Raw genomic sequence first — 51,743 nt, forward strand, 5'->3', positions numbered from 1 at the left:
CGTGGCGAGTGCTGCCCGCGGCAACGCGCCGGCGCGTGACCGCGCGATTGCCAACGCGCGCGAGGCGATCGCCGCGGGGCGGACGGCCGACCTGACGCGAGCCCGCGGGGCGATCGCCCCGTTGCTCGACGGAGTGGAGGCGGTCGCCCGCGGGCGGGGCAAAGCGCTCGAGCGCGCCCTCAGCAAGCTGGTCCGCTATCACCGCTGGCGGTATCGTGAGCGCGAAACCCCGCTGGCGGCGCTCGATGTCCGCGGGAGCGCACTGGCGCGCTGGGCGGCACGCTGCGGCGTGAGCTGCCAGGTCACCGACCCTCTCCTTGCGCCAGTGGCGGCTGGAGCGACGCGGTGAGCCTCGATCTCGACGACGTGCGGGCAGCGGGAGCGCTTCTTGCAGGAATTGCCCATCGCACGCCGGTGCTCACCTCGCGGACCCTCAACGCAGTGACCGGCCGACAGGTCTTCTTGAAGTGCGAGAACATGCAGCGCAGCGGCTCGTTCAAGTTTCGCGGTGCCTACACTGCGCTCTCGCGCCTCAGCCCGAGCTGCCGCCGGGCCGGCGTCGTGGCCTTCTCGTCCGGGAATCACGCTCAGGCGGTCGCCCTCGCTGGTCGGCTGCTCGGCGTGCCGACCACCATTTTTATGCCGACCGATGCGCCTGCCGCGAAGGTAGCCGCGACGAGAAGCTACGGAGCGGCGATCCGCTGGTACGACCGGGAGACCGAGGACCGGGCGGCGCTGGCGGCGGAGTTTGCTGCCGCGATGGGGGCGACCCTGCTCCCGCCGTTCGATCATCCGGACATCATCGCGGGGCAAGGAACCGCTGCTCTCGAACTGCTGGAGGAGATCCCCGACCTCGACACGATGCTCGTGCCGGTTGGCGGCGGGGGATTGATCGCCGGCTCGCTGCTGGTCACCGCCGGACGCGGGGTCGCGGTCTTTGGGGTCGAGCCGGCGGCCGCTGACGATACGACACAGTCGCTTCGGGCAGGACGACGAGTGGCGATCTCCCCGCCCCAGACGATCGCCGACGGGCTGCGCGCAACTATGCCGGGGGAACTAACCTTCCCGATCCTCCAGCGCTGCGTCGCAGGGATCCTCACCGTTTCCGAGGAGGCGATCGCCGCGGCAGTTCGGTTCCTCCTGCTGCGGCTGAAGCTGCTCGTTGAACCAAGCGGCGCCGTCGGCGTTGCCGCGTTGCTCAGCGGCACGCTTCGGGGCGGACGGCGCGTGGGGGTCATCCTCTCGGGGGGAAATGTCGACCCGGGAGCGCTGGCGGCGCTTCTCGTCGGCGAGAGTGGGGGGGCCTAGACGCCGGCGAGCATGCGGCGCAGCCGCGTCTCTTGGTCGATCGGGGTGACCGCAATCAACTCATCGCCGGGCATCAGGACGAGGGACGGGTTCGGCGCTTGGGGGCCGCCTCGTGACGTAATGACGACCGAGATGAAGGCCCCCGCCGGCAGCAGCACATCGCCGAGGCGCTGCCCGCGGACCGGGCTGTCATCGCCAATGACGATGTCGACGATCTCCATCCCAAACCGCGAGAGATCCATCAGATGCATGAGAGGATGCTGCGGCACTTCGTGCTCGATATGTTCGAGAATGACTTGGGTGCTGCTGACGGGCGCGTCGATGCCCAACAGACGGAAGATGCGGTCGTTCTTCGGGTTGTTGATGCGCGCGATGGTCCGGCGGACGCCGAAGCGCACTTTCGCGACTTGGCAGCTGACGAGGTTGTCTTCGTCTTCGCCTGTCACTGCGATGAAGACGTCGGCGCGGCCGGCCCCGACATCTTCGAGCGTGGCTGCTTCGCAGCCATCGCCGCGAACGCAGACGCTGCCGAGGTCTTCATTGATCCGTTCGCAAGTGCGGGCGTCTTTTTCGATGAGCAGGACTTCGTGCCCTTCGGCGATCAGCTCTTTGGCGAGGTGGTAACCCACTTGGCCGCCGCCAACGATGATGATGTACATCGCGCTTACCGACCGATGGGCGGCAGGGCCGGGGTCGGCTTGCCGACAACAAGGGCGTACATGTAGTGAGCGCCGACGACGGTTGGTGAGAACGTCTCTAAGCCGAGTTCGCGGTACATCTGCTCGCGAATGGGGTCGTAGATCCGGCTGACGACGCGCCGCACGCCGAAGATGTGCTTGGCGATCTGCGCCGCCATGACGTTGCGGTTATCGCCTTGCGTGGCGGCGACAAAGACGTCAGCTTCCGCAATGCCAGCGCGAACGAGGACGTCTTGGTCAGTGCCATTCCCGACGAGGGCGGTGCCCCGGAATGTCGCGGGCAGGCGGCGGAAGGAGTACGGGTCGATGTCGAGGATCGTGACGTGATGCCCTTCGTCGTCGAGTAGTTTGGCGAGGGTGGCGCCGACGCGGCCGCAGCCCATGATGATGACGTTCATCGCCGCAGCGCCTCAACCGGTGCCGGCTCGCGCAAGACCCAAACCGCGCACGGGGCGTGTTTCAAGACATAGGGCATCGTTCGCCCCGGGTCGAATTCGCCGAAGCGGCGCTTGTAGCTGGTGCCCATGATAATCAAGTCGACATCGCGCTCAATCGCTTCGTCGACGATCGCCGGGCCGACTTCGCGCGCCTGCATCAGCTCCGTGCTGATCGCAAAGTCGTGGCGCGCCGCCGCCTCTTCTGCCGTCTGGAGGACGCGCTCACCTCGTTGCAGCTCTTCGTCAATTTCGACGTCGATCGGCAACGATCGCTTCACTTCGATAACGTAAATCGCGAAGACCTGACCACGATCGCGTTTTGCAAGCGTGCAGGCCAACCCGATTGCCTCTGCATCGGTCGGATAGCCCTTCACGGGCACAAGAATCCGGCGAAAACGGGTCGCCACACTCGCCCCCGATTCTTTCCCTTCTGCCGCTCCACGCAACAGAAGCGTATGAAATTATACCGACGCCCAAAAACGAGGTGCTATGCATTCGGCCCGATCCCGCGGAGGACAAGCCCCGTCCTCATCTTCGGGTAGAAGTAGGTCGACTTGTGCGGCATTCGATCCCCTGCTGCCGCAACCGCCCGAATCGTGCGCGGGTCGGGCGGGCTGAGAAACGCCGCAAGCTGAAGGTCGCCGCGGCGTACTCCCTCGAGCGCGCCCGCGCCATCCCGCGTAAAGCGCACCCGCCCCTCCCCTTCGCGGTCGACGTCGAGGTCGAGCAACGGTGCGAGAAAGAGGTAGTGGAGCGCCACAAGGTCGAGATGTCGCCACGCAGCGGACCGAGCCGGGAGCCGATCCTCCCACGCTCCCTTTGGGGTCAGGATCGACGCTTGGCCAGCCGGCAGCCCGGCGACTGCGAAGGCTGGCTGCCGCGCGCGGCAAAGCGCTGCCTCGATCTGCTCAAAGCGTATCTCGTCGAGCCGGCCAAGCGGCTCGATGGTGAACCCTTCGGCGGCGCGCGCCTCGAGCGTGGCGAGCCGGGGCGGGTCGACGCCCTGGACGGTGCGGTGCGTCGGATAGACGCGCAGTCCGGGGTCATCCTCGGCGACAAGCGCGATCAGGATGCCATCCGCGCCGGGCGGGGCAGCGGGCTGAGCGCTGTAGCCGAGCGCGGTTTCGTAGCGGTGATGTCCATCGGCGATCAGCACGGGCTGATCAGCGAGCGCACGGGTCACGGCGGCGATAATCGCCGCATCGCGCACGACCCAGAGCCGGTGGCGCTCGCCCGCTTCGTCGACAAAGTCGGCGTCCGGCGGGGAGGCGATCACGCGGTCCGTCGCCGCTCGCGCTGCCTTTTCCGGGTCGGGGTAAAGCCCGAAGATCGGGCTGGTATTTGCTTGGACCGTCCGCAGGAGTTCGAACCGATCTGCCTTCGGGGCAGCCATCGTCTCCTCGTGCGGCAGGACGACGCCGCTCGCCCACGGCTCGAGCTTGAGGTCGACGAGGAGGGCGCGCCGCCGAGCGCGCCCTTCGCGGGTCGTGAATTCCTGCTCGTAGAGGTAAAACGCCGGCGCGGGGTCCTGCACGAGAATGCCTTCGGCGCGCCAGCGGTCGAGATCGGCACGGGCACGGGTGTAGCGGTTGTCGTGCGGGGAGTCGTCGGGCCGGGTCTCCCCAAACTCGACCCGGATGATGTTGTAGGGGCTGCGTTCGTAGAAGCGGCGCTGCTCCTCCGGGCTGATCACGTCGTAGGGGGGACAGGTGACGTCGGCGAGATTGCCAATCCGGTGGAGATTGTAGCGCCAGCCGCGAAACGGCCGGATCGTGGCCATACTGTCCTCGAAGCGAGTGTCGCGGAACGTATACCATACCGCTCGCCGAGATTCCCGTGAGGGCCTATGGTCGTCGTTCGAACATGGCCGACCCGTGAGCAGGAAGACCGCTTCTTCGCCGCCGGCCACGCCCTCGTAGCGGGTGTCGATGAGGTCGGCCGCGGGCCGCTCGCTGGACCGGTTGTTGCGGCCGCGGTGCTCGCTCCGCCGGATGCCCCGTGGGACCTGCCGGTCGCCGATTCGAAACAGCTGACAGCCTCGGAGCGCGAACGGCTGGCCGCCGCGATCGTCCGCGCGCTGCCCTGCGCCCTCGGCTTGGCGACGGTCGCCGAAATCGATGACCTCGGGGTCGCTGCCGCCACGCGCCTCGCCATGATGCGGGCGGTGCGCGCGCTTCCCCAGCAGCCAACGGCGCTCCTGATCGACGCCGTCGCTCTGCCGGGCCTCCGCATTGAGCAGCGCGCGATTGTCCGCGGCGATACCTGCTGCTGGACGATCGCGGCCGCCTCGGTCGTCGCCAAAGTTGAGCGCGACCGCCTGATGTATGAACTCGACCGCCGCTATCCGGACTATGGCCTAGCGCGCCATAAGGGCTACGCGACGGCGGAGCACCTCGAGGCGCTCGCCCGGCTCGGCCCCACGCCGGAGCACCGGCGTTCCTTCGCGCCGCTGCGTCTCTCCCTCGAGCGGTGAAGCGCGATCGGCTCGGCCGGCTTGGCGAGGCGATCGCTGCCGACGCGCTCGAGCGCGCCGGGCTGCACCTCCTTGCTCGGAACGTGCGTTTCCCCGAGGGCGAAATCGACCTCGTCGCCGCAGAAGGCGACACCCTCGTCTTCGTCGAGGTGCGGACACGCCGCGGGGGCGCTTTCGGCTCGCCTGAGGAGTCGGTGACGCTGCGCAAACAGGAGCGGCTAGTGCGGGCAGCGCAGCGCTATCTGCAGCAGGCTGGCCGCGAGACTGCCGACTGGCGCATTGATCTTGTCGCGGTCGAGCTCGACCCAGACGGCCGGCTGCTCCGGGTCGAGCATCTGCGCGCGGCGGTGGAAGAGCAGTGAGGCGTTGACGCTGCCGGGGCATCTTGCGGACAATGCTCGCCATGCTGGACCAGCGACGCGAGGTCCCAGTCCGGCTGCTGCGGGCAGCCGCGCTGCGCAGCGAGGAGCAGGCGCTTGTCCGCGTCGACGACGCGCTGCTGCGCGTGATGTACGTTCGGATGATCCGGGTCCGCGCCTTCGAACTGCGGGTCGCTCGTCTGCTTGAGGAAGGGGTGCTGAAAGGGGTCCAGCTCTCAGCGGGGCAGGAGGCGGTAGCGGTCGGCGCGTGCTCGGCGCTGCGCGACGAGGACTATCTTGTCTCGACGGACCGGCCGCATGGCCATCTGCTGGCAAAAGGCGTCTCGCCGCGCGCCCTTCTCGCTGAGCTGCTGACAAAAGCCGATGGCCTCGCCAGTGGCAAGGGCGGCCCCACCTTTCTCTTCGACGCTGAGCGCGGCGTTCTCGGCACGTTCGGGGGAGGCGACGGGCTGCCGATTGCGGTCGGGGCGGCCTTCAGCGCGCGCTCGCGCCAGCGTGACCTCGTCGTGCTCGCCTTCCTGAATGACGAGGCGGTCGGCTCAGGCGCCTTCGCTGAGGCGGCAAATCTCGCCGCTCTGCGTGCGCTGCCGGTGGTCTTCGTCTATGAAAACCTGCTCACCGAGCCGGACGCCTATCGCGCCGTCCGAGCGCTCGACTCTCTGATCGCTCTCGCGCCCGGCTGGGGCATGGCCGGGGTCGCGGTCGATGGGGCGGACCCGCTGGCCGTCTTCCGGGCCGTGGGCGAGGCGGCGGCGCTCGCCCGCGCCGGCCGCGGCCCGAGCTTCATCGAGGCGCGGCTCGACCCGCCGCGCGCCGTGCTGGCTGGCGATGGCGGAGCGGACGATGTGGTCCGCCGCCGCGACCCGATCGTCCGCTTCGCCGAGCGGCTGCGGATGATGGGCCTGCTGACCGCCGAGGACGAGGCTCTCGTCGAGCGGCGGGCGCGTGAGGAGGCGGATGCCGACCTCGCGTGGGCGCGCTCGTGGCCGGCGCCCGATCCCGGGACGCTGCTGCGCGACGTCTATCAGGCGCCGATCGATCGCGCGTGGCCGCGCCTTGGCGTGAACGATGGCTGAGCAGACGACAGAGGCGGCGCTCGCTGCGGCGATGCTGCGCGAGATGGCGCGGGACGAGACTGTCGTCGTGCTCGGCCGTGCTGGCGGCCACGGGCTGTTTCGGGTGAGCGGCGGCGCGGCCGAGCGGTTCGGCCCAGACCGGGCGTGGAATGTTCCCGGGAGCGGCGTCGGGCTGGCCGGCATCGCGATCGGGGCGGCGCTCACCGGGCTGCGGCCGGTTGTCGAACTGGGGACGGCCGAGCAGGCGGCGCCGGCACTCAGCCAGATCGCGGACCACGCCGCCAAGCTGCACTTCCGCTCGGGCGGACGGCTGCAGCTGCCGCTCGTCTTCATCATCACCACCGGAATGACGCGCTCCGGACCTCTGCGCAGCCAGTCGCTCGAGGCGTGGTTCGCTCACCTGCCAGGGCTGAAGGTCGTGATGCCGGCCACGCCCGCCGATGCTGCCGGCTTGCTGCGGAGCGCGGTTCGGGATGACGACCCGGTCGTCTTTGTGCTCGACAAGCGGGTGGCGCGCCACGCCGGCGAGACCCCCGACGACGAGCATGCGGTTCCCCTCGGCCGGGCGGCCGTTCGCCGCGCGGGGCATGACGTGACGATCGTCGCGAGCGGATGGATGGTGCATGAAGCGCTTGCGGCGGCGGACGATCTCGCTGCGGCGCGGCTGTCCGCTGAGGTGATCGATGTGCGCTCGCTCGTGCCGCTCGACCTAGGGACGATCGTCGCCTCGGTGCGCAAGACGGGCCGTCTTGTCGTTGCGCACGAGGCCGTCGTTTTCGCTGGCATCGGCGCCGAGATTGTCGCCTCGGTCGTGGAAGCCGCGCCGGGCGCCCTGACCGCTCGGCCGCGCCGCGTCGGCCTGCCGTTCGTCGTGCCGCCGGCCGATGTCCCGTCGATCGCGCTGGTGCTGCCGAGCCGCCGCGACATTGCGGGCGCTGCGCTCGCCGTCGTCCACGGGCGCTAAGGAAGGCGCAGCGGCCCGAGGTCAGCGCTGTCGCCGCCGTGCGCCAGCAGCACGCGCTGGCCCGTGACCGGGTCATACAGGCCGGCGAGCAGCCGATAGTCGCCCGGCGGCACGCTTCTCAGGGGGAGGCGACGCTCGTCCAGCAGCCGCTCGTCGGGCAGCCAGGCGTCGGTCGGCAGCGCGCCGTCCGCCGGCGGGCCGTCAGCCTGAGCAACGAGCCGTCCCGCTCCGTCGACGAGGTGGAGAAAGACCGTGAGCGGCGCAGGGGTCGGCCCGGCGGCGCGCCAGAACAGGCGCACGCGATCCCCGTCGACTGTCACGCCCTCAAGCTGGCCGACGCCGGGAAAGTCGGCGGCGAGCGGGCGGTCAGGAGCGACAACGGGAGGACGAATGATCCGCACAGTGCCGAGCTCGACCGTGTCGCCGCTGGCTGTCGGCAGCCGGCGCACCGCCTCGTCGTAGGCGCCGGCGCGCAGGGAGTAGCGCCCGGCCGGCAGCGCCTCAGGCAGCCGCAGCTCATGGCGGTCGAGCAGCCGTTCGCCAGGGCGCCAGCGGCTGGTCGGATAGAACACTCCGCCCGGCGGCGCATCGCTCTGGGCAACGAGCTGCCCTCGGTGGTCGAGGAGGTGGACGAAGGTCGTCAGGTTCTTTTCGGGCGGCGCGACGACTGACCACCAGAGCGCGACCGGCAGCGTCGCGCCCGCCGGCTGGGGGGGAAATTCCGCTCCGTCGAGCCGCAGGGCCGAACCGACAGCGGCGTCAAGCCGGGTTGGCGGCTCGCGGTCGACGGCCGGTCCGACCACCCTCCAGACGGCGCCGACCGGCTCAAGCCGGTATTTCACGCTCAGCCCCGGCATCTCCTTGATGAGGAAGACCTGCTCGCCGGGGCCGAGCACGCCGTCGATCAGCCGCCCGAGGTCGGCGTACTCCGGGCTGTTGACAATGCCGGGGAAGAGGCCGACGAGGTCGGGACGCACCCCTTCGACGAGCGTAAAGTACCAGAGGGGTGTCAGGTCGTCGCGGTCGTCGGAGGCGAGGATGGCGCGCGGCGGGAGCGGTGCGGCGAGGATGCGCTCCCAACGCTGCCGGACCTCCCGGTCGCCGCTCCGGTCGACACGGGGCAGCGTGGTGAGCAGAGCGGCCCCCACGAGGAGCGCTGTCGCCGCGCCGCCGAGCGCGAGGCCGACTGCTAGCCGGCGTGCCGCCTCGACGAGCGCTCCGAGTGCCGTGCCTGCCGCCAGCGCCGCTGCCCAATACGCCGGGATGAAATAGACCTCGATGTCGCCGATCCGGTAGAGCAGGGCGAAGGCGACCGTGACGGCGAAGATGCCCGTTACGAGCAGCCCCTCCCGCGGTCTCCGCACGAGCAACATTAGGGCCCCGAGCCCTGCCGCCAGCCAGACTGCGCTGGGCCACTGCCGCCCGGCGAGGCGGAGAAAGAGTGCCAGCCGCTCCTCAAGGCGCAGGGGGGAAGTCAGCTTGTCGGCAAAGACTCGGCCGGTCACCATATCGATAAAGCCGTCGAGGTCGTTCTGGAAGGAGACGATGCGGCGGCCGCCTGCCGTCTCTTGGGCGAGATAGGGCGAATGGTCGGCGCGCAGGGGAATGTAGAGATAGAGCGCGAGGGGGAGGACAGCAAGCAGCGCCGTCAGCGCGAGGGAGCGCGGCGCGAGGAGCGCTCGGCCGCGGTCGGCAGCGAGAAAGAGCGCAAGGAGGGGCAGCGTCAGGAGCGCGGCGCGGTGGTGGGCGAGCGACAGCCCGACGATCAGCCCGACGAGGGGAAGCGGCCAGCGGCGGACGACGGCGAGGGTGAGGGCGGCGAGCAGCAGCAGTTGAAGCGCGTACACTTCGGCGATCACGGCCTGAGACCAGAGGTCGGAGGAGAGCGCGGCGAGCGCGGCGGCTGCGAACCCTCCCAGCCGCGCGGCAGCGGCCGGTCCGGGCAGGACCGTGATGGCGAGGAGCGTCGTCAGCGCGACGGCAGCTGCTGCTGCGACCGCGGAGAACAGGTTGATGCGGTAAGCGACGTCCCCGACCGGCAGGAAGGCGAACAGCCAGCCGAGGAGGAGATAGAGGGGGTAGCCGGTCGGGTGGACGAGGCCGAGTGTCGGCGCGGCGAACTGGAACTCGCCGCTATCGAAGGCGAGGACAGTCGGGGCGAGTGTTCGGACGTAGAGCGCAAGCGCCGCCAGCCCGGCCGCTGCGCCGAGCGTCAGGTCGAGCGCCCGGAGGGAGCGAGGAGCGGTCGCGTCTCCTCTCATCCGCCGATGCTCACGCGCTCAACGGCGATGCCGAGGGTCCGCTCATCAAGGGAGCGCCCGACGGCAAGGCGAACGGTCTCTGTTCCGCTTGCCTCGAGGGCCGTGCCGGGCGCTGCGCCCTTGACGCCGATCGCGGCGTGAGAGAGACGAAAGCCGCCGCGGAGGTCGGTAGCGATCCCCAGCGCGCGGAAGGCGGCGACGGCGTCCTCGCCGAGTTTGGCCGAGGCGTCGTCCTTGACGGCGAGGGCGACGATTGTTCCCGGGGGGAGGTCGGCGATCGCCTTGGCAAGCCGACCGGAGGCGCCATCGTCGGCAAATGTGTCGTAGCTCGCAGAGAGGAGGATACGGCCGCTCGCTGGGTCGAGGGCGACGAGGTTGTAGCCGCGCCGGTCGCGCGCGACTGACCGGCCGTCGACGACGATCCGCGCGGCATTGCCGGCGTTCAGTCCCGCCGACTCAACGCGCAGGTCGACGGGAGCGCGAATGCCGGTAGCGCCAATGGTCCGGTCGACGGGAAGGACATCCGCCGGGCGGACCAGGCGGTCGACCTCGACATCGAGCCGATTTGCGCCGGTGACGAACTGCGAAGCGGCGGCGGTCACTTGATAGTCGTGGAAGCCGCTGTGCAGGGGGAACTCTCCGAGCAGGTGGCCGTTGAGGCGCAGCCGGAGCGTTCCCTCTGGCCGGCCGGGATAGTCGAACGGCGCGGCGCGGACCGTCAGCGAAACTGTCGCTGCTGCGCCGACGTTGGGGATGAAGATCCGCGCTGAGGAGCGGGTCGACCAGCGGACGGGGCGGCCCTGGTAGACCTCCTCGCCCGTCCAGCCGTCGCCGCGATACGGCCGTCCGGCCGGCTCTCCGAACGCGATCGCCACAGGGAGGGACACGGGTTGCGGCGTGATGCGATAGAGCGCGGTCGCGCCGTCATCGCGGACGAGTTCGAGCGGGAGCACCCGCTGCGCGTACGCTTCAGCTTCTGCGACGCCGTAGGCGCGATGGACAGCGAGGAAGCGCAGGTCATAGAGCGCGATCAAGCGCGGCGCAGCGGCGCGGTCGGCAGCCTCGGTCGCCGCGTCGGGCTGCTCTCCCTGCTCGATGCGGGCGATCGTTCCGAAGACGGGCAGGTCGGAGAAGTAGACGAATTTGAAGGGCGGGTTGCGCGAGATGTTGCCGCCGAGCATGCGCTTCTGGTGGGCGTATTGGTAGGCTTGGATCGTCGTTCGCTCTTTGCCGAGCACGCCGTAGCTGTTGCGCCAGCCGAGCGGCAGCTGGACGATCGCGAAGTCGCCGGGTTCGGCGGCGATAAGCTGATAGATCGCTGGCGCGCGCAGGTTGTTCAGCGGCAGCGGCACGGCGATCTGGTCGAAGAGGAGGACGACGAGCAGGGCGCCGGCGGCGAGCCGCTCCCGCTGGGGGCGCAATGCCCGCAGCACGGCCGCCGCGCCGAAGGCGACGAGCACAGCAAGGCAGAGCGTCAGCGGGATGCTGAAACGGTTTGGGAAGCGGTTGGCGTTGATCAACGGAAGATAGTGGAGCGCGATATAGGGAAGGGGGAAATTCGTCTCGATCCCGTCGAAGGTCCAGCGCGAGCGGCCGAGGATGTGAAGCACGGGGCCGAGACAGAGCACGGCGAAGGCGACGGCCATCCATCCCCATCGCCGGGCCGCGTGAAACCGCCAGAGCGCAACGATCGTATTAAAAAGCACCCCATAGCCGATAAAGACAATAGGAACATCGGTGAACTGGCTCGTCCACGGTGCAGCGAGAGGGCCAAGGATGGGGTGAAGGTGCGTGGGGAGGACAAAGGAAAGGAGGTCGGCGGAGAAGCCATCGGCGTAGCCCCAGCGATTGGTGAGATAGTGCCCCTCGAGGCGATCCTCATGCCACATCAGGGCAAGCAGGGGCGCGGCGACAAGCGCGCATCCCGCGCCGATTGCAGCGAGCGGGACGATCAGCCGCAGCGGCTGATGCCCGGCGCGGGCGGAGCGCCAGAGGTGATGGCCGATGAGGGGGAAGGCAAGGAACAAACTGAAGGCGGCGAGCGTTAACTCGTTGTAGAAAAGACAGGCGAACCAAAGGACGGCCAGGGCCGGGTGGACCCAGGTCGTCCCTTTGGCGTCCCATCGATCGAGGGTTTGAAGGAGGGAAAGCGCGAAGAGGGGAAGCGGCCACAGCGTCGTCAGATTGCTCGACCCGAACGACGCGTACACCCAGCGCGAGGCAGCGAACGCGAAGATCGCGCCACCGAGAAACGCTGGAATGCCGGCAGGGCGGATCCCCTCGCGCACAAGTATATACCGACACAAGAGAAATGCGGCAAGACCATTTCCGGTCAACGAAAGCACCAACAGGACATTGATAGCGCCGATGGGCCCGATGAAGGGCTGCAGGGGAAGAGAGAGCAGGCCATTGAGAAAGGTAAGAGTGTAATACACCAAGCTGACGCCGACCGGATAGAAGATATAGTCGGTAAAGAAGGGAGAGACGCCGAGCGAGAAGATCGAAAAGCGGAGCCACCAAAGGTTCCAGACAAAGATCCCCTCGTCGACGTCGATCCCAACGACATGGTCGAGAAAATGCAGCGGAAGCGGCCACGTCAGGATGACGGCGAGAACGAAGTAGCTCGCCGCCGCAAGAAGCGGGCCGCGGAGCGAAACGACCAGCGAAACGCTCGTTACGGCCGGCTGGAACGCCGGATCGGAAGCGAGCCGGGATGTCACTCCGGGATGGTAGCACAGCCCGGAGGTCATCCTGAGAGGAACAGGGATGACAGAACCGCCTGTCTTGCGGTGAGGTGGAATGAAGATGATGAACCGATTGATTGAACGAGAGCATGAGCTCAGCCGCGAACACGGCGGGGCGCTTCATCTTGATGAGACGGGGTTCGGCCTGGCCGGCGTCCCGGTCGACCCGGAGCTGGTGCGCGACTACCTCGGAACGGACGACCTTGGCGTGTCGGAGGGGCAGTTTGATGCTGCCCGCACGGGCGAAGTGCTCCGGCGCAGCCAGCGTGCCGCCGCGGAGGAGGCCGAAGACGAGTTCGACGGCGACTTGACCGGCGTCGAGGAGCCGATTGCTATCTATCTGCGCGAGATCGATCGGGTCCCGCTGCTGAAGCCGCACGAGGAGATCGAGCTTGCCAAGGCGATCGAGGCGGGCGAGATCGCCAAGAAGCAGCTGGCAGAAGGGGTGGGCGACCGCGCAGAACTGGAAAAGATCATTGAAGCGGGTGAAGCGGCGCGCCGCCACTTGACGGAGGCGAACTTGCGGCTCGTGGTGTCGGTGGCGAAGCGCTACCTCGGCCGGGGCCTGCCGCTGCTCGACCTGATCCAGGAGGGCAACCTCGGCCTCCAGCGGGCGGTCGAGAAGTTCGACTACCGGCGGGGTTTCCGCTTCAGCACCTACGCCACCTGGTGGATCCGCCAGTCGGTCAGCCGCGCTGTCGCCGATCAGGCGCGGACGATCCGGATCCCCGTGCACATGATTGAGCAGATCGGGCAGTACTACCGGACGGCGCACGCGCTGCACCAGGACCTTGGCCGTGACCCGACGGTCGAGGAAGTGGCGACCGCGATGGGATCGACCCCCGAGCGGGTTGAGAACATCATCCGCGCTGCGCGCCAACCGGTGTCGCTCGAGACGCCGCTCGGCGATGAAGATGAGTTGACGCTGGGCGATCTCGTCCCCGACCGCGTCAGCCAGGAGCCGTCGGCGGCAGTCGCGGAGAAGTCGCTGCGGGAAGAGCTCGATGAGGTGCTCGCCGAGCTGACCGAGCGGCAGCGGGCAGTGGTGAAGCTGCGGTTCGGGCTGGTCGACGGCCGCGCGCGGACATTGGAGGAGATCGGCAATGAGCTGAATCTCAGCCGCGAACGGGTCCGCCAGATCGAATCTGAGGCGTTCCACAAGCTGCGCCAGCCGCGCATCTGGGCGAAGCTGCGCGACTTCTTGGAGTAAGCGCGCCGCGCGGAGCGGCTCGCTCAGTCCCCGGTTCTTTCGGACCGGGGACAGTTCTTTTCGGCAGGATGGGCGATGGGGAGGGGAAACCGGATGGTCGCGACCGTGCCGCCGTTCGAGTGAAGTTCGAGCGTGCCTTTCAGGTCGTCCGCGATGAGGGCGCGCGCAATCCGCAGCCCGAGGTTCTGTCCCTCATCAAGCGAGAACCCCGGCGGAAGCCCAACCCCGTTGTCGATGACCCGCATCTCGCCCATCCCCTCGACCGTCGCAAAGACCACCTCGATGCGGCCCTCCGGCTGGCCGCGCAGTCCATGCTCGATCGAGTTGCTGATCAGTTCGTTCAGCACGAGGGCGAGCGAAGTCGCAGCTTTCGTCGGGAGAGGCCAGGCCTCGCCTCGGACGCTGATGTCGATCGGCTGGTCGCCGGCGAGGGCGCGCACGGCAATCGCGGCGACCCGCGTCGCCAGCTCTCCCATGTTGTTGGACTCGCCCGCGTCGGGCGTGAGAAGGTCGTGAACGGCAGCGATACACCGCACGCGGGCGAGGCTCTCGCGCAGCGACTCCGCCGGCGGCTTGGTGATCCCGTTGGCGATCTCGAGCGAAAGGAGGTCAGCGATTGTCTGGAGGTTGTTGCGGACGCGGTGCTGCATCTCCTGATTGAGCAGCAGCAGCTGGCGGTTGCTGCGTTCGAGCGCTTCCTCGTTGCTCCGGATGATCCGGTCGCGCGCTTTCAGATACTCCTCCGAGATGGCGAACAGCTGGAGGTCGATCGCGGCATTGATGCGGGCGACCGCAGCGAGCACGTCGCTCGGCACGGCGAGCCAGAGGCGGCGAGCAAGCATGCGCTGCACAGTCGACTGGACGGCAGCGCGGAAGAGCGAGAGCGGCTGCAGCAGGTCGCTCAGTTCGAGTTCGTGCTCGATGCCCCACAGCGCGCGCTCGGCACCCCAGCGCGACGCTTCGGAGGCGACTTGGGACTCTTCCTCCGGGGTCTCAGCGCGGAGAGCGGCGACCAGCAGCCGAAGGTTATCGCGCCCACGGGCGACGATGCTTTCTGCGTCGCGTCGGGGGGTGTGGAGCTGGGCGTCGGCGAGGAGGCGGTGCCACTCCTGAAGGACGAGATGCTCGTGACGCTCGAGGTAGCGCGCAGTCTGTTCGAGCGCCAGCCGCCGCAGCCAGCGGAAGAGGGGGTTCATCTGCGTTAGCGGCGCGCTCCGGCTGCTGGCTGCACGCGCTCGTAAATCTGGGTGGTCGTGATCGAAGCGTGGCCGAGCAGTTCTTGGACCGACTTCAGGTCGGCGCCCTCTGCGAGCTTGTGGGCGGCGAGGCTATGTCGCAGCGTATGGGGGGTGATAGCCACCTCCAGCCGCGCAGCACGGGCGTGCGCCTTGATGATGAGCCAGAAGCCTTGCCGGGTAAGCCGCTCGCCCCGGTGATTGACGAAGAGGGCGTCATGATCAGGGGCGCGCACGAGCAGCGGCCGCGCCTCGACGAGATAGGTCTGCACCGCGGCAGCAGCAGGAGCAGGCACGGGGAGGATGCGCTCTCGCCCTCCCTTGCCGACACAGCGGACAAAGCCGGCCAGCAGGTTGACATCCGCCACGTTCAAAGCGACGAGCTCTGAGACCCGCATTCCCGTGGCGTACAGCAGTTCGAGCATCGCCTTGTCGCGCCGCGCTTCCGGGGTGTTCAGGCGTGCCGGCTGCTCGAGGAGCCGAGCGATGTCCTCCACCGAAACGGCGCGCGGCACGGGCTTCCCCACCTTGGGGCATTCAAGGTCTTCGGTGGGGTCCGCGCTGATAATGCCGCCGGTGCGAAGGAAGCGGAAGAACGATTTGAGCGCAGCAACTTTGCGGGCAACCGTTGCGGGCGCATACTTGCGCTCGCGCAAGGAGAGGACATAGCTCTGGGTATCCTCCGCGGTGACGGCAGACCACTCCTCGAGCAGCTGAACAGCGGGGCATTCGGCGCGCAGCCAAGCGACAAACTGGGAGAGGTCATTCCGGTAGGCCGCCAGCGTATTGGGCGAGAACTTCCGCTCAATCTCGAGGAAACTTAGGAACTCAATGACATCCGTCTCCACGAATCGCCCTCCGCTCGCTCGTGGCCAGCTCGCGTGGGAGAGGCTTGGCCTCCCTCGCAATGGGGGATTGTATCACCGAGCGACGCCCGATTCGTCTACTTCGCTCCGTCGGTCACCTCGCACCTGTCGGCGAAGGTCGAGCGTTGGCGTTTCGGCCAGCGTACCGGCAGGGCCGTCGGCAGCGAGCCGCGCTGTTGTCGAGTTGGCGAAGTAGGGGAAGGTGAAGCGTGTCCGCTCACCGGGACCAAGCCCCGGCACGGGGAGGAGCCGAGCAGTAAGGGGCTTCTCGAGCAGAACGGCGAGCGCGGCGACATCAAGCAAAATGCCGGTCAACTGAGCCTCGGTCGTCTCGCCCGGCAGGGGGATGGTGTCGAGCCCGGCACCGCAGACAGCCGACATAAGGAGAAGGGTGTCGAGCGTGATTGTCCCTTCCGCGTGACGCTCAGCGAGGACGCTGTCTTCGAGCAGGGGGAGCATCACCCCGGAAAATCCGCAGCGCGGGAGGTCGACGCGCCGCAGCGTGTCGGCAAGGAAGGCGACCGCTGCCAAGGTGCCGGGACCGCCGAAGCGGACGCCAAGCTGCTCAAGCGCAGCAACAATGCTGCGGTCTGGGGTGGGGAAAGGAGCAAGCGTCAGGTCGATCCCGGCGAATCGCACTTCTTCTTCTTCGCGGATGAGCGCGTGCGCAATCGCGGCGAGACGCCCGCCCACCGCTTCCAGCGTCGCGACGAGGCGATCTCGGCAGGCGGCAAGCGTCCCCGCGCTGAACGCTGCAACGGCGAGGTCGGCCGCTTCGAGCGCAAGGGCGAACTGGGGAGAACCGCCGTCGTGATACCCGGTCGGGAAGAAGGGACCGCCCGGCGGTGTACAGGCCTGAACGGCGAAGCGAAGGTTGCCCATACCGTGGTCGGTCGCGCGCGCAAGCCGCTGAATTGCGCGCGCGCAGGCGCGTGCAGCGACGACGGAGACCCCTCCCTCGGCGTGCCCGATCTGCACCGAGCCGAACAGGCGCTCTGTAGCGAGAAGAGCGTCGGCGAGTGCGTCGCCCCACGCTAGCGGTGCGGCAGGAGAGGCAAGGCGCGCCGGCCCAAGCGCGGCGTAGTCGACCCCTGCGGCGAGTGCTGCTGCCTCCAGCCGCCGCGCCAGTTCGACCAGCGCGCCGGGGTCGTCGAGCGCCTCATCGACTGGCTGCGTAGTGAGGCGGAGGGTATCCACCTCGAACCCGCCGGCGCGGAATGCCGCTGCGCTTCGCGCAAGAAATGCGGCGCTCTTGGCAACTGTTGTCTCGAGCGTTTGCGGGGTGATGGAGATGCCGAGCGTGATGGCGCGAAGGCGCACGGAAGTGCTCCTCTGCAGAGGTAATACTCAGGAACGCGGTTCGCGAGAGGAGGGAACGCCCGCTTGGCAGGCGGGGCAGAGGCCAAACAGCTCGACGCGGTGAGAGGAGAGAACGAAATGCTCCTGCTCGGCAATCCGTTGGATCTCGCTCTCGAGCCCGGCGAGCTCGAAGGGGATGACGCGCTCGCACTGGGTGCAGACGAAGTGATGGTGGTGCCCCATATCGCAGACGGTGTAGCGATGGCAGCCGTTGTCGCCATGCACCCGGTTGAGTACGCCGATCTGCGCTAGGAGGTCAAGGGTACGAAATACCGTCGCTCGGCCGATGGAGGGGTCGACGGAGTCGACCCACGCGACGACATCGTTTGCCGTGAAGATGGTGTCCCGGTCTGCCACGCTATCGATAACGACGCGACGGCTTGGGGTAACCGAGTAGCCGCGCTCATTCAGGAGGCGACTGATCTGTTCGCTTCGCCTGCTCATCAGCCCGCTCCTTTTTGCCAGTATAGCACCCGCGCCTGCGAAACAGCGGGCGCTCTGGGTGCTTGCTGGGGAGAGCAGGGTCGCGTTCTCAGCTACAGCTTGTGCGCACAAGGACGCTGTGCTAGCATGCGCGCCCAGCAGACGCTCACCGAAGGCGAGGGAGGGAAGGCGATGGAGGCCTACTGCGTCAAGTGCAAGGCGAAGCGCGAGATGAAGGATACCAAGCAGGTGACGATGAAGAACGGCAAGCCAGCGACCGAGGGGACATGTCCGGTCTGCGGAACGAAAATGTTCCGTATCGGCGCTGGGTAGTGGCCTGTCGAGCCGTCGAAAGGGGCGACCGGCAGCTGCCGGTCGTCCTGGCTTAATGCGCGCTGCTGTGCCTTGCGGGCACGGGAGCCAGTGCCGCACTGGGGGGCTGCCGTTGCGCGGCCGACGGCGCCGGCTAGCGCTTCAGGTTGAGCAGCTCCTGAAGAATCTCGTCGGCAGTGGTGACTGCACGGCTGTTGACCTGAAAGCCGCGCTGGGTGACGATCATCGCGCTCATCTGCCCGGCGATATCAACATTCGACATCTCGAGGGTGCCGGGCATGATCTCGCCGCGGCCGCCGGTGCCTGCCACCCCTGAGACATTATTCGCCACTTCCTGGGCCGTGGGCGCGGCGGGGGCGCCGGCGAGCAGTCCTGCGGCGGGCGTCCACTCGAACATGTTGCTGCCGACCCGCTGCAGGCCCGACGGATTGGGGAAGTTGGCGATGGCGATCTGGGCGATCGGGGTGGCAGTGCCGTTCGCGGTGTAGCCGGTGACCACGCCGTTGGGTGAAACGGCAAAACTGGCATAGGTGCCCGGCGGAATGATGATCGGGACGAGCGGCGCGCCCGGCGCAGGGTTTGCGGTCTGCTGCCCGGCTGGGATGGCGTAGCCGAGGACAACCATGCCGTTCGACGGATTGACGAGACGGCCGGTAGCGTCTACATCGAACGAGCCGTCGCGGGTATAGGTGATCCGAGGTGAGGGCGCACCGCCGCCCCCGGGCACCGGGGTCAGGTCAGACAGGACGAACATCCCATTGCCTTGGATCGCGAGGTCGGTCGTTCGGCCGGTGTTTTGAAAGCTGCCTTGCGCTTGGATGGTGTCGATACTCGCCAAACGCATCCCGAGGCCGATCTGCGAGGGGTTGACGCCGCCGAGCCCTTCGGGCGCTCCGCCCCCTCCGGCGCCGGCAGGGGCGCGAGGCCCGGAGATCGTCTGGGAAAGCGCCTCTTGGAAATTGGCGCGTCCGGATTTGAACCCGATGGTATTCACGTTGGCCAAGTTGTGCGCAATGACATCGAGTGCTGATTGATGATTGCGCAGCGAGGAGACCGCCGAAAACAACGATCGAAGCACCGCTAGCTCCCTTCAGAAGAAATCTCGGTGACCGCGCTGAGCGGGAGACGCTGCTCACCGAGGTAGAGTGCCGGCTCGCCGCCGGAAAGCGTGACGCGGCTGACAATGCCTGAGACCGTCTTGCCGTCGAGGGTGGCGCTAACCCGCTTGCCGATCAGGGCGCTCGTCTGACTGAGCTGAGAGAGCGCGAGCAGGCTCGCCATCGCTTTGCTCAACTGCTCCAGCTTCTGCAGCGACTCAAATTGCGCCAGCTGGGCGATAAATTCGGTGTCCTTCGTCGGCTCGAGCGGATTTTGATACTGCAGCTGAGCGGCGATCAGCTTCAGGAAATCGGTCTGCTTGGCCAGCGCTCGCGATGCGGACGACGCTGGCGGGGCAGTGGGCGGCGCAGGGGGGATCGTGCTGATTGGTGTGGTCATCGCCTAAATCCGATAGTCGATCCGCCCGGAGGCGGCGGTCTGCGCCAAGGGGAGGGCGCGGTCGGCCGGCTCGTCGTGAACGCGCTCGCGGCGGGATGCTGGAGTTGGAGGGCTCCAAGCGCTGGAACCGCGCCCAAAAGGCGTGTTGGCATCGAACCCGCTGCTCAGCCGGGCCGCAATGTCGATGGCGAGAGTGCGCCCATCGGGAGGACGAAGGGTCGCGCGCAGCTCGGCCAGCCCGGCAGAGAGCAGTTCGCGGGCCTTCTCGTCGGCGGCAAGAACGATCTGGATGGCCGTTGGGCTGACGCGCACGGCGACCTCAACGGTGCCGAGCGACTCAGGCTGCAGCGTGATGCGGAACTCGCTGGTCTGCTCGAGCCGGCCGGCAAGCCGCGGCGCGATCTGCTCTACAAGCTGGCGCGGCGCGATCTCCCGGGCCGTTGGACGGCTGTTCCCCTGCGCCGGCGCAGCTGGAGCGAGGGGAAGAGGCCGCACGCCCTCGCCGACGGAAAGAAGAGGCTCGGCTGCGGGCGCTTCCGGCCTGCTGAGGTCGGTCTCGGCGCCAAACCGGGAGAAGTCGGCCTCAACTGCAGGGCTGGAGAGGGCAATCTCGGCTGCGGGTCCAGCGCTGTCGGAGAGCGCGAGCGGCTCGAGCGTAAGCGCTGCCGGAGCGACGAGATCGTCTCCGGCGACAGTCTGGATGAGAGCGGCGAGATCGGCAACTGTCGCAGCGCTGGGGGATGATGCGCCGGCAACACCGGCGGCAGGGGAGGCAACGGCCACGAGCGGCGCTGCTGCTGCATTCCCGCTTCCTGGGATCTCGGCGGCGGCTCCAGAGGAGAGGGCGCTGAGGAGGAGTACGACCGTCGGGTCAGGAAAGAGCGGCTCTGGCTCGTCGCGCGGCACTGTCGTTTCGTCGAGCGGCTCCTCGGGGGAGGTTGGGTCGTCGCTGGGCGAGCGAGCAGCGTCTTCCGCCGGCGGCCGCGCTGTGGTCGAGGCGGTTCTCCCCACGGCGGCGAGCGCGGCGGCAAATTCTCCGCGCCCGCCTGCAGCGCGGCCGGAGGAGGGGGGCGCGGAAACGATATCGGGCGGAGCTACCGGCGCAATCATCATATTGTCATCCGCATCACTTCTTGGTACGCCTCGACGATCTTGTTGCGCACTTGAAGCCCGAATTGGAAAGCGAGGCTGCTCTGTTCTTGCGCAATCATGACGTCGTGCAGGTCGACCAGCTCGCCGGCAGCAAAAGCCTGCGCTTTCGCGTCGGCGTTCGCTTGCAGATCAGCGAGCGCTCCAATAGCGGCGGTCAGCATTCTGCTGAACAGGTCGGCGTTTGCGCCGTCGGCGTGAGCTGCATTGCTGCTGAGTGGGGGGAGGTGGGGACTAATCCTTCCGATCGCGCCGATCTCAGCCATCGTGCTCCTCGCTACTTCCCGATCTCGAGCGCCTTGAGCGCCATCTGCTTTGCGGCGTTCAAGACAGTGACATTCGCTTGGTAGGCCCGGGTCGCCGCTAGCAGGTCAACCATTTCGACGACTGGGTTCACATTGGGATAGGCGACATAGCCTGCGGCATCGGCGTCAGGGTGGGTTGGGTCATAGACGAGGCGCGGGGGGGTGTCGTCTTGGAAGACAGCGGTCACCTCGACGCCGTCATACGCTGGCCCGCTCGCGCCGCGAAACCGGTCCAGCACGAGACTGAAGGGCGTCGCGCCGCGGGGGAGAAAGCGCACCAATTCACGCCGGTAGGGACCGCCGTCGGCAGTGCGCGTGGTTTCGGCGTTCGCCACGTTGTTTGCAATCACGTCCATGCGCACTCGCTGGGCCGTCAGCCCGGAGGCGCTGACGCGAAGGGCATGGAGGATGCTCATTGGATGCTCCGGCGGTGTGCTGCCCCAACCCTAGAGGGCTTGAACTGCAGGGAATATCGGGAAACTCCTTACCTGCGCGCGCTCTTCCCCGGAACTTTGCGTTGCCCTTGCCCTCGGGAGGAGATATCGCGCTTCAGGGGACTGGCAAGCTGATGACGCCCGGCAGCCTGGGTCGGAAGCGGCAAGCAGCCCGGGGGACGGGTAGTCCTGCCTCTTGAAGGCAGATGGTCCTAGAGGGAACACGGGACCCTTGTCAGGAAACTTTGGGACGACCGTGGGGACTAAAGTTGCGACTTTCGGCCCTGCGTTGCTTCAGGCGCTGCTCCCTACACTGCGGCTACCACAACGCTGCAAAGCGGAGGAGCGATGGCTGGTGGATTGGTGTTGAAAGAACGTCCGCGGGACGCGGCGCTCGAGGTGTCTTGGCTGGCGCCATTGCGGGCAGCGACGCGCCCTTCCTTCGGCCGCATCCGTGTCGTGCTGGCTGATGATCACACTCTCTTTCGCCAAGGCATTCGAACGATGCTGGAAGTGGTCGGCGACTTCGAGGTGGTCGGCGAGGCCTGTGATGGGCGAGAAGCGGTCGCAGTCGTGGAAAAGCTCGACCCCGATGTCGTGATCATGGACGTGTCGATGCCGCTCCTCAACGGCGTCGAGGCGACGCGCCAGATCAAGCAGCGCAAATGCGCGGCGAAGGTGCTCGCGATCTTGAGCGGTGCGCAAACGGATGTTCTCTACCAGCTGTTTGCGGCCGGCGCCTCGGGCTGCTTGCTGAAGGATGCTGATGCCACCGAATTGATCCGCGCCCTTACCGAGATCCATCGCGGCAATACCTACCTCTCCCCTGCCCTCTCGCAGACCATCGTCTGGGACTATCTCCATCTCGCCCAGACAGGGCAGCGGAGGACTTACGAAGACCCGCTTTCGGCGCGGGAGCGCGAAGTCCTACAGCTGATTGCCGAGGGCTACAGCAACCAAGAAATTGCCAACATGCTGTACCTCTCTGTCAAGACGGTTGAGGCGCACAAGGCGCACATCATGGAGAAGCTGAACCTCCGTGGCCGGATCGAGCTGCTGAAATACGCTCTCAAGAAGGGGCTGATCGCTCTCGATGATTAGAAGGGAGGCCCGTCGCGAGCGAGCGCGGAAGCCGCCGCCGGCGGGTCTCTACGAAGAGGATGAGCTTCCGGAAAGGCTGGGCCGCCGCATGATCAAGCTGACGCGCTTGGACGGCAGCCATATCTATGTCAACGCAGAGTTGATCGAGTTTCTCGAAGAGACCCCAGACACCGTCGTGTCGCTGACGACGGGGCGGAAGCTTGTCGTCAGGGAGACGGCCGACGATGTCAGCGAGCGGATCATCGCCCTCGAGCGCCGGATCCATGGCACAGACCGTCAAATAGCGAGCGTGGCGGAGTAGCGCAATGCAGCTGACGGCCATTCTCGGCGTGATCATTGGATTTTTCGGCGTGATCGGGGGCAATATCCTTGAAGGAGGAAACCCCGCCTCGCTCATTCAGCTTCCTGCTTTTGTCATCGTTGTCGTCTCGTCGATCGGCATCACCATGCTTGCTACGCCTGGCGCCAACTTCGCTGCCGCTCCGAAGGCGCTCGTCAAGCTCATTCGCAAGCCGGATATCGACCCGCCGAGCCTGATCACGCGGATCACGACACTCGCGGAGAAAGCGCGCAAAGAGGGTCTGCTCTCGCTGGAGAGTGAAGCGCAAAGCATCAATGATGACTTTCTCAAGAAAGGCATCGAGCTGATCGTCGACGGAACGGACCCGGAAGTCGTCGGCGAGACCCTTCGCAATGAGTTGTACGTGATGGAAAAACGCCACGAAAGTGTTTACACCGTCTTCGAGGCTCTCGGCGGGTATGCGCCGACAATGGGTGTGCTCGGCACTGTAATGGGCCTCGTTCATGTCATGGAGATGCTCGGCAGCGGCGACATCGAAAAGCTCGGGCATGGGATCGCGGTCGCCTTCATCGCGACGCTCTACGGCGTCGGCACCGCCAACTTGATCTTCCTGCCGATCGGCGGTCGGCTGAAGAAGCTGAGCCAAGAGGAAGTGCTCGTCCGTGAGATGATGATCGAGGGCATCCTGTCGATCCAGGCGGGCGAGAACCCGCGCGTCATCCAGCAGAAGCTGCTCGGCTTCCTTGCGCCAAGCGCGCGCCGGCGCGCGGCGAACGCGGAAGCGCGGAAGGAAGGAGCCGTCGCGTGAGCAGTCATGGAAAGCGGCGCGGCGGGGGCCATGGCGGCGCAGGTCATAACAACAGCGAGCGCTGGCTGCTGACCTACGCCGACCTCATCACGCTGCTCATGATGCTTTTTGTCATCATGTATGCCATCTCCACCGTTGACGTGAAGAAGGCGGTCGTCCTTGGCGAAGCGCTCACCAAGGCGTTCTCACCCGGGATCTTCCTTGGCGACGCGAAGACGGGGCTGGCACAGGGCGGCGGCGACGTTGCCCATCCATTCATCACCAACACGCAGCGTCAAGACTTTGGCGTCCTGCAGGAGGCGCTGACCCGGCTGGTTCGCGAGGAAGGGCTCGAGGGCAGCGTCTCGATCAACACCACGCGCGAGGGCACAGTTATCACGCTCTCAGGGTCCTTGCTCTTTCCCTCAGGACGAGCGGAAATCCGTCCCGAAGCGCTGCGGCTGCTCGATCAGATCGCTGACCTGATCCGGCCGCTGCCGAACCGAATCCGGATTGAAGGCCATACCGACGACCTGCCGCCAGCAGCAGCGCTCTATCCCTCGAATTGGGAGCTTGCCGCGGCACGGGCCCTGGCGGTGCTGCGCTACTTCGCCGGACCAGGGCGCGTCGCGCCGGAACGGCTTTCTGCAGCGAGCTACGGCCAGTACAAGCCGGTCGCTCCGAACGATAGCGTGGCGGGCCGCGCGCAAAACCGACGCGCCGAGATTGTCATCCTCTACACCCCGGGCAGCGGCTAAGGAGCATGGGCGATGCGACGACTGCTTCCGATCCTGATTGCGATCCCGCTTCTCCTGCTTGCAACAGCGGGCGGCGCCTTCATCGCGATGCAGTTTCTCGCGCCGGGCGCAGCAAGCGCAGGGGAGTCCAAGCCGGCCGAAAGCAAGAAAGAGGACCACACTAAGCTCGGCCCGACGATCCTGCTCCCTGAGCGCGTGATCAACTTGGCGGATAGCGGAACCGGTCGCTACCTGAAGATCGCGGCGGCTGTCGAGTTCAAGCCGGAGAAGGACGACTGGTACAAGGCGAGCGACGAAGAGCGCAAAAAGAAGGAAGACGAGTTCCGCAAGAAGATGGCAAGCCGGGTCGCGGTGATGCAGGACGTTTTTATCATGCATATCTCTTCGAAGCGTTCGACTGACCTGATGACGCTCGAGGGAAAAGAACGCTTGAAGAATGAGTTGCTGCAGCGGCTCAGAGCGGCAGTCAAAGAGCCGGAGGTTGTCAACATCTATTTCACCGAATTCGTGATGCAGTAGCGGAGGAACGATGGCCGTGCGCAAGGAGACCGAGCAGAAGACCGTGGTTCGCAAGGCCGAGTTCATGCCGTTCAGCGAAAGCACCGAGGTCAATGCGCATCAGAACCTAGATCTCATTCTCGACCTCAGCCTGCGCGTCACGGTGGAATTAGGCCGCACTACGATGAGCGTGCGCGAAGTGTTGTCGCTTGGCCCAGGGTCGGTCTTTCAGCTCGACCGCCTCGCCGGGGAGCAGGTGGACATCCTAGTCAACGACCGTCCGATCGCGCGCGGAGAAGTGGTGGTGGTCGATGAAAATTTCGGCGTACGCATCACCGATATCATCGCCCCGAACAAGCGGCTGCCCGGGAAGGAGTAATCCTCACGCGCTGCCGTTCGGTTCGGCAGAGCGCTCAGGGCCGACGTCTGCCCGACACCCAGCGCTGCTGCTAACGAGCGGCTCCTCAGAGTCTGGCGGAGGCGCTTAGCGATTTCCTTGGCGCAGCACGGCGCGCACGATCAAGAACCCTCCGACTGCAATCAGCACAACCGGCCACCCATATTGCCACATCCATTCCAGTCCCTGACTGCCGAGAGCGGTGAGACCGGCCAGCGCGATGAAAAAGGCGGGGAGAAGTGGCCACCAGCCGCCAGCTGGCTGCACGCGAAGCACAATTCCTCCGACCCAAACGAGCACAAAGCCCGCTGCGAGGGCGAAGAGAAAGAGCGCTCCCGCGAGCGGGCCGCTCGTGTTCGCTGCCAAGACAATGCCTACTCCAACTCCCGTGACAATTCCTCCGGGGATGAGCAGGCCGTAAGCGCGCGTGACGAACGACGCCGCGAGGAAAGTGAGCCCGATGATAAGGGCAACGAATTGTCCGAAGTTCGGAACGACTTGGGCGATGAGGAGGAGCACCCCAATCAGAACCAAAACGCCGCCGCCGAGCCATTCTATGCTCGGCAAAGGCAGAGTGGGGGAGGCTTTCGACCGAGACGGTGGACTGGGATTCTGTTCTGTCATTCGTCGCCTCCTCAGGCTGAGAATGAGACCGCGCCTAGCGGCTCCAGCATACCGCGACGGCAATGGCCGAAGCAGGCGCGAGGGAGCCGAGGGGAATGGCTGGGACGGCGGCAGAACAGTGCGGCGGGCGCGTTTGGGTGCATGGCCCATGCGTGGGGCGAAGCGCATGGCGAGGGCGAAAGAGGATGAAAGGAGGCGCGCGCCGCGCGGAAGGAGCGTCCTAGAGCGATCGGTTTGTCCTGCTCAGTGCCCAGCAGGGGGAATGCGGGCTCGCTGCGCCTTCAATTCAGAAGGCGCTGTACCCTCGGAGAGTCGGCAAGCGTTGCGGCGCGAGCCAGGTTAATGCTCGAACGCGCTCTCCTCACTTGGGTGCGGCTGCGGCACGGGGGCAAGACGGCGGTCGAGCACGGTGGCGTAGCGGCGCGCTTCTCGCCATTCCTTGGCGTAGCGATCACCGGGCAAGTGGTTCTGAAAGACGCGGGTTGCCCCGCAGAGCCGGCAAGTGCCCGTTGTCTCGGCTGCAGCGTCGCTCTCGAGGATCCAGTAATGCCGGCAGGTCGCTGTGCCGGCATCGGAAGGACGGTGTATCGGCGCGGTTCTCATGGGGCTGCCTCCAGCGCGTTCTTGGCTCGATTGTCGCCCGCTCTGCTGAAAGCAGCCTGAAGCGCGGCTAAGAAGTCGCTAAGATTGACCGGTGGCACAGCGCGCCCGCTCAATGATTAGTGCTTCCGACGAACGACCGAGGAGGTTCCCGTGGATCCGAAACTGCTTGCCGCCTTGCAGACGCTCCACAAGCTCGACGAGTGGGTCGCCCTAGCGACCACGAAGAAGAACGGCGAGCCTCATGTCAAGCCGATGATGATGGGCTATGGCGATGGGGTGCTCCTCTTCAGCATGACGGGCAAGCAGGCGAAGCTCAACCTGCAGCGCGACCCGCGCGCCTGCGTCACCCTCTTTCGGCCGGGCGATTATGCGCATGTCGTCGTTTGGGGGACGATGGAACTGCGCGATGACGCCGAAGCGCAGGAGATGTGGAACACCCTAATCCGCACCGCTTTCGGCGAGGAGGGGCTCGCCCAGCGGCAGCGCACGCTGTCGATCGAAAACGGAACCTGCCTCGGCGTCTTCACCCCCCGCCGCTGGCGGATCTACGGCCTGGGCTAGCGAGCAAAATAGAGGACCAGCAGCGAAACCCCAATCCAAAGGACAACATCGATCAGCAGCGGCGCATCGCGAAGGAGTAGGTCGTCGGGGCTGCCGCCAAGGCCGCGCTGGTAAACGAGATAGAGGTAGCGAAACAGCCCATAGAGAACGAACGGGATCGTCAGCATCATGGCGTGGTTGGCAGGCAGGTTGCTTGCTGAGAAGGTGTAGAGCGAATAGGCGATCACGGTCGATGCGGTGACGACGGCGATCATCTGGTCAAGCAGCTGGGTGGTGTACGCTTCGAGCGTCTTCCGGTGGTTCGTCGCTCCGTCCTCGAGCAGCAGCAGTTCGTGACGGCGCTTGCACAAGCCGAGGAAGAGCGCGCCGAGGATGGTGCAGACGTACAGCCACGGGGAGACCGGAACGTCGATTGCAAAGGCGCCGCCGACGACGCGGAGCGCGAACCCGGCGGCGATGGTGAACACATCGAGAATGACCTGGTGCTTGAGCACGTACGAGTAGAGGAACTGCGAGGCGAAGTACAGCACAGCCACCAGGCCGAACTCGCGGCTGAGCATGAAGGCGAGGGGGATAGCGGCCCCGGCGAGCAGGGCGGCGACGGCGAGGGCAAGCAGCGGCGAGACGAGACCGGCAGCGATTGGCCGCCGCCGCTTTTCCGGGTGCTGACGGTCGCGCTCGATGTCGGCGACGTCGTTGACCAAGTAGGTGGCGCTTGCGAGCGCACAGAAGAGGATAAACGCAGCAACGCTTTTGCCGAAGACCGTCAGGAGCGAGACAGGGTCGCCGGGTCGCCAATAGAGATTGATCGTGAACACTGCCGCCATAAACACGGCGCCGTTCTTCGTCCACTGCTTCGGACGCAGCGCGCGCAGGAGGCTCACCGCAAGCGGCGGGTGGGGAGCGGCGAGCCGCTCTGAAGCAGTCTCGACAGGGCGGGGCGCGGCCGTCATTCGCGACACTCTCCTCGCGCGGGTACCGCGGCGTTTCCGGAAGTTTGCGTCATCGGGGCGGCGTTTGCCGAGGCCGGGCTCCTGTCCGCTCGCGCCGACGGACGGTCATGCCGGGGGAAGCGCGATCCGGGTGAGGAGATAGGCGTCTGGAAATTCTGTTCCCGCGGTGACTGGAATGGGAAGGCGGTCGCCGCCGCCCCACACGTACATTCCGATGTAGACCCGGTACTCCCCGGCCGGAAGCCCGCCGAGATCGAGCCGGCGCCGATCGGGAAGAAAGCGCCCCGGCGGGAAGTCGGTTGTGGGGAACAGCCCGTCGAGCGGCTCACTGTCGTGCTGCCAGACACGGCGGCCGTCGGCGTCGAGCACATGGACGAAAACAGTGTAGCGGTCGTCAGGCGGGCGGAGCGCCTGCCACCAGAGCGTCAGTTCGTAGCGACGATTGCCCAGCGGAGTGAGGTCATGCCCGCTGAGACGGATCTGGCCGCCGATGTCGACTGCGGCAGGGTGCTGAATGGTCGGCGGCCGCGGCGTTCCCCGCTGAAACAGCCAGACCCCATCCGCTGCGTCCACCAGCCAGAAGGCGGGGTCGGCGACAAAGCGGCGGAGCGCGTGGTCGTCATCTTCCCAGAAGCCGCAGCAGACATAGCCCCGATAGTCGAGCAAGACGATCTCGGCATCGGCGATGGTCGGGAAGTTGTACACCCGCTCGCGTCGGCTGAAGCGTGAGACGACATTGCGTGCGGCGGAGACCGGCGTGTCGGGCGGTACGGCGGCGACGAACCGGTCGAGAATGGCAGCATGCTCGCCGCCATGGTAGCGTTCCGGCTCGAAGGCGCGTCCCAACGGCGCGGGGCTGAGCAGGAGATAGGCCCCGGCTGCCGCGCCGAGGAGGAGCGCCGCCACCGCCGCACGGGGGACGCCCCAGCGCACGAGGCGCGCCATCCCGGCGATCGTGGCAAAAAGCAGCAGCGGGATAAGCGGCGCTTGATAGTGGTAGAGGATGCTGTATTGCGCCGGGCTGTTGCCGAGGGCGAGATAGCCGAGCGTGGGGAGCGCGAGGGCGAACGCGGCAGGGGCAAGGAGCGGGAGCCCCGCGAGAGGCAGCAGGAGCTGGAGATAGTACGTCGGCCGGCCCGGTCCGATGAGGTCGGCCAGCATCAGCCACGGCTGCGTCGCAAGCGCAAGCGCGATTGCGCCAAGCGAGTCGCCGTAGTGGCTGTAGCGGCGGACGTAGTAAAACTCGCTCCCTGCGGCGGTCAGTCGGGGCATGATGATGCCCATCGCGAGTATGCCCCACAGCACCGAGAGGGCCGTCATTGCTAGGCCGGTCCTCCACTGCCGCGCAATGACCGCGACATACAGGCCGATGGCGGCGCCGACGATCGCCATCTCCTCTTTCACAGTGAGGCTGAGCCCAAAGAACAGCCAAGCGAGCCGCATCTTCTGGGCAGTGAGCGCCCAGAAGAACAGCGCAAGCGTGGGGACTGCCCAGGCAACCTCGTGGTATTCGAACAGATTGAGAAAGTGCAGCGGCGGATAGAGCAGGAAGGCGGCGACAACGGCGGTCCCGAGCGGCCGGCTGTTCAGCCGCTGGTCGGCTGTCCAGCCGACCGGCAGCGCAGCGAGGGCGAGCCCCGCGCTCTGCGCGAGCAGCAGGGTGCGGGGGTCAGGCCAGATCCAGTAAAGAGGGGCGAGGTAGAGCTGGAAGAAGGCGAAATGGTCGCCGAGCGAGACGGACGTATGCCCGATCAGCGTGCTCTGGAAAGGACGGAAACGAGACGCTGTCCAGACGAGCTGGTCGTTGATGGCGAGGTCAGCGTCGTAGCGGGTGTAGGCGGCCCACGTCTGGATCGAGAGGAGGCTGAAGAGCGCGAAGTAAAGAAGAACGAGGGTGCCCCGCAGAACGCTCCACCGGTCGCCAGGGAGGCGAGCAGGGGCAGGCAAGGCGAGCGGCGCCGGCACGCGGGGCAGGATAGCGTGGCGCGCTGGCCGGATCCACCGCTCCTTGAGCGCGGGGAACGCATGAACTATCCTTTCCCTGTTCCTGAGAAAGGACGAGATGGGCATCTTTGATGTCGGGCCGCTCGAGCTTATCGTCATCTTCATCGTGGCGCTGCTCGTGTTTGGCCCCAATCGGCTCCCTGAATTTATGGGGCAGGTCGGGCGCTGGGTCCGAACGCTCCGGCGCATGAGCGACGAGGTCACGCGGGAGTTTGTTCGGGAGCTGAACCTCGACGAGGCGAGAGCCGCGCCCTACACCTACCAGCCGCCGCTTCCTCCCCCACCCCCGTATTCCCCGCCGCCCCCCGAACCGTCGCCTCCGCCGGCTGCGGCGGCAGAGCCCGCTCCTGTCGACGATCTCCACGCGCCAACTGCTGACCTCACGGCAGCGCCCGACAGGCACTCCGGCGACTCGTGGCATGGCTCGGCTGTCCCGCTGAGTGCTAACGGCGAGACCGCTCCCGCTGCCGGGCCGCTCGCCGCTCCCCTGAACGGCGCGGGCCAACCTGCGGAGCCCGTTGCAGACCCGTCAGCGCAGCGAGTCTCATGACCTGGCGGCTTAGGCTCATTGGCGGTTTGCTCGTCGTCGTGATCGTGGTGGTGATTGGCGGCGCGATTGTGCTGCCCGCAACGCTCAATTCTGGCCCTGCTTCTCCTTCGCCGCCGCGCCCGCCAGCGTGGCTGGCCGGCCGCCACGAGCCGTACGCGCTGGTCCAGGTCGGGGAGGCAGCGGTGTGGGCGCGGCTCGCCATCTCCCCCGAGGAGCGGATGCGTGGGCTGTCGGGCGTTGAGCGGATTGAGCCGGATGAAGGGATGCTGTTCGTCTATGCTGTCAAAGGCCGGCATCCCTTCTGGATGCGCGGCATGCTCTTCTCCATCGATATGATCTGGATCGATACCGACCGCGTCGTTGATATCAAGCCCGACCGGCCTGTGCCTGCTCCGAACCAGAGCGAGGTTGACCTGCCGATCTACACGCCGACCGCCGACGCCAACTATGTGCTCGAGGTGAACGCGGGCTGGGCGGCAGCCAACAAGATCACCGTCGGGACGCCAGTGACGATCACCTTCCCGGCCGGGGTGGCGATCCCCCGCTAACTGATCGCATCTCCAAGCAAGCATGCTATCATGCTCCCACAGGCCGGAGCGCTGAGAAGCGCCCGTGGCAGGGCACGGAGGGCCGGTGAGCAAAACGATCCTGCTAGTCGATGATGAGGATCTGATCCGGCTGCTTGTCCGGACCACGATCGAGAACGAGGAGTATCGCCTGCTCGAGGCGGCCGACGGCGAAGAGGCGCTTGAGATCGTCCGGCGCGAACATCCTGACCTCGTCCTCCTCGATGTTGGGATGCCTCGACGGAACGGCTTTGAGGTTGTCGAGCAGATCAAGCAAGACCCGGCGACAAAAGACACGATTGTCGTGATGCTGACGGCGCATGGGCGCGAAGTCGACCGGCTGCGCGGGCTTGGTCTTGGCGCAGATGACTATTTCACCAAGCCGTTCAGCCCGCTCGACCTGCTGCGCAAGATCCGAGAACTGCTTGGCTCGTGAGCCCCTGCTCACCTTCCTTAACCGGCAGAGCGGCCGCGTCACGCTCGGCTTTCTCGTTCTTCTCACTGCCGGCCTGATGGGATTTTCCGCGTTCCTGCTCTCGCCAGAAGGAACGTGGTCAGGAGATACGGGTATCCGCGCGCTGCAGGTGCGGGCGCTCCGGGAACGGGGCAGTTTCGCCGTGCCCTATCTCGGCCAAGCGGTTGACCCGGAAAACCGCTGGAACCCGCTGGCGCCGCAGTATTTCTCTTGGCAAGCTGACGGCTACTACCCGAAGTTTTCGCCCGCCTATGCGGTGATCGTTGCGGCCGCGGAGGCGCTGGCGGGAAAGCGGAGCGCGGCGTGGCCGGCGGCGCTCTCGTTGGCGCTGACGGCGGGGGCGCTCTGGTGGGCGCTCCGCGCCGCAGGCAGCCGCCTCAGCTGGGCGGCTGCGCCGGCGCTGACGCTCTTGTCGCCGCTTCTTTTCTACGCCAACGCGCTCTGGGAGCACGAGACGGCGGCCGCGCTCGCGACGGTCGGTGCGGCCGCGCTGCTCGCGGCCCAGTTCCGCTGGACTGGGTCCCCGCGCCGGGCAGCCGCGCTCGCCGCGCTCGCGGGGGCAGCGATGGGGAGCGGGCTGTGGTTTCGCCCCGAGCTGTATGTCTTCATTCCCGCGGTCGGGCTTGCTGCGCTCGTCCTCTTCCGACGCGGCTGGCCGCTTCTCGGGGCCGCACTTGCGGGGTGCGCGGCCGCTCTGGTCCCGCTGCTGATTGTCCAGCAGCTTCTCTATGGGCGGGCGGAAGGAGCGCACGTCGCCGTCGACTCGCCGCTTGTCCTTCGGGGGGCAACGCTCTCTTTCGTGGCCGGCCACTTTCTCCGGCAATGGCTTGCCACCATTCCAGGGACACTCGTTCCCCAAGGCCCGGCAGCGCTTTGGGCAGCCGCTGCGCTCGCCCTCGCTGGCGGCGTGATCGGCGCGGCGCGGCGAAAAGCGTGGGGGAGCTGGCTGATTGTTGTCGGCAGCGCGAGCGCCGGCGCGCTCGCGCTGCTCTCTCTTGCGCTGCGTCTTGCTCCTCTCGATCTCGTTGCCTCGTCTCCAGTCATCCTCGTTGGACTGTTTGCGCTCGGCCGCCTCCCCGCCGGCAGGCGCGGCGCGGCATACCGCTTCTTCGGGCTCGCGGCGCTGGCAGCGCTGCTGTTTGCGCTTCTCACTGCGCCCTCACCCGGCGGAGCGCAGCACGGACCGCGCTATCTCCTGCTGGCCTATCCGCTGCTGATCGGCTGCGCGATCCTCGCGCTGGAGGAATGGCTGGAGCAGCCCGCGTCGCGGCTGCGGACGGCGGGGCTGGCGGCGGCGGCGGTGCTTCTCGTCGCGAGCGCGGCGGCGCAGGCAGCGGGCGTGCGCAATCTGGTTGTCATCCATGAGCAGTATGCGCGCGTGGCGCGTCTGATGGCTGCGCTGCCGCCGGACCCCGTCGTCACCGACCTCTGGTGGTTTCCCCAAGTGATCCCGGCGGAGATCGAGCGGCGGCCGATCTTTGTTGTTCCTGCGCCGGCGGACGTCGCCGAACTAGCCGACCGCGTGGCGGAACGCGGTCTGACTGCGCTCACTGTTGTCACCTCGAATGAGCTCGCGGCCCCGCTCAATCCTCCGCCCGCGACGGCAGCGGGGCGGCGTCTGCGGCCGGAGCAGACGCTGTCGCTCGCGGAACGGCGCCTTGTCATCGGACGCTACCAGATCGAGTAGCGAGAGACCCGCTAGGACCGAGTATGATTGCAGCGTGATTTTCTTCATTCTCGATCTTCTCGCTCGCCGGCCCGAAATGCTGCCGGTAGTGCTCCTTGCCTACTTTGGCGGCCTCATCCTCGCGTTCACGCTTCACGAACTGGCGCATGCGACGGTCGCGTCCTCATTGGGCGACCCGACGGCGAGAAATTATGGGCGGCTGACGCTCAACCCCCTCGCCCACCTCGACCCGATCGGGCTCATCTTGATCCTGCTCGCCGGCTTTGGCTGGGCAAAGCCGGTGCCATTCAATCCGTATCGCCTGCGCTACGGTCCGCGGGTCGGGAGCGCTCTCGTCGCCGCTGCTGGCCCGGCGATGAACCTCGTTCTCGCCTTTCTGTTCGCGGTGCCGATCCGGCTCGGTCTGATCGGGCTGTCGGGAGGGGTGCCCGCCTCCTATGGCGATATCGAGGGGATCATCGAATTTCTCTGTATGACGAATGTCTACCTGAATGTCCTGCTTTGCGTCTTCAATCTGCTGCCGCTTGCGCCGCTCGACGGCTTCCGTATCGCTGTCGCCGTGACGCCGCGCGACCTCTCGGACACGCTGCTGCGCCTTGAACCATACGGGATGTTCATCCTGTTCGGGCTTTTTGCGCTTGGGTATGTCTTCCGGATCGATGTCTTCGGCAGCACGATCGGACCAGTGATCACTGGGACGACGCGGGCGTTGGTTGGGATATGACGCTCGGCCGCGCAGTCTACCGGACACGACAATTCGCTGCCTATACGCTTGGCGGCTGGGGTAAGGTGGACGATGCCAGCGCCGTCGCCGCCCTCCCGCCGCCGCTCGCGGCGCTCTTCCGGTCGATGGATGCTGCCGCGCGCCGCCATCATCTCGCCGTCTACCGGCGGCTGCGGGCGAGAGGCTGCGATACTCCTGAGGTGCTGGCGGCGGCGCTGCTCCATGATATCGGCAAAGGGCGAGTGTCGCCGCTCGAGCGGACGGCCTATGTGCTCGCTTCGCGTGTCGGGCCGTGGCTTGTCCGCCGGCTGGCGGGAGACGGGCGACGCGGGTGGCGCGCTCTCTACCGCTTAGCCCATCATCCGGCAATCGGCGCAGCCCTCGTTCAGGCGGCAGGCGGATCTGAACGGGTGGTTTGGCTGATTGCAAACCATCAACGGCGGGATGTGCGCGATCGGGATCTTCAGCTGTTGCGCGAAGCGGATGAAGCGAGCTAGGGGGCATTGTGGCAGATAAGATCGCGATCATCGGCCTTGGATTGATCGGAGGGTCGATCGGACTGGGGCTGGCGGCTGCCCGGAAGCGAGACAAGTCCCTCAGTATCGAGATCGTGGGGCACGACCGCCTGCCGGAAAACGCCTCGAAGGCGAAGCGCGTGGGCGCCATTGACAAGATCGAGTGGAACCTGCTCGCCGCTGTCGACCGCGCCGCTATGGTGATCATTGCCACGCCGGTGCTCGCCGTGCGCACTGTCATGGAGCAGATCGCGGATACACTTGCCAACGGCGCGACGGTCACCGACACCGCCTCGACTAAGGCGGAGGTCGTGCAGTGGGCGGATGAGCTGCTTCCGGACTACGTTACCTTTGTCGGCGGGCATCCGATGGCAGGGAAGGAGCTCCCTGGCGTCGAGAATGCCGAGGCGGACCTTTTCAAAGACGCGGTCTGGTGTCTCTGCCCGGGGCGGAATGCAGAGCAGAGCCGCGTCGATGTGGTGGCCGCGTTTGTCGAGGTGATGGGAGCAAAGCCCTACTTTGTCGACCCGCACGAGCATGACGGTCTTGTCGCGGGGATCAGCCATCTGCCGATCATCCTCGCGTCGGCGCTGGTCAGCGCCACCACTGCCGACCCGGCGTGGCGCGAGATGAAAAAGCTGGCGTCGAGCGGGTATCGCGACACCTCGCGCCTCGCTTCCGGCGAGCCACAGATGAATGTCGACATCTGCCTGACCAATCGGGGGCCGCTGCTGGGCTGGATCGACCGCTATATCGAGGAGCTCCAGCACTACCGGAGCCTGATTGCGCAGGGCCATGCCGGGGCGGAGGCGCTTGCGAAAGAGTTTGTGCGCGTCCAAATGGAACGCGACCGCTGGGCATATGGGAAGAAGGATGCCGAAGGCGAGGAGACGATCCAGAAGATCTCGCTTGGCCAGATGCTGATGGGCGACCGCTTCAGCCGCTTGACGGAGTATCTGCGGCAGGGGGAGAGGAGGCGATCGTGAGCCAACGGCGTCCCGACGTCGATGCCGTGCTCACGAACGTCGGCCGCTCGCCTGTGCTTGCGGTTCTCTCGGGGCCTTCAGGCGTTGGCAAGGACACGATCCTCGCCTGTCTCGCCCGCACGGGGCATGATTTTGTCCGCGTCGTCACCTATACCACCCGCCCGCGCGCAGCGCACGAGCAGCACGGGGTCGACTACTGGTTCATCGAAGACCCCCAGGAGTACCAACGGCTTCTTGCGGAAGACGCCTTGATCGAGCACGCCAACGTCTACGGGTACGACTACGGCGTGCCGCGCAAGCCGATTGAAGAGGCGCTGAGCGCTGGGCGCGATGTCCTCCTGCGGATCGATGTGCAGGGCGCGCTGACCATCAAAAGCCGCATCCCGAGCGCGGTGCTCATCTTTCTCGCTGCGCCGAGCCTCGCTGCTCAGGAGGCGCGCCTGCGCCAGCGGGGACGTGACGACGAGGAGACGATCCGACGGCGGCTCGCCACCGCCGAGCGCGAGCTCCAACTGATCGACGCATTCCACTATGTGATCATCAGCCGCGATGGCGCGCCAGAAGCTGCCGCCGAGGAGATACGCGCGATCCTGATTGCGGAGCGCCATCGCGTTCAGCCTGGCCGTCCGCTCGATGAGCTTCGCGCCTTCCGCCTCGTCGCGACGACCAGCTGACCGGAGGCGAGCGCGTCCCTCGCCCTGCTCGGGCCGGCGCTGATACTTCTACAATTTGGACAGGAGGGCGAGAAGCGATCATGGGCCTGTTCGATTGGTTGCGACGCACGCGCTCCTCACCCGCCGCTGCGTCGCCCCGCACGCCGCCAGTGCAGGATATCGGCCCGGCCGAGGCTCAAGCGTTGCAAGCGCAGGGCGCGCTGATTATCGACGTCCGAAGCCAGGTCGAATATGAGACCTACCGCATTCCGGGGGCGCGGTTGATCCCGATAGCGCAGCTTCGCCGCGATCTCTCGCTGCTTCCAGAGAGCGAGGTGCTCGTCTTTGTCTGTGAGATGGGAGGGCGCAGCGCCACTGCGGCCGCGCTGGCCGCCGCCGCGGGCCGAACTGGGGTTTACAACCTTGCGGGCGGCATGCAGGCTTGGCTCGCCGCCGGGTTGCCGGTAGAAACGTCTTCCGCCTGATGCGTCTCTTTCGCATTGCGCTTGCCCAACTGAACACGACAGTCGGCGACCTTGACGGCAACGCCGCGAAGATCCGCGCCGCGATTGCGGAGGCGCAGGCAGCGGGAGCGCATCTTGTCGCCTTCCCCGAGCTGGCGCTGACAGGCTACCCGCCGGAGGACCTGCTGCTCAAGCCCGCTTTTCTCGCCGCTGCCCGCGATGCTCTCGAAGAGATCGCTCGCTCGACAGTCGGCATTGTCGCGATCGTTGGCGTTGTCGACGCGGCGGGCGACAGCTATAACGCTGCCGCCATCATCCATAACGGCCGCATCGTCGATAGCTATCGCAAGCACTACCTGCCGAACTACGGGGTTTTCGACGAGTTCCGCTACTTCCGCGCCGGCGACCGCTACCCCGTCTATCACATCCACGGCGTCAAGGTAGGGGTCAACATCTGCGAGGATATCTGGTATCCGGTCGGCCCGACGACCGTTCAGGCGTTCGGCGGCGCGGAGGTGATCGTCAATATCAATGCCTCGCCCTATCACATCGGCAAGTGGCGGTTCCGCGAGAAGATGTTGGCAACCCGGGCGTGGGACTGCGGCGTCGCGGTTGCCTACTGCAACGCCGTCGGCGGACAAGACGAACTGGTCTTCGATGGGGGCAGCTTGGTGTTTGATCAATCGGCGAGCCTGCTCGCTCGCAGTCCTGCCTTCGAGGAAGACCTCTTGCTGGTCGATCTCGATGTCGACGCCATCTTCCTTGCGCGGCTGCACGATCCGCGCGCTCGCCAAAGCGTCGGCCTTTTTGCTGACCTTGCGGACAAGATCGAGCATATTCTCGTCACAGCCGACCCCCTCTCGTCGCCGCCGGGGCCGCGCGCTGGGCGCATCGCTCCGCGCGCCGACGACATCGACGAGGTCTATGCCGCGCTCGTCCTCGCAACCCGCGACTACGTCCGAAAAAACGGCTTCTCGAGGGTGCACATCGGCTTGTCCGGCGGCATCGATTCGTCGCTTGTCGCGGCGATTGCGGTCGACGCGCTCGGCCCGGAGAACGTCATTGGGGTGTCGATGCCGTCCCGCTTCTCCTCCGAAGCGAGCATGGTCGACGCTCGCGCGCTCGCGGAAGCGCTTGGGATCACGCTGATCACCCTCCCGATCGACGGCCCGTTTCAGGCGATGCTCGATCTCCTCGACCCCTGCTTCCGCGGAACGCCGTTCGGGGTTGCCGAGGAAAATCTCCAAGCCCGGATCCGGGGCAACGTGCTGATGGCGCTCTCGAACAAGTTCAACACGCTCGTCCTGACGACGGGCAACAAGAGCGAGATGGCGACCGGCTACTCGACGCTCTATGGCGACATGGCTGGCGGCTTCGCCGTGATCAAGGACGTGCCGAAGACCCTCGTCTACCGCCTCGCTCGGCGGCGCAATGCGCGCAGCCCGGTCATCCCAGAGCGAGTGTTCACCAAAGCGCCTTCGGCGGAGCTGCGTCCCAATCAGAAAGATGAAGACAGCCTGCCGCCGTATGACGTGCTCGACCCGATCCTCGAGCTGTATGTGGAACAGGATCGCTCGCCTGAGGAGATCGTGGCGCTTGGGCACGACCCGGCGACAGTCAGCCGCGTCGTCCGCCTCGTTGATCGGAGCGAGTATAAGCGCCGGCAGGCGCCGCCTGGAGTCAAGATCACGCAGCGGGCGTTCGGCCGAGACCGGCGCCTGCCGATTGTGAACGGCTTTCAGGGCGCGTGACCGAAGCAGGATCGTCGTCGTCGGGAGGAGAAGATGAACTGGATCGAACTGATCATGATCGCCGCTGTCGGGGTCGCCGCTCTCTGGGCATTTCGACGGACGACCCGTCTCGAAAAGGAGATAGAGTATGTCCGCCGGCGGGCGACCGACCAGATCGATGACCTGAGCGAGGAAGTGGAACGCCTTCGGACCGAGCTCCGCCGCCTGCGGGTTGCGGTCCGCACTGGCGGGACGCTCCGCTTCACGCCCGACCTGCGGATTGACGAACTGGCCGACATCCATCCCGAGGCGCCGGCAGTGCTCGCCAGCTTCCACATTGGCGGCTGTCAGAGCTGCGCGGTGGATGGCGGCGAAACGCTCGCCGGGGCGGTCCGGGCGAGGGGGGCGAACCTCGACCAGGTGCTGGCGGCGCTCAATGCCCTGCTCGAGCCTGACAATGCCGCCCGCGCCGAACTGGCGAAGATCGGTCCCGGCGGCCTGCTCCAGATCCAGACCGGGCGCTAGGGAAGCGGGGCGCGCGGCTGCTCCCTCTGGCGGGCGCGGGCCGCGCGCAGCGTGTTGCGCATCAGCATGACGTTCGTCATCGGGCCGGTGCCGCCGGGCACAGGAGTGAGATAGCCCGCAACCTGGCGGGCGGACTCCGCCTCGACATCGCCGACGACCCCGCTCTCGGTGCTGTTGACCCCGAAGTCGAGAACGACCGCGCCCGGTTTGATCATCGACCCGTCGATCAATCCTGCCCGTCCCGCAGCGACGCAGAGAATATCGGCGCGGCGGGTAACGGCGCCGAGGTCGCGCGTTCGGGTATGGCACACCGTCACTGTCGCATTGGCCGCGAGGAGTAAGAGCGCAAGCGGCTTGCCGACAATGGCGCTCCGTCCGACCACCACCGCCTCTGCCCCGCTGACCGGGATGTTGTACGCCTCAAGCAGCGCCATGCCGCCGGCGGGAGTGTTGGGGACGAGAGCAGGCTGGCCGAGCAGCAGGCGTCCGGCTTGCGTTGGCGTCACCCCATCGACATCTTTCTCAGGGTCGATCGCCGAGACGATGGCGTCGGTGGGAAGCCCCTGTGGCAGGGGAAGCTGGAGCAGGATGCCATCGACGTGAGGATCGTCGTTCAGGGCGCGGATACGGGCGATCACGCTGGCGGCATCAGCATCTTGAGGAAGCGTGACCGCGTCGGCGGCAAGCCCGGCGTCGCCGAAGCCGCGGACGATCCGGCGAACGTACATCTGCGAGGCGGGGTCCTCGCCGACGAGAACGACCGCGAGACGGGCCTTGCGCCCCTGCTCGGCGGCAAAACGCGCCGCTTCGGCTTTCACCTCGGTAAGATAGCGCGCGGCAGTCGCGCGTCCGTCAAGCAGTTCGGCTGGCATCGTTATCTCCGCTCCTCGAACGCTCGTTCCGCTGTGGCGACAAGATCCGCCGCTCCTGCAAATGCTGCCGCCAGCCGCTCTCGGCTCGAGCGGACGAATAGCTCGTCCTTGATCGAGCGAAGGTTGATCTCGACATTCAGACGCGCGCTCTGCATTGCGGCCAGCGCTAAGTAGGCGGCGACGGCAGCATCGGAGACGACATTGCTGTTGCCCCGCTGGGCGGCGGGCACGCTCAATTCGAGCACCTGGCGCGCTGCTTCGACCATCCGCAGCGGCGGGTCGCTCGCTGCTTTGAGCGCGCGCTGGATCGCGTCGCTTCGATGCTGCTTCTCCTCGTCGGTGGCGCGAGGCAGTTTGTAGGCTGCCGAGACCTGGTCAAACGCGGCTGCGTCCGCGTCGATCAGCGCTGTCAGCTGCTCCCGAAGCGCGTCTGCGCGCGCCGCGAGGGCGCGCATCTCGGCGTCGACGTCTTGGTAGTTCTTCCGTCCGACGGTCAGATTGGCGGTCATCGCCACGAGCGCAGCGCCGAGGGCGCCGCAGAGCGCCGCCGCTCCCCCGCCGCCGGGCGTGGGGGAGTCGCTGGCGAGCGCTTCGAGAAACTGACGGATGGGCTGGTCTGCGAGCACACGTTCCTCCTCTGAGCGCGGCCATCTTAGCACGCGCGCGGTGCTATACTGGCCTCCGTGCCTAGACCTCGCTGCGTGAGGTGAAACGAACCATGGTCACGGCCGGCGTTGACCTCATCGCGGTCGACCGGATCGCGGCGACGATTGCGCGCCACGGCGACCGCTTCCTGCGGCGGGTCTTTACGCCGGCGGAACTCGAGGCGGCGGGGGGAAAGCCGGCTTCTCTCGCGGCGCGTTTCGCGGCGAAAGAAGCGGCCGCCAAGGCACTTGGCTGCGGGATCGGCGCCATCAGATGGCGCGATATCGAAGTGATGAGCGACGAGCGCGGAAGACCGTCGCTGCGGCTGCACGGCGCGGCGGCAGCGCGGGCGGCAGCGATCGGCGTCTCCCAGCTTGCACTCAGTCTCGCCCATGAGCGCGCGCTTGCGGTCGCTGTTGTCGTCGGGCATTAGCGTGTTTGTCGTCACTGCCGAGGAGATGCGCGCCGCCGAGCAGTGGGCCGTCGAGCGGGGCATCTCGACGGCGATCCTGATGGATCGAGCGGGGCAGGCAGTAGCCGAGGCGGTTCGGGCGGCATGTGCCTCCCGCCGCGGCGAGGTGGTCGTTCTCGTCGGTCCGGGCAACAATGGCGGAGACGGGCTGGTCGCAGCTGTTCGGCTCGCGCGCGCCGGCTATCCGGTGACTGTCGCCTCCGTGCCGCGCCGAATCGACCCAGACGAACCGCTGCGCGCTGCCCGCGAAGCGCCGCTGCGGCTTCTTGCGCTTGATCAGCCGGGCGCGCTTGACGACCTGCACCGCTCGCTTGAGCGGGCAGCTGTTATCGTCGATGCGCTGCTGGGGACCGGCGTGACGCGCCCGCTGGCGGGGCTCGTCGCGGAGGCCGCTCGCGCCATCGGCAGCCGCCCTCCGGGCTCGTTCCTGATCGCCGTCGACCTGCCTTCGGGGGTAAACAGCGACACGGGCGCGGTCGACCCCCTGACCCCCGCTGCCGACCTGACTGTCACGTTCGCCGCGCCGAAGGTCGGAATGTTCTTGCCGCCCGGGCTTCGGGCTGTCGGCGATCTTCAGGTTGCCGACATCGGCATTCCTCCTGAGGCATTCAGGGGCGTCCGGCGGCGTGTCCTCACCGCCGACCTCGCTCGCTCCCTCTTGCCAGCTCGTCCCATCGACGGCCATAAGGGAACGTTTGGGAAACTGCTTGTCATCGCGGGGTCGGCGCGCTATCTCGGCGCCCCGCTCCTCACTGTCAGCGCGGCGCTGCGGGTCGGCGTTGGGCTCGTGACCCTCGCGACCGGTCGCTCGACCTACGAGCGGGTTGGGGGGCGCATCCTCGAGACGACCTACCTTCCCCTTCCAGAGGACGGAGACGGGGCGCTTGGCGACCGCGCCGCTGAAGAGGTGATCGCTGCCTTGGAACGGGAGCGCTACGATGCTCTCGCGCTGGGACCAGGGCTCGGGCGCGCTGTGGCGACCGACCGCTTTGTCGCGCGCCTGCTTGCGGCAGTCACCTTGCCGACCGTCGTCGATGCCGACGCGCTCAATGCGGTCGCAGGGCAGGATAACTGGCCGGCGCTGCTGCGCGCACACTGCGTCATGACGCCGCATCCCGGCGAAGCGGCGCGCCTTCTGCGATCGAATGTTCCCGCGGTCGAAGCCGACCGTCTTGGAAGCGCTGCGGCGCTCAGCCGCGGCGGCGCGGTCGTTGTCTTGAAAGGTGCCCATACTATCGTCGCTAACCCAGAGGGAGAAGCGCGCTTTCAGGGAGAGGCGAACCCGGCACTTGGCTCCGGCGGCACCGGCGATATCCTCACGGGCATCATCGGCGGTCTGCTCGCCCAAGGCTGTCGGCCGTTCGACGCGGCGATGCTTGGCGTCTATCTCCACAGCCGCGCTGCCGCCCGCTGGAGCGGGCGGAACGGCGATGCGGGGCTGCTGGCAAGCGACCTCCTGCGCGAAATCCCCCTCGCTCGCCGCGAGCTGCGCCCCGGGCGGCGCGCGGGCGCTTCCGCAAAGAGGGCACTTCCCGCTGCGCTCACAGTCCGCGCAGGAAAGGATTGAACCGCCGCTCCCGGCCGATTGTCGATGGGTCGCCGTGGCCGGGCAAGATGGTAACGTCGTCGGGCAGGGTGAGCAGCTTGTCGCGGATGCTGGTCAGCAGCTGGGCAGTGTTGCCGCCCGGAAAGTCGGTGCGGCCGATGCTTGACTGGAAGAGGGTGTCGCCAGTGTAGACCACCTTGTTCGCCTCGTCGTAGTAGCATGCTCCGCCGGGGGTGTGTCCCGGAGTGAACAGCACCCGCAGCCGGAACGCGCCGACGGCAATGAGATCGCCGTCAGCGACAGTGCGCGTTGGCGGTGGCGGGAGTTCGCGCACCGTGATGAACGCGTTCGAGGTTGGAGGGCGGCTGCGCAGAAAGGCGTCCTCTTCTGCGGTCATCACAAACTCGCAGCCGGTAGCGCGCATGATCGGCGCGATGGCCAGAATATGGTCGGCGTGGCTGTGCGTGTTTGCAATCAGCCGGACCCGAAGCTGGTGCTGCTCGATCACGGCGAGGAGACGATCTTCCTCGTCGCCGGGGTCGATAAGGAACGTTTCTCCCTCGTCGTCTGAGACGATATAGCAGTTCTCTTGGAACACCCCAACGACGGCGCGGCGGATCTGCACAGTGCTCCTCTCAGGGGTAGACGTCGCTCCGCTCGGGCAGCGAGTTGACCTTCCCGTCGGCGTCGATAAACCAATTGTAGGTGCCGGTGTAGATCCCGGAGGCATTCAGCCAGCCGGCAGAGCGGGGAGGCTCGTTCAGGAACGGCGGCGGCCCGATGAGCAGCCGGAAGTCGATGTAGGGCGCGCCGCGCTGTTCAAGCGGCGGCACACCGCCTCGAGGGAGCGGCGCACCGCTGAAGGTAGGGAGCCGCCGTGCCGGGTCGGTCGGGTTCTGGATGTAGGCGTCGACAGCCGCCTGAATCGCGCGCTGGTCGCTTTCCCAGCTTGGCCGCTGCCCAAGCGTGAGGACGCCGCGGACTGCCGGAAAGACGAACAGCGCGATCGCTGCCAGCAGAAGCCCGAGCAGCCCGAGGTTGATCGCTGCGCGGTAGAACGTGCCGAAGCGCGTCATCGACGGAATCGTAGCGGCAAGAACCCGGTTCAGCGGCGAAGCGCTTCGATGACGGGCGCCGCACTCGCATAATCGCGAGCGCCCCCCTTCAGGATAGGCGGAACAACGTAAAAGCCCGGGAGGTTGAGCGCGCGGAAGCGGCTGGCGACGTCGAGCGCGATGTCGGCGCCAGAGCGCCCTGCTTCGAGATCGCGCTGGACCCACGCGGGGATCGTCGAAAACGTGACGCCGCCAGCGACCGGGATGTCAAGGCCGAGAAGCACGGGCGGGAGCGCAGGGGCACCGCCGGCATGGTAGGCATCGAGAAATGCGAGCCACGGTTCGACGTCATAGAGAGGCTGGGTGATCAGGAACATCGCGCCTGCTTCTACCTTGCGGCGGGTGAGACGGGCTTCACGCTCGATGCCACGGCCGAGGTCGATCGTCGCCCCGACGGAGAAAGCGGTGGGTCGGCGCAAGGCGGCGCCTCGAAAGTCTCGGCCGGCGTTCAGTTGGCGGATGAGACGGATGAGCTGAGAGGGAGTGAGGTGACGCACCGGCCGAACGAGCGCAGCGTCTCGTTCGCTGAAGTCGTCGCCCGCGAGCACGATCACATCGCGGACGCCAAGCAGGTAGGCTCCGAGCAGCGCGTTTGAAAGCGCGAGGACGTTGGCATCCCGCGTCGCGATGTTGACAACTGAGGGCCGGCCTGTGCGGGCTCGCAGCGCCGCCGCGACCGCGATCGGGTCGGGGCGCACGGCGCGTCCGGGCGCATAGGCCACACAGAAATAGTCGGGGGCGATCTCGTCGCCGCCGCGAAGGTCGGCAAGCTCGGCGCTGCGCGGCGGCGAAAAATCGGCGATCACGATCGGCGGCGCGTCGGGGGTCCGCGTTGCCAGCGCAGCAGCAATGCTCATGGGTCACCTCATCGCGATGGGTAGGCGTATGCTATCGCGCTCGCGCGCTTAGCGCAGGGCGAGGCGCCTCTTGGCATTGATCGGCGCGCTCCGCCTCGTGGACACTTGCTATGAACGCCCGGTTCGGCGCACGGCGCGCGCCGAGCGCCTGGCTGACCGGGGTGCCGGCGTGTGGATGACGGCGCGGGGGGCGCGGCAGGCAGACGCCCCCTCGGCGAAACCGTCGCGAGGTGGAGCAGACTGCGCGTGGAGGCAGGAGTGCACGAACTGGGCCGAATGCTGGCCGTGCTCGGGGGTGGGCTGCTGCTCCTCGGGCTCGTGTTGATGGCGATCGGTCGGCTGCCCGGGGTGGGCCGGTTGCCGGGAGATATCATCATTGAACGTGAGGGGTTTACCTGCGTTGTCCCCCTTGCGACAATGATCCTTGTCAGTCTGCTGCTGACGCTGATCCTGAATGTGTTCGCGCGATTGTTGAACCGTGGACCCTGAAACGCTCCGCCTCGCCGATTTCGATTACGAGCTGCCTCCCGAGCGGATCGCGCAGACCCCCGCTGAGCCGCGAGACAGCGCGCGCCTTCTCGTGCTCGACCGAGCGACCGAGGCGCGTGAAGACCGCACTGTCGCCGACCTGCCGGATCTGCTGCGGCCGGGCGACTGTCTTGTCGTCAACGACACGCGCGTGTTCCCAGCACGCCTCTTTGGGCGGCGGCCTTCTGGCGGTCGCGTTGAACTGCTGCTGCTGCGCAAGCGGGCGGATGGTCGCTGGGAGGCGTTGGCGCGGCCCGCGCGTCGGATCGGTGTTGGCGAGACGATCCTGCTCGAAGGCGGGGCGCGGGCGACCATTGCTGCCAAAGGCGAAGCGGGGGTGCACATCGTCCAGTTTGACGATGAGGCGGCAGCGATCGCTGCCGGTCACACGCCGCTCCCGCCCTATATCACCACTCCGCTTGCTGACCCTGAGCGCTACCAGACGATCTTCGCTCGTGAGAGCGGCAGCGCCGCCGCGCCAACCGCGGGGCTGCACTTCACCCCGCAGCTCCTAGAGCGGCTGCGCGCGCGCGGGATTGCGGTCGCGACAATCACGCTCCACATCGGGCTGGACACGTTTCGGCCGGTGACGGAAGACGACCCTCGAGAGCACAAGCTTCATAGCGAGTGGTATCGCGTCACCCCTGAAACGGCGGCGATGCTGAATGCCGCTCGGCAGAGCGGAGGGCGCATCGTTGCCGTCGGCACGACAAGCGTGCGCACGCTCGAGACGGTTGCCGATGAGCGGGGAGTGATCCGGGCGAGCGCCGGTGAGACCCAGCTCTATATCTTGCCGGGATACCGCTTTCGGGCGGTGGACGCGCTGATGACGAACTTTCATCTGCCGCGCTCGACGCTGCTGATGCTGGTGGCGGCATTCGCGGGGCGGGACCGCGTCCTCGCTGCCTATCGCCACGCGGTTGCAGCGGGATATCGTTTTTACAGCTTTGGCGACGCGATGCTCATTCTCTAGCGCGCCGGGGTGAAACCAAATCGGCGGCGAGGCGATAGAACATCGAGAAACAACAGACACACGTGGGCGCGACCGTGGATCGAGAAGGAACCGACGAATATTGGGTGGGGCGCGCGCTTCGCGACCCGGAGGCCTTTGCGGTACTGGTGGAGCGGTACCAGGGGCGAATATTCGCGCTCTGCTACCGCATGACCGGGAACAGCGACGATGCCGCTGATTTGGCGCAAGAGACGTTTATCCGCGCTTACCGTGGGCTGAAGACGTTCCGGCTGGATGCACGCTTCTCGCCGTGGCTGTATAAGATCGCGGCGAATTTGTGCTTGAACTACTGGAAAGGGAAGGCGCAGCGGCCCGAAGAGGGGCTCGACGAACATCTGCGTGCGACCGACCTATCGCCGGAACGGCGGGTTGAGCAGCAGGAGCTCCGCGAGCTGTTGACGGAGGCGATCGCCGAGCTGCCGCCGAACTATCGCGCGGCGATCGTGCTCCGTCACCTCCACGATCTCGCCTACGAAGATATCGCCGAGACGCTCGGGGTTCCGCTAGGCACCGTGAAGACGTGGTTATTCCGGGCGCGAGAGCGGCTTCAGCAGCGCCTCGCGCCGGTGCGGGGCTGAGACAATGGAGCCAAGACTCGCTTGCGGCCACGACCCGCTCGCAATCGCCGCCGTCGCCGACGGCGAGGCGAGCGCTGAAGAGCGCGCTCGCGTCGAGGAACGGCTGCTGACATGCCGTTCCTGCCTCAGGTATTGGGAACGGATGCGCTGGCTCAGAGAGGCATTCCTCCAAGCGGCGCCTCCTCCTTCAGTCAACTTGACGCCGCGGATTATGGCGGCGATCGAGCGCGAAGAACGCCGCCGTCTTCCGCTCCGTTTCGCCGTAGCCCTTGTCGCTGCCATTCTCATCGTCGTCGGCATGGCGATGACGATCGCCCCTGCCGATAGCCTCGCGGAGTCGAGTGTGGTCGCTGACCCGCTCTGGCTCGACTTCGCCGGCGCGGTCACAGAGCCGCTTGCCGTGGCGGGAGAGCTCGACCGGGTTGTGGTGATGGGGCTGAGCGTCGCCGTTGCCGCTTCGGTCGTGCTCCTCAGCCGACTGGTCCGCGTGAGCGAGGGGTAGGGCCGTGCGCGAAGAGCGGCGAGCCTACGGCGTCCGGTGGCGACGGCTAGGGCTGATTACGCTGCTGATTGCCGCGCTCAATGGCGGAGCGGGATGGCTGGCGACGGTCGATGCCCCCTTCGGATTGTCAGGACGCGACCTCATCGGCGTGGTCGTCAGTCTCCCCGAGCCGACGCCGCCGCCGGCTTCGAGCCCCGGGGGGACCCCGGTTGCCGGCATGCCGCTCAGCCGCGAGGAGCGGGGTCGCGTCGAGCAGGGCGGAGTGCGCGGGATCGTCTTCTCCCCGGACGGTCGCACGGGGTGGCAGTTTCCGCGCCGGCCGCCGGAGAGCGCGCGTGCCCCCGGCGCGCCGCCGCAGTCGCCCCAGACGGTCGTTCGCCCGCTCGCGCTGCCGCGTGCAGGGCTGGATGGGGCGGCGCTCTATCTGGCCACAGTCGTTGCGATGGTCGGCGCAGGGTCTGTCGTTCTGCTTCTTGCTCCGGAGCGGGTCGCCCGGCTTAGCGGCATCGTCAGCGGAGGGGCAGCGCGCTTGGCGCGACTGCTCGCGATCGGGCTTGTCGCCTATGTTGGCGCAGCTGCGCTTGCCGTGCTGCTTGTTCTCATCGTAACTGGCCTTCCGCTCGCGGCGGCGCTGGTCATTGCGCTCAGCGTGGCGACCATTCTCGGCGTGGCGGCGGTAGCAGTTTCGCTGGGGGGACAGCTGCTGGCGTGGGCGCGCGTGCGGCAGCGGCGCATCCTGACTGACTTTGTTGTCGGTATGCTGCTGCTCGTGCCGTTGGCGGCGGCGCCTCTTGCTGGGTGGCTTGTTGCGCTCGGCATCGGAGCGCTCGGTCTCGGCGCCGTCCTCATCTCGCGCTTTGGCGCGCACAATCCCTTCGCGGCTGATCTTGAGCGGGCGCTATGATGGGTGGCCGCCAAAGGGGGTAACGTGAGCGACGAGCGACCCGTCATCCGCGTGCGCGACTTGGTCAAGACCTACAGGATGGGGGAATACACGGTGCAGGCGCTGCGGGGCGTCAGCTTCGATGTCTACCGCGGCGAACTGATGGCGATCATGGGGCCGTCAGGCTCCGGCAAGTCGACACTGATGAACATCCTCGGCTGCCTCGACCAGCCAACCTCGGGGAGCTATCAGCTCGATGGCGTCGAGATTGCCGACCTGACGGATGACGAGCTGGCCGAGATCCGGAACGCCAAAATCGGCTTCGTCTTTCAGACCTTCAATCTTCTCGCGCGCACCCCGGCGATCGCGCAGGTGGAACTCCCGCTGCTCTACGGTCGCTACGAGAATCGCCGGCAGCGCGCGTTCGCGGCGCTCGAAGCGGTCGGGCTCGCCGACCGCTGGCGCCACAAGCCGACGGAACTCTCGGGCGGGCAGCAGCAGCGCATCGCCATCGCCCGGGCGCTGGTCACGGAGCCAAGCATTATCCTCGCGGACGAGCCGACGGGGAACCTCGACACCAAGACGAGCGAAGAGATCATGGCGATCTTTCAGGCGCTCAACCGCGAGCGCGGGATCACCATCATCTTCGTCACCCATGAGCCGGATATCGCGAAGCATACGCGGCGGATCCTCACGATTCGCGATGGCCTCATCGGCAGCGATGAGCCGGTCTACCATCCGATTGATGCCCGAGAGGTGCTGGCCAGTCTGACACCGGCGGTGGAGCGAGCGGGATGAACCTAGTTGAGAGCGTTCGAATCGCCTTCGCGGCGCTGGCGGCCAACAAGCTGCGCGCTGCGCTGACGATGCTCGGCATCATCATCGGCGTGGCCGCGGTGATCGCGCTGATGTCGATCGGGAAAGGCGTCCAAGCCACGGTGACGGCGCAGATCCAAGGGCTGGGGAGCAATCTGGTCTTTATTCGTCCTGGCGCGGCGCGCGATGGTCGGATTGTCTTCGGCGCCGGCACCCAGCAAACCCTCACCTACGAGGATGCGCAGGCGCTTGCCGAGCCGGGCATCCTGCCGCATGTCGTGGGGGTCGCGCCTGAGCTGAGCCAGCCAGCGCAGATCGTGACGCCGGGACGCAACTGGGCGACGCGAGTCGTAGGCACGACGCCGGACTATGAGTTTGTGCGCAACGCGCGTCCTGCGCTTGGTGAGTTCATCACGAAGAGTCATGTTGAGGCGCGGTCCTCCGTCGTGGTGCTCGGGGCGAATGTGGCAACGAACCTGTTTGGCGCTGAGTCGCCGATCGATCAGACGGTGCGCATCGCCCTTCAGGGCAGGACCACCACCAACTTTCGGGTGATTGGGGTGCTGGAGCCGAAAGGATCGACCCCGCTTGGCAATCAGGATGATCAAGTGATCATCCCGATCACAACGATGTATGCTCGCGTCTTCGCCAACCGCACCACCCGCGGTCAGCAGACGGTCAATTTGATCAATGTCGCGATTGATGACCCGCGGAATATCGCGCCGACGGTTGCTACTATCGGCGAGATCTTGCGTCAGCGTCACCGCGTCGTCGAGGATGATTTCACCATCCAGAGCCAAGAGGATATGCTGTCGACGGCGCGGCAGGTGACCGATGTCCTCACGATCTTCCTCGGCAGTGTAGCCGGGATTTCGCTGCTGGTCGGCGGGATCGGCATTATGAACATCATGCTGGTCTCGGTGACGGAGCGGACACGCGAGATCGGCATCCGTAAGGCGGTGGGAGCAAAACGCCGAGATATCCTCGCCCAGTTCCTTGTGGAGGCGGTTGTCGTCTCAGGGGTGGGAGGCCTCGTTGGGATCGTGCTCGGGATGGGGATCGGGCGGCTGCTGGAGAACCTGAACCTCGGGACGCAGCGGTTAGTCGCCCTCGTAACGCCAGATGCTATCCTGTTGGCGTTTAGCGTCTCGGTCGCGATTGGGCTGTTCTTCGGGATCTATCCGGCATCTCGCGCGGCGGCGCTCAATCCGATCGACGCGCTTCGCTACGAATGATCGAGAGCACGGCGCTGGGGAGGCGCGATGCGCCTGCGGCGGCTTTTCATCCGGCTGCTTCTCGCTGGCGTGATTGCCGGGCTGCTCCTCATCGTGCCGTGGCCAGAGCTGCTGGCGCGGTTGCAAGTTCCCCTCGCCGTGACGGCGCTCGTCTGCGCGATGGGCAAGGCGCTCTACGACACCTTCTTCTATGACCACTATCAACCGTGAGGAGCGATCATGCGCATCGGCTTTTTTCCGCTGCTGGTCTGCACGCTGATCGTCGGGGTCGGGGCGGGGGGCGCAGCGGCCTACGCGACGAGCGCGAACCGAGGGGCGCCGACGCCGGTAGTGGGGTCGGTGGCGCCCGCTTCCCAAGCCGACTCGCCGACCGAGAGCAGCGCGGCGGCGCAGCGGCAGCCCGGCTTTCCTGCCGGCGGTCAGGCTGCGCCCGGCACGGGGGCGCAGCAAGGAGTCGGCGCCGCTCGTCAGCCGGTGAGCGGCGATGCTGCGCAAGGAGCGAACCGCGCGCTGACGGGAGCGGTCACCCGGATTGAGGGCAACCAGATTGTCCTCACGACCCCGCAGGGGCAGACGACGGTGACCGTTGGAGAGGGGACGACGGTGCAGCGGAGCGTACCGGCTTCACTGGCTGACGTGAAGGCAGGAGAACGGGTGCTGGTGACAGCACGACAGACGCCGGACGGGTCGCTGGCAGCGGTCGCGATCCAGATTGTGGGCGGCAACTAAAGTGGTGAAACCTCCTAGCCCTCTGCGCAGTATCACAGGTGAACGCACCACTGGAGGGAAGAAGGTGAAAAAGCACGTCGTTGCGCTTGGCAGTCTAGCGGCCGCCGGCGCCTTGGTGATAGGGCTCGTGGTCGGGACGGGGGTCGTTGCCGCCCAAACCCCGCCAACCCAGACCCCTGGCGCCCAGCAGCAGCAAACCCGCGGCTGGTTGGGCGTGGTGCTGAATGAGAGCAACAACCAAGTCACTGTCCGGTCGGTCGTGCCAGACAGCCCGGCAGCGCGCGCAGGCATCCAAGCGAATGACCGTATTGTCAGCATCAACGGCCAGAACGTGACGACGATCGCCCAAGTGCAGAATATCCTCAATCCGCTGCAGCCGAACGCTCAGGTGCAGATCGTTCTTAACCGCAACAATGCCACTCAAACCGTGACTGTAACGCTCGGCACCGTGCCGGCCCGGGGCGCGCGGGGAGGCGGGCTGTTCGGGCTGCCGTTTGGGCCGCGAATCAACCTCCCGTTTGACAACTTCCGCGGCGGCAGCTTCGCCTATGTCGACGAACAAGGACGCACCCAGACCATCGTAACGACGATGGGCCGGGTGACCAGCGTCGATGCGGCGAACAACCGGGTGACGATCGAGAAGAACGGCGGCGGCAGCCAGACCTTCCGCGTCGACGCCAACACCCGCCTGCGCGGCACGCTCGCAGAGCTGCAGACCGGCACGCAGGTCGTCGTTACCGCTAATCAGTCGGCGCCGGACCTCGCGCTGAGCATCCATGCCGTAGGCGCGCGGGGCGGGCTTCGCGGCCCGAAAGGCCCGGCGCCGGGCGCCACGCGCTAGACCGTCTCTCCATCCCTGTTGCTGCGTCGCCCCACCCGCAAAGCGCGGGTGGGGCATTGTGTCGCTGGGGCCGGGCGCTATTGGCGTTCCGGCGCCGCTGCAGCATGCCCCCGCGAGTGGAGCGTCGGCCAGCGGCCGGTTCCGCCGAACGTCGAAGCGATACAATTCGACGAGAAAGAAGAGGGGGGCAGCGATGGTCGTGCAGGAAAAGACCTCAGACCGGGAGCGCGCGCTGGAGGAGGCGCTGAGGCAGATTAGGAAGGCGTACGGCGAAGGCGCCATCATGCGCCTTGGGGAGATGCGTCCTGTCGGCGCCGAGGTCATCCCCACCGGCATCCTCTCCCTCGACCTCGCCTTGGGGGTCGGCGGCGTCCCCCGCGGGCGCATCATCGAAATCTTCGGACCCGAGAGCAGCGGCAAGACCACCCTCGCCGCCACCATCGTCGCCCAAGCCCAGAAGCGGGGCGGCACCGCCGCCTACATCGACGCCGAGCATGC

At 66.7% G+C, this 51,743-nt stretch carries 62 protein-coding genes and 1 pseudogene (1 of these 63 cut by a window edge); 39 read left to right on the top strand and 24 right to left on the bottom strand.

The window, feature by feature from the left end:
- Positions 1-349, top strand: the 3' portion of a protein-coding gene (locus NZ773_07030) for an immunity 49 family protein (GenBank protein ID MCS6801678.1). 395 nt of this gene lie to the left of the window's left edge; 349 of the gene's 744 nt are visible here — the last part of the coding sequence; its start codon lies off the left edge, out of view; the stop codon is at positions 347-349.
- Positions 346-1,308: a pyridoxal-phosphate dependent enzyme gene (locus NZ773_07035; GenBank protein MCS6801679.1), complete on the top strand. Its 963-nt coding sequence runs from the start codon at positions 346-348 to the stop codon at positions 1,306-1,308. Before NZ773_07030 ends, NZ773_07035 begins: the two co-directional genes overlap by 4 nt.
- On the opposite strand, the gene NZ773_07040 is transcribed toward NZ773_07035, so the two are convergent.
- From NZ773_07040 to NZ773_07055, 4 genes are all read right to left on the bottom strand, one after another.
- Positions 1,305-1,967: a TrkA family potassium uptake protein gene (locus tag NZ773_07040; protein ID MCS6801680.1), complete on the bottom strand. Its 663-nt coding sequence runs from the start codon at positions 1,965-1,967 to the stop codon at positions 1,305-1,307. The two genes, NZ773_07035 and NZ773_07040, sit on opposite strands and share 4 nt — an antisense overlap.
- Positions 1,968-1,972: 5 nt before the next feature.
- Entirely contained in the window at positions 1,973-2,404 is a 432-nt protein-coding gene (locus tag NZ773_07045; GenBank protein MCS6801681.1) for a TrkA family potassium uptake protein, read from the bottom strand.
- Complete coding sequence (locus NZ773_07050; protein MCS6801682.1) at positions 2,401-2,850, bottom strand: universal stress protein; 450 nt, start codon at positions 2,848-2,850, stop codon at positions 2,401-2,403. Before NZ773_07050 ends, NZ773_07045 begins: the two co-directional genes overlap by 4 nt.
- Positions 2,851-2,930: 80 nt before the next feature.
- The gene (locus NZ773_07055) at positions 2,931-4,223 is read right to left on the bottom strand and encodes a DUF1015 domain-containing protein (protein ID MCS6801683.1); all 1,293 of its coding nucleotides are present in this window, start codon (positions 4,221-4,223) and stop codon (positions 2,931-2,933) included.
- Positions 4,224-4,289: 66 nt separating this feature from the next.
- On the opposite strand from NZ773_07055, the gene NZ773_07060 reads away from it, so the two are divergent.
- From NZ773_07060 to NZ773_07075, 4 genes are read left to right on the top strand one after another with little or no spacing between them, the layout of a single operon-like run.
- Positions 4,290-4,916 carry a ribonuclease HII gene (locus NZ773_07060; protein MCS6801684.1) on the top strand — a complete coding sequence of 209 codons (627 nt, stop codon included), beginning with the start codon at positions 4,290-4,292 and terminating at the stop codon, positions 4,914-4,916.
- The gene (locus tag NZ773_07065; GenBank protein MCS6801685.1) at positions 4,913-5,278 is read left to right on the top strand and encodes a YraN family protein; all 366 of its coding nucleotides are present in this window, start codon (positions 4,913-4,915) and stop codon (positions 5,276-5,278) included. The genes NZ773_07060 and NZ773_07065 overlap by 4 nt, the downstream gene beginning before the upstream one ends.
- 41 nt (positions 5,279-5,319) lie before the next feature.
- Positions 5,320-6,372: a thiamine pyrophosphate-dependent enzyme gene (locus tag NZ773_07070; GenBank protein MCS6801686.1), complete on the top strand. Its 1,053-nt coding sequence runs from the start codon at positions 5,320-5,322 to the stop codon at positions 6,370-6,372.
- Positions 6,365-7,336: an alpha-ketoacid dehydrogenase subunit beta gene (locus tag NZ773_07075; GenBank protein ID MCS6801687.1), complete on the top strand. Its 972-nt coding sequence runs from the start codon at positions 6,365-6,367 to the stop codon at positions 7,334-7,336. Before NZ773_07070 ends, NZ773_07075 begins: the two co-directional genes overlap by 8 nt.
- On the opposite strand, the gene NZ773_07080 is transcribed toward NZ773_07075, so the two are convergent.
- The gene (locus NZ773_07080; GenBank protein ID MCS6801688.1) at positions 7,333-9,597 is read right to left on the bottom strand and encodes a DUF2723 domain-containing protein; all 2,265 of its coding nucleotides are present in this window, start codon (positions 9,595-9,597) and stop codon (positions 7,333-7,335) included. The genes NZ773_07075 and NZ773_07080 overlap by 4 nt on opposite strands.
- Complete coding sequence (locus NZ773_07085; protein MCS6801689.1) at positions 9,594-12,317, bottom strand: hypothetical protein; 2,724 nt, start codon at positions 12,315-12,317, stop codon at positions 9,594-9,596. The genes NZ773_07080 and NZ773_07085 overlap by 4 nt, the downstream gene beginning before the upstream one ends.
- An 85-nt stretch (positions 12,318-12,402) precedes the next feature.
- Here NZ773_07085 and NZ773_07090 point away from each other — a divergent pair, with 85 nt between their 5' ends.
- On the top strand, positions 12,403-13,551 hold the full coding sequence (locus NZ773_07090) for a sigma-70 family RNA polymerase sigma factor (GenBank protein ID MCS6801690.1): 1,149 nt from the start codon (positions 12,403-12,405) through the stop codon (positions 13,549-13,551).
- A gap of 23 nt (positions 13,552-13,574) precedes the next feature.
- Here the strand turns inward: NZ773_07090 and NZ773_07095 are convergent, their stop codons facing one another.
- The 4 genes from NZ773_07095 to NZ773_07110 form a co-directional block, all read right to left on the bottom strand.
- Positions 13,575-14,747, bottom strand: coding sequence for a sensor histidine kinase (locus tag NZ773_07095; protein MCS6801691.1), 1,173 nt, complete (start codon positions 14,745-14,747; stop codon positions 13,575-13,577).
- A 5-nt stretch (positions 14,748-14,752) separates the two neighbouring features.
- Complete coding sequence (locus NZ773_07100) at positions 14,753-15,634, bottom strand: tyrosine recombinase (protein MCS6801692.1); 882 nt, start codon at positions 15,632-15,634, stop codon at positions 14,753-14,755.
- A 72-nt stretch (positions 15,635-15,706) separates the two neighbouring features.
- Positions 15,707-16,972 carry a DUF711 family protein gene (locus NZ773_07105; protein MCS6801693.1) on the bottom strand — a complete coding sequence of 422 codons (1,266 nt, stop codon included), beginning with the start codon at positions 16,970-16,972 and terminating at the stop codon, positions 15,707-15,709.
- A gap of 27 nt (positions 16,973-16,999) precedes the next feature.
- The gene (locus tag NZ773_07110) at positions 17,000-17,455 is read right to left on the bottom strand and encodes a transcriptional repressor (protein ID MCS6801694.1); all 456 of its coding nucleotides are present in this window, start codon (positions 17,453-17,455) and stop codon (positions 17,000-17,002) included.
- A 171-nt stretch (positions 17,456-17,626) separates the two neighbouring features.
- Between NZ773_07110 and NZ773_07115 the strand changes: the two genes are divergently transcribed.
- Positions 17,627-17,767 (top strand): DUF5679 domain-containing protein, encoded by a 141-nt coding sequence (locus NZ773_07115; protein ID MCS6801695.1) that lies wholly within the window; start codon positions 17,627-17,629, stop codon positions 17,765-17,767.
- A 133-nt stretch (positions 17,768-17,900) separates the two neighbouring features.
- On the opposite strand, the gene NZ773_07120 is transcribed toward NZ773_07115, so the two are convergent.
- Genes NZ773_07120 through flgC form a run of 5 tightly spaced genes read right to left on the bottom strand, consistent with a single transcriptional unit; the run spans position 17,901 to position 21,134 of the window.
- Complete coding sequence (locus tag NZ773_07120) at positions 17,901-18,845, bottom strand: flagellar hook-basal body complex protein (protein ID MCS6801696.1); 945 nt, start codon at positions 18,843-18,845, stop codon at positions 17,901-17,903.
- 2 nt (positions 18,846-18,847) lie between these two features.
- Complete coding sequence (locus NZ773_07125; GenBank protein MCS6801697.1) at positions 18,848-19,264, bottom strand: hypothetical protein; 417 nt, start codon at positions 19,262-19,264, stop codon at positions 18,848-18,850.
- A gap of 3 nt (positions 19,265-19,267) precedes the next feature.
- Positions 19,268-20,377: a flagellar hook-length control protein FliK gene (locus NZ773_07130; protein MCS6801698.1), complete on the bottom strand. Its 1,110-nt coding sequence runs from the start codon at positions 20,375-20,377 to the stop codon at positions 19,268-19,270.
- On the bottom strand, positions 20,374-20,679 hold the full coding sequence (fliE, locus tag NZ773_07135; GenBank protein MCS6801699.1) for a flagellar hook-basal body complex protein FliE: 306 nt from the start codon (positions 20,677-20,679) through the stop codon (positions 20,374-20,376). Before fliE ends, NZ773_07130 begins: the two co-directional genes overlap by 4 nt.
- An 11-nt stretch (positions 20,680-20,690) precedes the next feature.
- A complete protein-coding gene (gene flgC, locus NZ773_07140; protein ID MCS6801700.1) occupies positions 20,691-21,134 on the bottom strand; it encodes a flagellar basal body rod protein FlgC in 444 nt (147 codons plus the stop codon).
- 366 nt (positions 21,135-21,500) lie between these two features.
- Between flgC and NZ773_07145 the strand changes: the two genes are divergently transcribed.
- The 6 genes and pseudogenes from NZ773_07145 to fliN all read left to right on the top strand — a co-directional run bounded on the left by NZ773_07145 (position 21,501) and on the right by fliN (position 24,976).
- Positions 21,501-22,253 carry a response regulator transcription factor gene (locus NZ773_07145; GenBank protein MCS6801701.1) on the top strand — a complete coding sequence of 251 codons (753 nt, stop codon included), beginning with the start codon at positions 21,501-21,503 and terminating at the stop codon, positions 22,251-22,253.
- A gap of 88 nt (positions 22,254-22,341) precedes the next feature.
- A complete protein-coding gene (locus tag NZ773_07150; protein MCS6801702.1) occupies positions 22,342-22,554 on the top strand; it encodes a flagellar FlbD family protein in 213 nt (70 codons plus the stop codon).
- A gap of 4 nt (positions 22,555-22,558) precedes the next feature.
- The gene (locus tag NZ773_07155) at positions 22,559-23,362 is read left to right on the top strand and encodes a flagellar motor protein (protein ID MCS6801703.1); all 804 of its coding nucleotides are present in this window, start codon (positions 22,559-22,561) and stop codon (positions 23,360-23,362) included.
- Positions 23,359-24,099 (top strand): OmpA family protein, encoded by a 741-nt coding sequence (locus tag NZ773_07160; protein MCS6801704.1) that lies wholly within the window; start codon positions 23,359-23,361, stop codon positions 24,097-24,099. Before NZ773_07155 ends, NZ773_07160 begins: the two co-directional genes overlap by 4 nt.
- A gap of 12 nt (positions 24,100-24,111) precedes the next feature.
- Positions 24,112-24,618: a flagellar basal body-associated FliL family protein gene (locus NZ773_07165; GenBank protein MCS6801705.1), complete on the top strand. Its 507-nt coding sequence runs from the start codon at positions 24,112-24,114 to the stop codon at positions 24,616-24,618.
- Between the two features lie 100 nt (positions 24,619-24,718).
- Positions 24,719-24,976 (top strand): annotated as a pseudogene (gene fliN / locus NZ773_07170) (flagellar motor switch protein FliN).
- 105 nt (positions 24,977-25,081) lie between these two features.
- Here the strand turns inward: fliN and NZ773_07175 are convergent.
- Together NZ773_07175 and NZ773_07180 are read right to left on the bottom strand one after the other, a co-directional pair.
- Positions 25,082-25,618, bottom strand: a complete 537-nt coding sequence (locus tag NZ773_07175; protein MCS6801706.1) for a hypothetical protein — start codon at positions 25,616-25,618, stop codon at positions 25,082-25,084.
- A 339-nt stretch (positions 25,619-25,957) separates the two neighbouring features.
- Entirely contained in the window at positions 25,958-26,221 is a 264-nt protein-coding gene (locus NZ773_07180; GenBank protein ID MCS6801707.1) for a hypothetical protein, read from the bottom strand.
- Between the two features lie 150 nt (positions 26,222-26,371).
- Between NZ773_07180 and NZ773_07185 the strand changes: the two genes are divergently transcribed.
- Positions 26,372-26,782: a pyridoxamine 5'-phosphate oxidase family protein gene (locus NZ773_07185; protein MCS6801708.1), complete on the top strand. Its 411-nt coding sequence runs from the start codon at positions 26,372-26,374 to the stop codon at positions 26,780-26,782.
- Here NZ773_07185 and NZ773_07190 read toward each other — a convergent pair.
- Positions 26,779-27,735, bottom strand: a complete 957-nt coding sequence (locus tag NZ773_07190; protein MCS6801709.1) for a decaprenyl-phosphate phosphoribosyltransferase — start codon at positions 27,733-27,735, stop codon at positions 26,779-26,781. The two genes, NZ773_07185 and NZ773_07190, sit on opposite strands and share 4 nt — an antisense overlap.
- Positions 27,736-27,840: 105 nt before the next feature.
- A complete protein-coding gene (locus tag NZ773_07195; protein ID MCS6801710.1) occupies positions 27,841-29,700 on the bottom strand; it encodes a DUF2079 domain-containing protein in 1,860 nt (619 codons plus the stop codon).
- Positions 29,701-29,797: 97 nt separating this feature from the next.
- Here NZ773_07195 and tatB point away from each other — a divergent pair, with 97 nt between their 5' ends.
- From tatB to NZ773_07250, 11 genes are all read left to right on the top strand, one after another.
- On the top strand, positions 29,798-30,289 hold the full coding sequence (gene tatB / locus NZ773_07200) for a Sec-independent protein translocase protein TatB (protein ID MCS6801711.1): 492 nt from the start codon (positions 29,798-29,800) through the stop codon (positions 30,287-30,289).
- Complete coding sequence (locus tag NZ773_07205; protein ID MCS6801712.1) at positions 30,286-30,837, top strand: DUF192 domain-containing protein; 552 nt, start codon at positions 30,286-30,288, stop codon at positions 30,835-30,837. The genes tatB and NZ773_07205 overlap by 4 nt, the downstream gene beginning before the upstream one ends.
- An 85-nt stretch (positions 30,838-30,922) precedes the next feature.
- A complete protein-coding gene (locus NZ773_07210; GenBank protein ID MCS6801713.1) occupies positions 30,923-31,291 on the top strand; it encodes a response regulator in 369 nt (122 codons plus the stop codon).
- Positions 31,281-33,017 (top strand): hypothetical protein, encoded by a 1,737-nt coding sequence (locus NZ773_07215; protein ID MCS6801714.1) that lies wholly within the window; start codon positions 31,281-31,283, stop codon positions 33,015-33,017. The genes NZ773_07210 and NZ773_07215 overlap by 11 nt, the downstream gene beginning before the upstream one ends.
- A gap of 34 nt (positions 33,018-33,051) precedes the next feature.
- A complete protein-coding gene (locus NZ773_07220; GenBank protein ID MCS6801715.1) occupies positions 33,052-33,741 on the top strand; it encodes a site-2 protease family protein in 690 nt (229 codons plus the stop codon).
- Positions 33,738-34,238, top strand: coding sequence for an HD domain-containing protein (locus NZ773_07225; GenBank protein ID MCS6801716.1), 501 nt, complete (start codon positions 33,738-33,740; stop codon positions 34,236-34,238). Before NZ773_07220 ends, NZ773_07225 begins: the two co-directional genes overlap by 4 nt.
- An 8-nt stretch (positions 34,239-34,246) precedes the next feature.
- Positions 34,247-35,242 carry a prephenate dehydrogenase/arogenate dehydrogenase family protein gene (locus NZ773_07230; GenBank protein ID MCS6801717.1) on the top strand — a complete coding sequence of 332 codons (996 nt, stop codon included), beginning with the start codon at positions 34,247-34,249 and terminating at the stop codon, positions 35,240-35,242.
- Positions 35,239-35,916 carry a guanylate kinase gene (gene gmk, locus NZ773_07235; protein MCS6801718.1) on the top strand — a complete coding sequence of 226 codons (678 nt, stop codon included), beginning with the start codon at positions 35,239-35,241 and terminating at the stop codon, positions 35,914-35,916. The genes NZ773_07230 and gmk overlap by 4 nt, the downstream gene beginning before the upstream one ends.
- Before the next feature lie 80 nt (positions 35,917-35,996).
- Positions 35,997-36,380 (top strand): rhodanese-like domain-containing protein, encoded by a 384-nt coding sequence (locus NZ773_07240; GenBank protein ID MCS6801719.1) that lies wholly within the window; start codon positions 35,997-35,999, stop codon positions 36,378-36,380.
- Entirely contained in the window at positions 36,380-38,110 is a 1,731-nt protein-coding gene (locus NZ773_07245; GenBank protein MCS6801720.1) for an NAD+ synthase, read from the top strand. The genes NZ773_07240 and NZ773_07245 overlap by 1 nt, the downstream gene beginning before the upstream one ends.
- Before the next feature lie 33 nt (positions 38,111-38,143).
- Positions 38,144-38,614: a hypothetical protein gene (locus NZ773_07250; GenBank protein MCS6801721.1), complete on the top strand. Its 471-nt coding sequence runs from the start codon at positions 38,144-38,146 to the stop codon at positions 38,612-38,614.
- Here NZ773_07250 and NZ773_07255 read toward each other — a convergent pair.
- Positions 38,611-39,486 (bottom strand): bifunctional 5,10-methylenetetrahydrofolate dehydrogenase/5,10-methenyltetrahydrofolate cyclohydrolase, encoded by an 876-nt coding sequence (locus NZ773_07255; protein ID MCS6801722.1) that lies wholly within the window; start codon positions 39,484-39,486, stop codon positions 38,611-38,613. The genes NZ773_07250 and NZ773_07255 overlap by 4 nt on opposite strands.
- A 2-nt stretch (positions 39,487-39,488) precedes the next feature.
- The gene (locus NZ773_07260) at positions 39,489-40,112 is read right to left on the bottom strand and encodes a cyclodeaminase/cyclohydrolase family protein (GenBank protein ID MCS6801723.1); all 624 of its coding nucleotides are present in this window, start codon (positions 40,110-40,112) and stop codon (positions 39,489-39,491) included.
- A gap of 92 nt (positions 40,113-40,204) precedes the next feature.
- Between NZ773_07260 and NZ773_07265 the strand changes: the two genes are divergently transcribed.
- Together NZ773_07265 and NZ773_07270 are read left to right on the top strand one after the other, a co-directional pair.
- Positions 40,205-40,564 (top strand): holo-ACP synthase, encoded by a 360-nt coding sequence (locus NZ773_07265; GenBank protein MCS6801724.1) that lies wholly within the window; start codon positions 40,205-40,207, stop codon positions 40,562-40,564.
- The gene (locus NZ773_07270; GenBank protein MCS6801725.1) at positions 40,536-42,170 is read left to right on the top strand and encodes an NAD(P)H-hydrate dehydratase; all 1,635 of its coding nucleotides are present in this window, start codon (positions 40,536-40,538) and stop codon (positions 42,168-42,170) included. Before NZ773_07265 ends, NZ773_07270 begins: the two co-directional genes overlap by 29 nt.
- Here the strand turns inward: NZ773_07270 and NZ773_07275 are convergent.
- Genes NZ773_07275 through NZ773_07285 form a run of 3 tightly spaced genes read right to left on the bottom strand, consistent with a single transcriptional unit; the run spans position 42,145 to position 44,121 of the window.
- Positions 42,145-42,774 carry an MBL fold metallo-hydrolase gene (locus NZ773_07275; protein MCS6801726.1) on the bottom strand — a complete coding sequence of 210 codons (630 nt, stop codon included), beginning with the start codon at positions 42,772-42,774 and terminating at the stop codon, positions 42,145-42,147. The genes NZ773_07270 and NZ773_07275 overlap by 26 nt on opposite strands.
- A 10-nt stretch (positions 42,775-42,784) precedes the next feature.
- On the bottom strand, positions 42,785-43,225 hold the full coding sequence (locus tag NZ773_07280; protein MCS6801727.1) for a hypothetical protein: 441 nt from the start codon (positions 43,223-43,225) through the stop codon (positions 42,785-42,787).
- Between the two features lie 29 nt (positions 43,226-43,254).
- Positions 43,255-44,121, bottom strand: a complete 867-nt coding sequence (locus NZ773_07285) for a methylenetetrahydrofolate reductase (protein ID MCS6801728.1) — start codon at positions 44,119-44,121, stop codon at positions 43,255-43,257.
- Between the two features lie 258 nt (positions 44,122-44,379).
- Between NZ773_07285 and NZ773_07290 the strand changes: the two genes are divergently transcribed.
- From NZ773_07290 to NZ773_07340, 11 genes are all read left to right on the top strand, one after another.
- Complete coding sequence (locus NZ773_07290) at positions 44,380-44,610, top strand: DUF2905 domain-containing protein (GenBank protein ID MCS6801729.1); 231 nt, start codon at positions 44,380-44,382, stop codon at positions 44,608-44,610.
- Entirely contained in the window at positions 44,600-45,622 is a 1,023-nt protein-coding gene (gene queA, locus NZ773_07295) for a tRNA preQ1(34) S-adenosylmethionine ribosyltransferase-isomerase QueA (protein MCS6801730.1), read from the top strand. The genes NZ773_07290 and queA overlap by 11 nt, the downstream gene beginning before the upstream one ends.
- 74 nt (positions 45,623-45,696) lie before the next feature.
- On the top strand, positions 45,697-46,239 hold the full coding sequence (locus NZ773_07300) for a sigma-70 family RNA polymerase sigma factor (GenBank protein ID MCS6801731.1): 543 nt from the start codon (positions 45,697-45,699) through the stop codon (positions 46,237-46,239).
- Positions 46,240-46,243: 4 nt separating this feature from the next.
- A complete protein-coding gene (locus tag NZ773_07305; protein MCS6801732.1) occupies positions 46,244-46,741 on the top strand; it encodes a zf-HC2 domain-containing protein in 498 nt (165 codons plus the stop codon).
- Between the two features lie 4 nt (positions 46,742-46,745).
- Positions 46,746-47,645, top strand: coding sequence for a hypothetical protein (locus NZ773_07310; GenBank protein MCS6801733.1), 900 nt, complete (start codon positions 46,746-46,748; stop codon positions 47,643-47,645).
- A gap of 78 nt (positions 47,646-47,723) precedes the next feature.
- Positions 47,724-48,422 (top strand): ABC transporter ATP-binding protein, encoded by a 699-nt coding sequence (locus tag NZ773_07315; GenBank protein MCS6801734.1) that lies wholly within the window; start codon positions 47,724-47,726, stop codon positions 48,420-48,422.
- Positions 48,419-49,675 (top strand): ABC transporter permease, encoded by a 1,257-nt coding sequence (locus NZ773_07320; protein MCS6801735.1) that lies wholly within the window; start codon positions 48,419-48,421, stop codon positions 49,673-49,675. Before NZ773_07315 ends, NZ773_07320 begins: the two co-directional genes overlap by 4 nt.
- Before the next feature lie 27 nt (positions 49,676-49,702).
- Positions 49,703-49,885: a hypothetical protein gene (locus NZ773_07325; GenBank protein ID MCS6801736.1), complete on the top strand. Its 183-nt coding sequence runs from the start codon at positions 49,703-49,705 to the stop codon at positions 49,883-49,885.
- A gap of 9 nt (positions 49,886-49,894) precedes the next feature.
- Complete coding sequence (locus NZ773_07330) at positions 49,895-50,404, top strand: hypothetical protein (GenBank protein ID MCS6801737.1); 510 nt, start codon at positions 49,895-49,897, stop codon at positions 50,402-50,404.
- A gap of 64 nt (positions 50,405-50,468) precedes the next feature.
- Entirely contained in the window at positions 50,469-51,245 is a 777-nt protein-coding gene (locus tag NZ773_07335; protein ID MCS6801738.1) for a PDZ domain-containing protein, read from the top strand.
- 193 nt (positions 51,246-51,438) lie between these two features.
- On the top strand, positions 51,439-51,743 hold a 305-nt coding region (locus NZ773_07340; GenBank protein MCS6801739.1), incomplete at its 3' end, for a DNA recombination/repair protein RecA.

Source organism: Dehalococcoidia bacterium (assembly GCA_025054935.1).
GTDB lineage: Bacteria > Chloroflexota > Dehalococcoidia > SpSt-223 > SpSt-223 > JANWZD01.

Coding starts and splice junctions, on each gene's coding strand:
- fliE (MCS6801699.1), bottom strand. CDS start 20,679: ATGGCTGAGATCGGCGCGATCGGAAGGATTAGTCCCCACCTCCCCCCA.
- NZ773_07070 (MCS6801686.1), top strand. CDS start 5,320: ATGCTGGACCAGCGACGCGAGGTCCCAGTCCGGCTGCTGCGGGCAGCC.
- NZ773_07205 (MCS6801712.1), top strand. CDS start 30,286: ATGACCTGGCGGCTTAGGCTCATTGGCGGTTTGCTCGTCGTCGTGATC.
- NZ773_07225 (MCS6801716.1), top strand. CDS start 33,738: ATGACGCTCGGCCGCGCAGTCTACCGGACACGACAATTCGCTGCCTAT.
- NZ773_07075 (MCS6801687.1), top strand. CDS start 6,365: ATGGCTGAGCAGACGACAGAGGCGGCGCTCGCTGCGGCGATGCTGCGC.
- NZ773_07265 (MCS6801724.1), top strand. CDS start 40,205: ATGGTCACGGCCGGCGTTGACCTCATCGCGGTCGACCGGATCGCGGCG.
- NZ773_07325 (MCS6801736.1), top strand. CDS start 49,703: ATGCGCCTGCGGCGGCTTTTCATCCGGCTGCTTCTCGCTGGCGTGATT.
- NZ773_07320 (MCS6801735.1), top strand. CDS start 48,419: ATGAACCTAGTTGAGAGCGTTCGAATCGCCTTCGCGGCGCTGGCGGCC.
- NZ773_07250 (MCS6801721.1), top strand. CDS start 38,144: ATGAACTGGATCGAACTGATCATGATCGCCGCTGTCGGGGTCGCCGCT.
- NZ773_07305 (MCS6801732.1), top strand. CDS start 46,244: ATGGAGCCAAGACTCGCTTGCGGCCACGACCCGCTCGCAATCGCCGCC.
- NZ773_07240 (MCS6801719.1), top strand. CDS start 35,997: ATGGGCCTGTTCGATTGGTTGCGACGCACGCGCTCCTCACCCGCCGCT.
- NZ773_07175 (MCS6801706.1), bottom strand. CDS start 25,618: ATGACAGAACAGAATCCCAGTCCACCGTCTCGGTCGAAAGCCTCCCCC.
- NZ773_07280 (MCS6801727.1), bottom strand. CDS start 43,225: ATGACGCGCTTCGGCACGTTCTACCGCGCAGCGATCAACCTCGGGCTG.
- NZ773_07115 (MCS6801695.1), top strand. CDS start 17,627: ATGGAGGCCTACTGCGTCAAGTGCAAGGCGAAGCGCGAGATGAAGGAT.
- NZ773_07155 (MCS6801703.1), top strand. CDS start 22,559: ATGCAGCTGACGGCCATTCTCGGCGTGATCATTGGATTTTTCGGCGTG.
- NZ773_07255 (MCS6801722.1), bottom strand. CDS start 39,486: ATGCCAGCCGAACTGCTTGACGGACGCGCGACTGCCGCGCGCTATCTT.
- NZ773_07090 (MCS6801690.1), top strand. CDS start 12,403: ATGATGAACCGATTGATTGAACGAGAGCATGAGCTCAGCCGCGAACAC.
- NZ773_07165 (MCS6801705.1), top strand. CDS start 24,112: ATGCGACGACTGCTTCCGATCCTGATTGCGATCCCGCTTCTCCTGCTT.
- NZ773_07180 (MCS6801707.1), bottom strand. CDS start 26,221: ATGAGAACCGCGCCGATACACCGTCCTTCCGATGCCGGCACAGCGACC.
- NZ773_07130 (MCS6801698.1), bottom strand. CDS start 20,377: ATGATGATTGCGCCGGTAGCTCCGCCCGATATCGTTTCCGCGCCCCCC.
- NZ773_07040 (MCS6801680.1), bottom strand. CDS start 1,967: ATGTACATCATCATCGTTGGCGGCGGCCAAGTGGGTTACCACCTCGCC.
- NZ773_07330 (MCS6801737.1), top strand. CDS start 49,895: ATGCGCATCGGCTTTTTTCCGCTGCTGGTCTGCACGCTGATCGTCGGG.
- NZ773_07095 (MCS6801691.1), bottom strand. CDS start 14,747: ATGAACCCCCTCTTCCGCTGGCTGCGGCGGCTGGCGCTCGAACAGACT.
- flgC (MCS6801700.1), bottom strand. CDS start 21,134: ATGAGCATCCTCCATGCCCTTCGCGTCAGCGCCTCCGGGCTGACGGCC.
- tatB (MCS6801711.1), top strand. CDS start 29,798: ATGGGCATCTTTGATGTCGGGCCGCTCGAGCTTATCGTCATCTTCATC.
- NZ773_07150 (MCS6801702.1), top strand. CDS start 22,342: ATGATCAAGCTGACGCGCTTGGACGGCAGCCATATCTATGTCAACGCA.
- NZ773_07110 (MCS6801694.1), bottom strand. CDS start 17,455: ATGAGCAGGCGAAGCGAACAGATCAGTCGCCTCCTGAATGAGCGCGGC.
- NZ773_07045 (MCS6801681.1), bottom strand. CDS start 2,404: ATGAACGTCATCATCATGGGCTGCGGCCGCGTCGGCGCCACCCTCGCC.
- NZ773_07285 (MCS6801728.1), bottom strand. CDS start 44,121: ATGAGCATTGCTGCTGCGCTGGCAACGCGGACCCCCGACGCGCCGCCG.
- NZ773_07060 (MCS6801684.1), top strand. CDS start 4,290: ATGGTCGTCGTTCGAACATGGCCGACCCGTGAGCAGGAAGACCGCTTC.
- NZ773_07315 (MCS6801734.1), top strand. CDS start 47,724: ATGGGGGAATACACGGTGCAGGCGCTGCGGGGCGTCAGCTTCGATGTC.
- NZ773_07055 (MCS6801683.1), bottom strand. CDS start 4,223: ATGGCCACGATCCGGCCGTTTCGCGGCTGGCGCTACAATCTCCACCGG.
- NZ773_07080 (MCS6801688.1), bottom strand. CDS start 9,597: ATGAGAGGAGACGCGACCGCTCCTCGCTCCCTCCGGGCGCTCGACCTG.
- NZ773_07125 (MCS6801697.1), bottom strand. CDS start 19,264: ATGACCACACCAATCAGCACGATCCCCCCTGCGCCGCCCACTGCCCCG.
- NZ773_07190 (MCS6801709.1), bottom strand. CDS start 27,735: ATGACGGCCGCGCCCCGCCCTGTCGAGACTGCTTCAGAGCGGCTCGCC.
- NZ773_07145 (MCS6801701.1), top strand. CDS start 21,501: ATGGCTGGTGGATTGGTGTTGAAAGAACGTCCGCGGGACGCGGCGCTC.
- NZ773_07245 (MCS6801720.1), top strand. CDS start 36,380: ATGCGTCTCTTTCGCATTGCGCTTGCCCAACTGAACACGACAGTCGGC.